This window comes from Micromonospora sp. NPDC005172 (genome assembly GCF_040608555.1).
Taxonomy (GTDB): domain Bacteria; phylum Actinomycetota; class Actinomycetes; order Mycobacteriales; family Micromonosporaceae; genus Micromonospora.
In genome coordinates, this window is sequence record NZ_JBEXIL010000036.1 from 1 (window position 1) to 57,671 (window position 57,671).

The window sequence follows — 57,671 nt, forward strand, 5'->3', positions numbered from 1 at the left end:
CCGGGCCGTCAGCATGCCTACAAAACAGTGACAACCACGCGAATCGCATTCATCGAACAATAACAATGGACTGACGGCCAAACGAAAGACCGAGGCTAGAGGTTGATGCGGCTGGTGGCCCGAGATTCGGCCGGTCGAGAGATCGCGAGTCTGGATGACCCGCTGTGTGAGCCGCGTACCTAGGTGATCGGCTCGACGCAACTGCTGCGTGAGCGCCGCTGGCCTACCCTGGATAGTGCGCGCTCAACCCGGCCGCAGCGGGCGCCAGTTCGTCTGGAGCGATTGATGATGTGTCGCGAGCTCGCGGCGGTGCCTGTGCTGGTCCGGGGGCACCGGACGTCCCAGCACTGCGGATCCGTCGGTCTACCGACCGGTGGTCGAAGCCGCTCGCGCCCGTGGGAGACAAGAGTTCGTCCGAACTTCTAGGCATGGGAAGCGCTTGACGGTCCGCGGTAACGAGCCCGGTAACGGAGGGGATCGCGATGGGCGGATGAATCGGTAAGCCACGGCATGGAGCGGCATTAGTCCCCGTCCCTCTTGTCCGTCTCTAGGGATGTTTCACCCTATCCTGGCATGGCGTGACAGAATCGTTGTAAAACTGGGGGTCAAGGGGTCGTCGGTTCGAATCCCGCCGTCCCGACGCAGGTGAGGGGCCATCTCGGAAGATCGAGACGGCCCCTTTGTCGTACCTGGGTGACTAACTGAGTGACTACGCCTCAGCGTCGAAGATCCGGTCCATGGCGACTGCACCGCCCAGGAGCACCGGCCGTAGTTGGTGCCGGTAGACGCTCTCAGTGACCGTCGTACCGGAGTGGCCGCAGACATCCGCGATCTGTTCAAGGCGGCCCGAGACGGGCCGCATGCGCCGCCGCCTGGGCGCGCGTCCGTCGCTTCGCTGGCGCTCCGACTCCGGCCACGCAGAACGCCCGGCGGCTGGCACGGAAACGGGAAGCCGGACGCAACGACCAGCCGGGGCCTCCTCTGACATCCGCGTACTGGCACACTCCCCGCGTGAGTTACGACTTGGCGGTGTGGGAGGGCGGCGCGCCCACGGACGATGGCGAGGGCCGTCGGGTCTTCCAGCAGCTGTACCGCAAGTACATCGACACGGAGGACGAGACACCTCCGACACCGCGTATCCGGTCCTACGTCCATACGCTCCTTGAGCGGTGGATCGACATGACCGAGGACGAGGAGGACGCCAGCCCGTGGTCTGACGGTCCCATGATTGGAAACGCCTCTGGGCCCATCATCTACTTCGCCATGAGGTACAGCATGTGCGAGGAGGTGTCGGCTGAGGCGGCCAAGATGGCGGCAGAGCAAGGGTTGATCTGCTTCGACCCGCAGTGGGACCGGCTCCGGCCCAGCGATGGAGGAGCAGTCGCCTAACTTCCGGGGTGGGTGACCAACTGAGTGACGACGGACGCGAGCAAGGCTGGACGTCCATGGACTCTGGTGGACCGTTCGGGCAGCGCAGCTCTGCTACTTGAGCAGCTCATCGCCGGGTGGTCGTTCCTTCACACCGAAGGCGTCCAGTGGCTCCACGTCGGTCCCGACGGGCAACGGGTGCAGCCGGTCGTCTCGCACGCTTCAACGTCCCAATGGATGCTGCTCATCGCCGGACAGTCTTGTCGGCTGCACTCCGTCGAGTCATCCTCGTGCAGGGTCACCGTTCCGAGACACGATGGAGCAGGCTCGACGCCATTCGGGAACCGGGCCACGAGTACCCTCCTGAGTGACTAACTGGGTGACGATCAAGAAGCACAACACTGGACGTCGGTGGACACTGGCGGACGATCTGGCTCAGCGTAGCCGGCAGCCGCCGCAGGTCAGGACATCGTGTTGGTTGCCTGGGGGTTCAAGGGGTCGTCGGTTCGAATCCGGCCGTCCCGACTGGTGTTCACCAGTGGATATAGAAGATCATGCGTGATTTTGCGGTAACGCTGGCGGTAACGGCGTGGCTGGTTAGCCGCAGACGTGCCTGCTGCACAACGCTCTGACCTGCCGCTTCGTCTGTGTCCTGGATGGAGCGGCAGTTCTGCTCTTGATGGCGCGTCAAGCGCTGCTGTCACGTGCCCGCGCGATGTCGGTTCGCCACGTGCTGGGTGCTTCTTGGGCGGGCGGTGGCGGCCAGCACGACGACGACCAGGGGCCCGCTCGAGTGAGCGGGCCCCTGGTCGTCGGTAGATCAGAACAGTTTGTTGAAGCCTCCCCAGCCGACGCCGATCCTGGTGCCGCCGGAGGGGTTGGTGAAGAGCGCGGAGCCGTTTCCGGTGCCGTAGTAGATGTGCAGGTCTCCGTTGGCCTTGATGCCGAGCAGGTCGTTCTTCCCGTCGTCGTTTATGTCGCCGGGGGAGAACAGTGCGTTGGTGTAGACGTTCCAGCCCGTGCCGGCGGCGGTTCCGTTGTAGTTGCCGCAGATGGCCAGGAACGGGATCCGGTTGTCCGGATAGTCCATCCACCAGTTCGCCATCCAGCCGGTGTGGCCGTTGGAGCTGATGCCGTAGACCCAGTACGGGTTGCCGCTGACGACCTGGCCGGTGCGTTGGCAGATCGGGGTGAACATGGAGCCGGTGTTCAGGGTGTCGATTGGGGTGGAGCAGTTGGTGGTGCTTGGGGATGCCTCACATGTGGCGTTGGTGGAGGCGACGGTGATTCCGTCGGTCCAGACGGTGTAGGTGCCGCTGGTCGGCGCGGTGCAGTTCGGCACGTCTGGCAGTTGGTTCTCGCTGTAGTCGGCGTAGTAGGCCGAGATCCAGCCCGTCTTGCCGCGTGGTGTCGTCACCTTCACCCAGTAGGGGTTGCCGCCGACGTACTCGCCCTGGCGGGTGCAGATGGGCGTGAACTGTTCGGTGGTGGCGAGGTTGTCGATGATCGTCGGGCACTTGGCGATGGTCGGTGCGGGGTCGCAGGTGGTGCTCGGTTGGCGGACGTTGACTCCGGCCTGCCAGACCTTGTACTTGGCCCCGCCGATGCTGGCGAATCCGGCCTTTCCGATCCCGCGGAACAGCGTCAGTTCGCCGGTGGACTTGCGGGCGAACAGGTCGGGCTTGCCGTCGCCGTCCACGTCGCCGGCGGCGACGATGGAGTCGAAGCCCTGCCAGATGCCCCAGCCGAGCCGGACCGGCTGAGAGTCGTCGGCCCAGCCGCCGTAGCCGTTTCCGCGGTGCAGGACGATCTCGCCGGTGGACTTGCGGGCGATCAGGTCAGGTGCGCCGTCGCCGTCCCAGTCTCCGGGGGCCACCACGAGGTTGTACTGGTTCCAGCCGGTGGCTGCCACCTGGTTGCCGTCCGCGTCCCAGCTGGTCACCGGTTCGGCGCTGGGGTAGAAGCTGTCGGCAAGGGTGATGTCACCCAGGTCGAGGAGCTCATGGAGTGGCCGTCGGGCGGCCCGCGTTACAAGGTGACCGCGCGGTCGGCCTTCGACGCGTACGGTCGCGTGACCGAGGCGTACGACGTATACGGCAACAAGACGACGACGGTGTTCACGCCTGCCGCCGACGCACTGGTCACCCAGATCGACACCATCAACCCCAAGCTGCACAAGTCCACGTCCTACGTGCAGCCCGCGTGGGGACTGCCCACTGCCGAGGTCGATGCCAACGGTGCTCGTACCGATCTGGCGTACGACCCGTTGGGGCGGTTGGAGAAGGTCTGGCTGCCGGGTCGTGACAAGAGCGCGAACCTCGACACTCCGAACAGCAGGTTCTCCTACCAGGTCACTCAGTCAGCGCCGGTCGTCGTCACGACCGAAACGCTGAAGGAAGACGGCTCGTACCGGGTCGGGTACGAGATCTACGACGGCATGCTGCGGCTGCGCCAGACACAGCAGCCAGCTGCCGGTGGTGGCCGAATCCTCACCGATGTCTTCTACGACAACCGCGGTCTCGCGTTCAAGAAGCGGGCGGCCTACTACAACGACTCACCGCCATCGGCGCAACTTCACGACGATGTCGGCGACAACCTGGTCCCGAGCCAGATGCGGTACTACTTCGATGGGATGGGCCGCCCGACCAACGAGGTCTTCGAGAGCTTCGGCGTCGAGAAGTGGCGGACGGTAACCACTTACGGTGGTGACCGGATCAATGTGACCCCGCCGTCCGGTGGAACCGCCACGACCTCCATCACCGACGGGCAGGGCCGTCAGACCGAGCTGCGCCAGTACCGCGGCACCACGGCGACGGGCGCCTATGACGCGACCACCTACGCGTACGACCGGTTCGGTCGGCTCAGCAAGGTCAAGGACCCGACCGGTAACGAGTGGACCTACGTCTACGACCTGCGGGGCCGGCAGATCAAGGCCAGTGACCCGGACAAGGGCGACACCACCAGCACCTACGACGACGGTGACCGCCTGACCTCGACCACCGACGCCCGGCTGGAGCGGCTCTCGTACACGTACGACGAGCTGGGCCGTCCGAAGACCCTGCGGCAGGGTGCTGACCCCGGAACCCTTGCGGCGCAATGGGACTACGACACCCTGAAGCTGGGGCTGCCGACCTCCTCGACCCGATATGTGGGGTCCAACGCCTACATCACCGAGGTCACCGGCTACAACGCCCGTTACCAGCCGGAGGGGACCAAGTACACGATCCCGGCCAGCGAAGGTGCCCTCGCCGGTACCTACAGCTTCGGGGCGTCGTACACCCCGAATGTCGGCCTGCCGAAGACCAACACCTACCCGTCCGGCGGTGGTCTCCCCGCGGAGACCGTCACCTACGGGTACGACGGCCTGGACATGCCGGTCAGCGTCGCCGGTCTGAGCAAGTACCTGCAGACCACCCAGTACTCGAGGTACGGCGAGCCGCTGCGGCACACCCTGGGGGCGGTCGGCAAGGAGGTCTACCTCAGCTACTCCTACGAGGAAGGCACCCGGCGCCTCGCCAAGACCGTCACCGACCGCTCGATCGCACCGACGCGGCTGGACGACATCGAGTACAAGTACGACTCGATCGGCAACATCACCAAGATCAAGGGTGTCGAGCAGAGTACGTCCACCGACACCCAGTGCTTCGGCTACGACTACCTCCGTCGCATGACCGAGGCGTGGACGGCGACTGACGACTGTGCGGCGAAGACGCCGTCGGCAGCCACGGTCGGCGGGCCGAACCCGTACTGGCACTCGTACACGTTCTACGACGGAACCAGCAACCGGAAGACCGAGGTCCAGCACGACACGTCGGGCAACTCCGCGAACAACGTCACCTCGACGTACGCCTACCCCGCGGCGGGCGCCGCTCAGCCTCACACGCTGCGCAACGTCACCACCGTGGGTCCGGCCAGCGGTGGCCTGCCCGGCGGTCAGCGCCTGGACCAGTACGAGTACGACCAGGCGGGTAACACCACCAGCCGCAAGATCGGTGGCACGGCTCAGGATCTGACGTGGGACGCCGAGGGCCATCTGTCCAAGGTCACCGAGGGTACGAAGGTCACCGAGTTCCTGTACGACGCCAGCGGCAGCCGGCTGATTCGGCGGGACCCGAGCACCGTCACGCTGTATCTCGGCTCCACCGAGGTGACGTTGACCAAGGCCACGTCGGCGGTTACCGGGACCCGCTACTACCAGGGTGTCGGCGCGGTCCGTACTCCGTCGAACAAGGTGAACTTCCTGCTCGGTGATCACCACGGCACTGCGCAGCAGAGCATCGACGCCACCACGCAGGCGTCGACGCGCCGCAAGTTCACGCCGTACGGGCAGGCTCGTGGCACCCAGCCGTCGGTGTGGCCGGGGCAGAAGGGCTTCGTCGGGGGCACTATCGATTCGTCGACCGGGCTCACACACCTGGGTGCCCGGGAGTACGACGCGGCCACGGGTCGGTTCGTCTCGCTGGACCCGGTCGTCGATTTCAGCGATCCGCAGCAGATGCAGGGCTACGCCTACGCGAACAACTCGCCGGTGAGTTTCTCCGATGCGTCAGGTCTGCGGTTCTGCGCCGACGACAACTGCACCGGCAATGGTGGTGGCGTTGCGGGTACGGGGCCACGGCCCACGCCGACCAAGACCACGACGCCGTCCGGGGGGACCAAGACACCGACGGGGCCGAGCGCCGAGGAGGTCCGGAAGGCCAAGACGGTCTCGGAGAAGAAGATCCTGGACGTCGTCATCGAGGCTGGTGGGCAGATCCTGCTCGAGGTTCTCGGGATCAACGACATCCGTGACTGTGTGATGAAGGGTGACATCGGCGCCTGCGCGATGGCCGTTGCCGGTGCGCTGCCGTGGGGCAAGATCCTCAAGGCCAAGAAGGTCGGCCAGGCGATGTTGCGGGCCGGTAAGGCCGTGATGACCTGGTTCGACGAGATGAAGGTGGCCCGACGGGTCCTCGCGGAGGCCGACGAGGCGGCGGCGCTGTTCGCCAAACAGGCGGACGAGGCCGCGGCAGCGGCAGCTAAACAGGCCGACGACGCGGCGGCGACAGCGGCGAAACAGGGCGACGACGTCGCAGAAACGGCCACTGACTGCGCCAAGAACAGCTTCACCCCCGACACCCAGGTGGTGATGGGTGACGGCTCCACCAAGCCGATCGAAGACGTGCAGCTTGGCGAGGAGGTGCTCGCCAGCGACCCGGAGACTGGCCTGACCGAGGCCCGTCCGGTCGTGGGGCTCATCGTCGGGGAGGGCCAGAAGAACCTTGTCGACGTCACGGTCGACACCGACGGCACCAGGGGCGACGCCTCGGGTTCGGTGATCGCCACCGACGGCCACCCGTTCTGGGTCGCTGACCTCAAGGAATGGGTCAAGGCCGCTGACCTGAAGCCGGGTCAGTGGCTGCGTACCTCGGCCGGCACGCTGGTGCAGGTCGAGGCTGTACGACCTTTCACTCAGCAACGCCGAGTCCACAACCTCACCGTCGACGGCATCCACACGTACCATGTGGTAGCCGGCAACACCCCGGTACTCGTACACAACTGCAGCGGAGGAGTTAACTCCAAAGGGGAATCCTGCTCCTGCACAGTACGCGATAATAACACCGCAGGATACGGCTTCGAAGGTAATCTGGGGCTGGACTTGGAGCCGAAGGTTCGGATACCATCCGTAACCAGCACGGCCGCCTATCGAACGCCTGACTTGACTCGGTCGACATTCATTTTGGATGCAAAGAATGTTAAGAGGTTGAAGGTGACCCCGCAAATCATAGATTTCGCGGAGCACGCCGCTACTAATGGCCTTGATTTCGCGATCGTTACCAATGCAACTGCAAAGGTTACGCCGGCTATGCGTGGCATGATAGAAGCTGGTTTAGTCTCTGTTTTCCGGGTGGGCGCATGAGTGAGACTCCGTCGAGGCTCCTTCTCGAACTTGAGCAAGTCGGAGTGCGGGTCGACGACGTGTGGGAATTGGTAAATACCGCCCAAAAGTACCCGACGGCGATTCCCGTTCTTCTCCGTTGGCTGGATCGAATCAATGAGTTGCCAGTTGGCAAATCGCGAGAGAAGCTTCGAGAGGGCCTTATTCGTGCGCTCTCCGTGCCGTATGCTCGTGGGCAAGCAGCGCCATTGATTCTGAAGCAGTTTAACGAGATATCAGACATGAATGAACTCGGCCTGAAATGGGTGGCCGGGAGCGCGCTCGGCGTTGTCGCCGATGTCAGTGTCGCCGACGAAGTGGTCGAGATACTGCTTGACAGGAGTCTGGGACGTGCGCGGGAAATGGTCTTCGAAGCCATCCCGCGGATTGCAAACAGTCGACCGGAAATCGTAGACGGTCTACGCTCGCTTCTTGATGACGAGGCAGTCGTGCCCTTCGTTATTTGTGCGCTAGGTCAACTTCGAGACGTGCAGTCGCGCGAGGAGATTGCTTCGTTCGTGGCAAGCGATCACCCGCTCGCGAGTCGTCAGGCAAGAACTGCACTTAGGCGGCTAGATGCCGAGCTGGCACGTCGAGAAGCGGCAAATTCGCGTGAATAGCCTACGGCTCCGGCAGAACGTCGAATCGTTCTAATGGCCCGGGCCGACATGGTTAGAGTTTGACGGGAAGTGCGGGTTAGGTGAGTGGCAGTTGGCGTTGGATGTCGGCGGGCTTTTGTTCGCCGGCATCCAACGTGCCCACCTGGCAGCAATTGATGATGTGCCGCTGGCTCGCGGCGGTGCCGTTGCTGGCCGGGGGACGCCGGACGCCCGGTACCGCGGACCCGTCGGTCTACCGACCGGTGGTCGGCGCCGCTGGCGGTCGTGCAAGACAACAGTTCGTCCGGACCTCTTGGCATTGGGAGCGCTTGACCACGGGCCGCTATCAACTGGCCTGCCGTCTCCGACAGCGCGGGGTTTCCTCAGGTCAGCGACTTGCGGAAACCCTCTTTTGTTATGGCTCGATGAAGTGGCGTGTGAGGCGCGGCTGGAACCCTTAACTCGTGTGGTTTTGCGAGCCGATCTTGGTTGCCGCCGCGGTGATTCGCTTGGTAGGCGTACTGCATCGGCGTCGCTGTGGCCGCTGCTGGACATCTTGACGGCAGGAGATTTCGGACAGACAGGGCGTGATCAGTCTGTGTCAATGCCGGCTCTTTCGGCTGCACTTCGTGCTGCCGACCACCGACGGCGAGCCGCTCACTGACCGGATGAACTCGGTTGCGAGGTCCTGCCGCAGCTCGTCGAGCTTCAATGGCTTTTCTGGGCACCGCCCGCCTGTTCCGTGACCCGTCGCTCTGCCCAACATTGTTCTGACTGGTCATCATGTTGGGATAGATCGCGACCGCGTCGGCGCGTGTAGGGGAGTGTGGATCTGACGGCACCTCTCTGTGTCAAGTCGTCGGCAGCGGACCCGGCGTCGTCGGTCTGGCCGGCGGCGAGCCGGGCGACCTCCGCCGGGTCGAGGACGAACGCCGGACCGTACCCGAGTTCGATGTCTCGGGCGTCGTCGGTGCCGTGGACCGCGCGGGAGAACCAGGACCGCTCCTCGGCGAACTGTGGGTGCTCCGCCTGATGGCCTCGGCGATCGCGGCCACGCCCCGGTAGTCGCTGCCGAAGGCGTTGCGTTCCGTTTGGACCGGGCCAGCGGGGCGGGGTCGTCGAGCCCGTCGAACAGCCTCTCGGTGCGTGCGGGGCGGGCCAAGAGGATGGCCAGCAGTTCTGCGCTGATCTTGGCCATCGTCATCCACATCGACGTGCCGGCGAAGCATATTGACACCCTGCGACAGCATCGGGCAGGCCGGGGCAAACATCAATATCCGCCTAATTGGTCGTTCCTCGCTCCATCTGACGGTGACGGGTCCCGCCGGGCGTATCAACCGCGCCGCGTCGCGCTCCTGAACAACGTCATCGCGTCGGCCCGGTAGGAGACAACGCGGGTCGGCGGTTCTTCGACGATGGGAGAAGCCTGTCATGGGCAACGTAGGAAGATACGTCCGCCGCTCGGCGCTGGCCGTGCTTAGTGGCACGGCGCTGGCCGCACTGCTGGCGGTCACCACGGCCGCCGCCGCGCCGGTCGAGGCGCGGCAGGACAAGGTTGCGGCGGCCCGCACCGACGTCTACATCCGGGACGTCACCGCCGATGTCGGCGTCCAACCCCACTCGTTCAACCCGCTGTGGGCCAGCCCCGACATCAAGGTCTGCCCGACCGCCGTCGAGTGCGCCGTCAGCCAGAACCCGATCGTCGGCGTCACCAACTACATCTTCATCAAGCTGCGTAACCCCGGCCCGTACGGTTCCGGCACCGGCAGCGGCGTGCTGCGGGTTTACCGGACGACGCCGGGTGGCGGTGCCGTCTGGCCGACGCACTGGACCCAGATCGGCGCGATGAACGTGACCGTCTTCGCCGGCACCACGACCGTGACGATCCCGTGGACCGGGGTGCCCGGACCGGGCCACTTCTGCCTGCTGGCCAGGTGGGTGTCGTCCACCGATCCGATGACCTTCGAGGGTCCGGACATCAGTACCAACACCCGCAACAACAACAACATCGCCTGGCGCAACGTCGACTCGGTGCGGCTCGTCGCGGGCGGGACGCCGGTCGTGCGGCCGTTCGCCATCGGCAACTCGCTCCGGGTGGCGACCAAGAACGACCTGGTCTTCACGCAGCCGGGGGAGCCGATCCAGGGCGTGGGCGGCCGGGTCGTCGTCGACCTCGGGCCGACCCTGTTCGAGCGGTGGCAGGCCGGCGGCAAGGTCGGCACCGGCATACGCGAGGTCGGCAAGAACCAGCTGGAGATCGTCGAACCGGCAAAGGCCAGTCTCGGCAACCTGTTGCTGGAACCGGGTGAGCGGGTCGAGTTCTCCCTCGCCTTCGCGGCTGCGGTCGCCTCGGACAAGGAGTTCGCGCTCGATGTGACCCAGTTCGGTCCGGACACGAGCGGTGCGGAGCGGACCGACCTCGGTGGTGTGGAGTACCTGATCAGCGTCGGGAAGCAGTAACCACGGCCACCAGCGGGGGTCGTGGGCCTGGGCAGCCCGCGACCCCCGTCGCCGCGCGCTCGCCGGGACGCTCTGGGCGTTCCGGGTGCGCTGCCGTCCCGGGTGGACGGTGGGTCAGCGCAGCGAAACCCAGGTGGTGGCCACCGCGTAGCCGTCGGTGTGGGCGCGCAGCCGGACCGGGCCGGGCGGGGGAGCGCCCAGCGAGAAGAAGCCCACCGCGTCGACCGGCGCCTCCGCGTACGTGCCCGAGGCGGTCTGGGCGGACACCCGCCCCCCTCGGGGCGGGGCGAGTTGACCGACGATGCCGGCGTCGGTCACCTCGATCTCCAGCGTCACCGCGGCACTGCGGAACGACAGCGTCCGCGTCGACCCGGCCGACCGGGTCAGCGCGGGCGCCGCGTCGCACGCCGAGTCGAACGTCAGCTCGGCGAGCGCCACCTCCGCGTCGACGTTTCGCCAGGCGAACGCCGCCCGCGCGGCGGTCAGGAGCTCCTCAGGGACCGATCCGGCCTCCCGCAGCGCCGCACCCAGCTCGGCGGTCAGGGCCGCGTCATCGGCCGGCGGCAACGGCTCCATCGCGTTCACCTCCGGTCGTCCGGGTTGCGGCAGTTCCGAGAAACGGGGCGAGCGCCGGGCAGTCCCGTAGCCGACGCAGGCATCTGGCCTGGGTCGGCCCGATGCTGCCGACCGGCACGTTCAGCCGTTCGGCGATCTCCCGGTAGCTGGCTGGCGGGTCGGCGGTCAACAGGGCCAGGAGCTTCTGGCAGCGCGGCGGCAGCTGCGCGAAGCCCTCCCGCAGTGCCTGCCGCCGCTCCGCGCGTAGCAGCTCCTCGTCGGGGGCCGCCACGTCCGCCGTGCGGGAGAAGCCATGGTACGCGTCCAGCGCGTCGTCGTACGGGTCGAAGAGCTGGGTGCGACGGCCGAGGCGGGACAGCCGGTAGCACTCGCGCCGGGCCGTGGTCGCCAGCCAGGAGGCGAGAGCCTGCGGGTCACGTATCCGGCTCAGCTGCTCGACGAGACGCAGCCAGACGGTCTGGTTGACGTCGGCGGCGTCGGCGCGGCTCAGGTCGTACGACCGGATCACCGAGTAGACGAGCGGGGTGTACCGGTGGACCAGCTCCACCCACGCCGACTCGTCCCCGCCCGCCGCGGCGGTCACCAGGTCGGTTGCGCTCGGGTCGGTCACGGCGACGCCTTCCGCCGGCTGGTGCGGCACTGCTCCGTCGCTCGCTGCCGCTCGTTCCCGCCGCGGCAACGCTGTACCCGGCGTCGGCCGGGACCACCGCACGGTGCTGCTGATCTGCTCGCGGCCCGCTCGCTCATCCGACGAGCACGCCGTAGTCGGGGTGCCAGCGCGGCGCCGCGAGCAGCGCCAGCCGGGCCGCGTCGGCGCTCAGGCCGCTGGCGGTCATCAGGGCGGCGAGCCGACCGGAGACGTGCGCCGTGGCGAACGAGGTACCGGCCCAGGTGGCGAAGCCATGGAACACCCGGGTCGGCAGGCCCGGCAGCGGCAACTGCCCCTCGACGTACGTGCTGTGGCGCTCGCCGACCGCGCAGACGTCGATCCACGGCCCGTACCCGCTGTAGGTGGCTGGCACCACGCCACCGGAACCCTGGCTGACCGCCGCCACCGCGACGACCTGGCCCAGCGCGGCGGGCCAGATCGGCCGGTTGGTGCCGGCGTTGCCCGCCGCTGCGACCACGGCGTTCGTCGCGGGTAGCGCGGCCACGGCGTTGGCCAGGGGCAGCGACGGCTTGTCGTCCTGGGTGAATCCGCTCAGGGACAGGTTGACCACGGACACCGCCGGCGCCAGCCGGGCCATCGCGGCCACCACCGACGCCTCGTCGCCGAGGCCGGTGGCGGTCAACGCCTGCTCCGGGTCGACCCGGACCCCCGGCGCGGCCTGCCTAACCACCCCGGCGATGAAGGTGCCGTGCCCGCCCTGCGGGGCGAGTACGTCGGTGTGCACGTAGAGCGGGTCCTCGTCGTCGACCTCCGGCAGGTACGCCCCGCCGAGCCACTGTGGGTGGTAGCCGCCGGCCTGCCGCCAAATGCCGGTGTCGCAGATCCCGACGGTCACCCCGGCGCCCTCACCCAGCCGGGCCGGGTCCGGCGGCGGCAACGCGGCGACCGTCGTGGGCGGGTTGCCCGGGTTGCCCATGATGTTGCCGCAGCCCAGCAGCACGTGGTGCGGCTGCACATTCGGCACCGGCCGCCCCGGCCACTGTTGGGGGTCGCGCAGCTTGGTCACGAGCGCGGGAACGTCGGTCTCCCGGTCGAAGAGCAGCCGGGTGACCCCGGCGAAGCCGTCGCCCACGGCCACCGCCTGGCCGCGGGCACGCAGCCAGGCGGTGACCCGCTGGGCGTCGGCGTCGGCGGCGAGCAGCTGCCGTGGCCGGTAGAGGAATTCCCGGCCCGGTGTGGTGTGCCGGCGGACGTTCTTGTCGGCAGCCAGCGCCTCGTTGAAGGCGCGCTGGTAGGCGTCGTCGTCCGCGCCGTCGGCGCGGGCCGGGGCCGCACGGGACCCGGCGGCGAACGACGCTGCGGCGGCCAGCGCGGACGCGGCCAGCAGTCGCCGTCGGGACAGTTGGCCGGCCGGGCGCGGCGCGGCGGGATAGTCAGGCGACACGGGTCCTCCATGCGGTCGGCAGAAGCGCCCGCCACTGGCCGGTGTGGCCACGTTTCCCGGGTGTCGTCAATTCTTCCAAAGCATAGGTGCGTGTCAATGGCGTTAATGGTGGGTGCAGATTCCCGACAGGCCCGCACAGACATTGACGGCTGGGCATCAGTTCGGGGACTCTGTGGGGCATGCCCGACAGCACCGGTTCCGGTGCCGGCACGGCCCAGGCGGCGCTGGACGCCGTCCAGCGCTACCCGCGCGAGGCGATCGCGATCGCCCAGCGGGTGCTGGCCGCCGGGCCCACGGCCGGGGCCGACGAGCGCTCCACCGCCGAGCGGGCCGTCGGTCTGGCCCTGCGAGAGCTCAACGACCTGCCCGGCGCCCTGCGCCACCTGCGCCGCGCGGTCCGGGCCGCCGGCACGCCCCGGACCCGGGCGTTGGCACGGATGAGCCTGGGTTACGTGTTGGCCAACGCCGGCCACACCGCTGCGGCGCTGCGCGCGGTGACCGCCGCGCTGCCCCAGCTCGTCGGCGCCGATGCGGGGCGCGCCCGGATGCAGCGGGGCGTGGTGCTGCACTACCGAGGTCGCTACGACGAGGCGGTACGCGACTACGGCCTGGCCGTCGACATCGCCCTGCGCGAGGGTGATCTGTTGCTGGAGGCGCGGGCACGCAACAACCGGGGGCTGCTCAACGCCCACCGGGGCGCCGCCGGCGGCACCGACGACGACCTGTCCCGCGCGGCAGCCGCCTTCCAACGGCTGGGCCTGGACCTCGCGGCGGCCGACGCCCGTTGGAACTGCGGCATCGCGGCCGGCCAGCGCGGCGACATCGCCGGCGCGCTGCGCTGCTTCGCCACGGTCGACGAGGAGTACCGGCGGCTCGCCGTACCCCGGCCGGCGCTGCTGCTGGACCGCGTTGAGCTGCTGCTGTCGGTGCCGCTGGTCGACGAGGCGGTGGTGGTCGCGACGGCGGCCGTCCGGGAACTGCGGCGCCGGGGCATGGCCTCCGACCTCGCCGAGGCGCTGCTGGCCCGGGCCCGTGCGGCGCTGCTCGCCGCGGACCTGGACACCGCGACCGAGGCCGCCGCCGCGGCCCGGGCCCGGTTCCGTCGCCAGGGCCGGCGCACGTGGGCCGTCTTCGCCCGGCACGTCGAGCTGCGCGCCGAGTACCGTCGGGGCACCCGCTCGGCACCCCTGTTCACCGCCATGGCGCGTACCGCCGACCAGCTCGACGCCACCGGGTGGCCGGGTCCGGCGCTGACCACCCGGATCGAGGCCGGCCTGGTGGCCGCCGCGCTGGGGCGGCCAGGCCGGGCCCGGAACCTGCTGGCGGTGGCCGCCCGGGCCCGCCGTCGCGGCACCGCCGACCGGCGAGCACAGGGCTGGTACGCCCTGGCCCTGTCGCGCCGGCTCGACGGGGACGAACCCGGGGCCGCCCGGGCGCTGCGCCGCGGGCTGGCCGTGCTCGACCGGCACCGCATGTCGCTCGGCGCCACGGAGCTGCGTGCCCACAGTGGAGCATACGGTCAGGAATTGGCGGCCGAGGGCCTCGACATTGCGGTCCGGGCGGGCGCGCCGGCGCGGGTCCTGGCGTGGGCGGAGCGGTGGCGGGCCAATGCGCTGCGGGCCCGGCCGGCCCGGCCTCCGGCCGACCCCGACCTGGTGGCGGCGCTCGCTGAGCTTCGACTGGTCAGCGGCCTGCTCGAAGACGAGGTGCTGGCCGGCCGCCCGGCAACCGCCCTGCGCGGCCGGCAGGCCCGGCTGGAGCAGCGCATCCGGGACCTGGCCCGGCGGGTGCCCGGTGGAGGCCCCGTGCTGGCCCCGCCCGGGGTGGGCGCGCTGGCCGCGCGGCTCGGCTCCCGGGTGCTGGTCGAGCTGGTGGCCCATGGCGACCGGATCCGGGCGGTGCTGGTCCGCGACGGCCGGGCCAGCCTGCACGACCTAGGCCCGCTCGCCGCCGCGGCGGACCTGGCCCGCCGGCACCGGTTCGCCCTGCGCCGGCTGCTCACCACCGGCGACACGGCCGCGGCGCGGGCGGGGGCCGGCGACGCGGCGGCGGCCCTGGACCGGCTGCTGTTCGCCCCGCTGCGGCGGTGGCTGGCCGACCGGGCCCTGGTGATCGTCCCGGTCGGGGCGCTGCACGCGGTGCCCTGGTCGGCGCTGCCCACCTGCGCGGGGCGTCCGGTGACCGTCGCCCCCTCGGCCACCGCCTGGCTCGGGGCGGATCGGCGGGAGCTGCCGGCCGGGCCGCCGGTCCTGGCCGCCGGCCCGCGCCTGCCGGCCGGGCACACCGAGGTATGCCGGCTCGCCCAGGTCCTGCCCGGGGCGCGGCGGCTCACCGGGCCCGACGCCACCGCCGCGGCGTTGACCGCCGCGCTGGACGGGGCGGGGCTGGTGCACATCGCCGCCCACGGCACGTTCCGCGCGGACAACCCGCAGTTCTCCACCCTGGAACTGGCCGACGGGCCGCTGTTCGCCCACGAGTGGGAGGCGGTCGCCCGGCCGCCCGGCTGCGTGGTGCTCTCCGCCTGTGACTCCGGCCTGACCGGGCTACGCCCCGGCGACGAGGTCATGGGGTTCACCGCGGTGCTCCTGGCGCTCGGCACCCGGTGCCTGATCGCGACCGTGTTGCCCGTGCCGGCCGAGCCCACCACGGCACTGATGCTGGACCTGCACGCGCGGATGCGGGCGGGTGCCGGTCCGGCGCGAGCCCTCGCCGACGCGCAGTGGGCGTTCGGTGCGGCGGGCGGCGGTCCCGCCCGGGCCACCGCGGCGGCGTTCGTCTGCTTCGGGGCTGGCTGACCGGAGCGGGAGCGGTCGCTCAGCCGGCCATGATCAGCCGCAGCGCGGTGGGCGCGGTGAGCGCGGCGGTGCGCGGTGCGGGCAGGCACAGCGGGCCGGCGCCGGGCACGATGGCGCCGAGCACCCGGACCCCGACCTGTGATGTGCCAGAACTCGTTCTACGCAACACTCAGCGGCAGACCGCGCGAGCCGTCCTATGGCCTCACGCGCGAATGCGTCACCGGCAAGATCCGCAGGGTGAATCTGTTGCTGGCGCCTGATCCGGCCCTGGTTCCCAAGTCGGTGAGTGGGCGGAAAATCGAGACCTGTCACGTCGTTGTTGCCGGCCGGGGTCACGTATCGAACTTTGATCTATCTGGAGATTCATATACCTCAATGCCGTTTATCGCTCACTGTTAGTAGCCTGCTGCGGACCGTCCGGTCGAATGTCTCTCGTGCTCAGCAATCGATGGGGAGAACCAGGCGTGCAGAAGAAGAAGTTGTTCATCAGCAGCGCAGCGGCACTATCGGTCAGCAGTCTTCTGCTGGTCGTTCCTCTGAGCGGGGCGAACGCGGCTGACACCAGTCCCGCCGCGAGTAAGAAGCCGTCCGGGATGACTGCACTGTCTCAAACGACAGGGACTCCCGTAACAGTCTTGGCGGGCGCGAACAATATCTCCTTCGCCACCTGCCCCGCTGGCACGATCATCACCGGAGGAGGCGGACAGACATCCGGGTTCGACATCCTCCTCACTGACTCGTTCGCGTCGGGCAACGGCTGGGCGGTACGAGGCTCCAACCGGGGAACCACGGCTCAAAACCTTACGGCCGTCGCTGTCTGTCTCGGGTAGACCAGCTCCCAGATGAGCCCGTTACCCCCCGTGCCGGGGGTAACGGGCCCGCGGTCATCCCGGGCGTCGACAAAGCCTTGGGCTGGTATGGCGCAGGCACCCGACTCACGCAGTGGATCACCAGCAGTCGCCTGCCTCGACCCTGCAAAGCCGGTGGAGCGACCACGCCGACCATCTCGACCGATGCCCGGTGAGCGATCCCCTACCGGGACATCAGCTCAACCCCCCCCGCCGGCCACCCGGCCGCCCACGAAGATCAACTAATTGGCCCCTGGTGTCTCGGTTTTCACCAACACCCCAGTACGGGAGGGGCGCTGGTCTGCACTCATGGGCCGCTGCTCGTGGCCCGTCCGGTGGCATCTGGCGTGCAACCAGCTTGCGGACCTCGTCGGCCGATGCCCCCATGCGACGAACGGGTGGGAGATACGGCGACGGTCTTCCGTGAAGCTCACAGAGTGCTTGAAGTCGCGGGAAGGTTACCAGGTCTGCCGGAGGGCGAGTCCACTTGGACCATGAGCATCCATGACTGGCAGACGAACAGTAGCTGCTGCCGTAGTCCATCGGCGTCGTTGATCTCGACCAGTGCCCCGCAGTCCACCGGGTCCACCCTGATCTCCTAGAGCCCGCCTGTTGTTTATGGTCTGGAAACTACGGGCGGGCCGACAGCGGGGGTGGTGCGAGCAGGGTCAGCGCGTGAGATGTGCGCAGGTGCCGCGCTGTTGGTAGCCACCGACTGGAGGGTGAGTGTGGCGGAATTTGCTCCAGATGTAGAGCTTGTATTGCGCCGATCTGGATGGTTTCCTAATAGGGCGGTGGAGATTTCCGGCTATAAGGATAGGCTTCCGGGCTTCATGTGGCATGAAGCTGCGGAGCGCTTCCTCGAAGAGTTCGGTGGAATTCGCGTCGATCTGCAGGGTCCGGGACGGTCGGTTGCGAAGGAGCCGTTTGAAATAGATCCGGAGCTAGCCGCCGGCGAAGAGGGCAGGTTCGAGGAGTTGTCGCAGAAGTTCGATCGTCAACTCTTCCCTGTCGGCGAATTTGGCCAGGGTGAACACTTTCTTGCTGTAGACCAAGAATCAATTTTGTACCTAGTGGGCTCCTCAGTGTTTCGATTGGGTATTTCCACTGAAGGCATCGGCAAACTGGTTTTAGGCATCCAGGGCGCACGACTGAAAATTTACCGACGGCCACCCATTCTGGGTGGCTGACCTCAAGGAATGGGTCAAGGCCGCCGACCTGAAGCCGGGTCAGTGGCTGCGTACCTCGGCCGGCACGCTGGTGCAGGTCGAGGCCGTACGACCCTTCACCCAACAACGCCGACTCCACAACCTCACCGTCGACGGCATCCACACGTGCCATGTACTCGCAGGAGCGACGCCGGTACTCGTACACAACTGCAATCTGAAAAGGTTGCAGCTGATCACCGAGTCAAAGCGAATGGCAGGCTCGGCGTTAAGGCAGACAAGAGCATCGCTGTAACGCGCGTGCAAGTCGACGGGTCGAACAATATTATGATTGCGACAAGCGAAAAGCATGGTCAATCCGGGTGAGGTTGGAATGCCTGCCACGCGACAATTCAATCCGGGCTTGAGACCCTTTGACTCCGAGACGCACATCTTCGAAACGCTCGCTTCGAAGCTGAAGCCTGAAGTTGGTTACCGGAACCAGCGGCGTCGGTAGGCAACGACCACGAGGGCTGCCGCAGTCGTGGTGGCGGCGACGACTGGCACGGATTTCGCGTGTACCAAACTGCCGATCTTGGTGGTGGCGGCGGCGCGAGCGGAGGTGGTCAGGGTGGACTCGGCCTTACCGGTGGTCTGCGCGCCGGCTGTCAGCGAGCCACGTATCGTGCCGACGATGTGCTGTGAATCCTGCTTCGTCGAGGTAGCGCGCTGGGATGCCTTCTGGCTCAGTGTGTGGGCAAGCTGTGTCGCTCTGGTCTTCGCCGACTGACCGGCCTGGGTGATCCGCTGTTGGAGACTGCCGGCGGCGGAGGTCGTCTTGGTGCGCGCGCGGGTCTTGACGTCGGTCTTGGCAGTTAGTGCGGCGATGGTTTCGCCGAGTTCGGCGCGTGTCTGCTGGATATCGTGTCGGGTCTGGTCCAGGTTGCTGCCCTCGAGTGGCGTGCTCATGGCTGTCTCCGACTCGCTGCGCCACGTATCGTCTCGGCGTCGGCTCGCACGCTGTCTTTGGTTGCTGTGGGTGTGACCGGCATTGCCGCGCTGACCTGTTTCCTGCCGCGTTGGGCCGCGATCGCGGCGGCGATGGCGAGGACCACCGTGACGATCAGGGCGGCCACGGCGTCGGGCATGATCGCGGCCAGGGTCAGCACGAGCGTGGTGACGGCGGTCGCCCCGGCGAAGATTCCGAGCATCGCGCCGCCGCCGAGCAGCCCGGCGCCGACGCCCGCGCGTTTACCCTTGGCAGTCATTTCCGCGCGTGCCATCTTGAGCTCGTCGCGCACGAGCCGGGTGATCTGATCGGTGGCACGCTGCACCAGCTCGGCGACCGGCGCGTCTGCGGACGCGGTGCCGGGGTCGGCGCTGGATCGCTCTGACATCAGTGTTCTCATCTCTGTCGAACAGGGAGTGGTCCGAGGCGCTGCCCGGGGGTCACTGGCGCTGCGCCGTCGGCACGCTTTGGGGCCGGTGCGGTGGGGCGTCGATACGCACGCCGGCCATCGATGCGGAGCTGTTGTCGAGCTGGCCCGCGACGTCAGCTGCCGGGAAGTCACCATCCTGGCGGCGACTTCGAAGCGTGAGCATGCTCGCCGCTCCGGTCACCGCTCCAGCCGCGAAGGCAAGGATGAGCGTTTGCCGTGTGATGGACTTCCTCTTTCGCGCCATGACAACCCCTTGTATCCGGCCTGACCATGTAGTCCTATTGTCGGACTGGCTGGCGGAGGTCAGGCATCTAATCGGCGGACTTGCATGAGAGTGACCGGTACTTACGCCGTGGTTGCCGTTTCCTTCTGCGAGAGGCGGCGGTGAGGAAGACTGGGAACCTCGATGTCCGTCGCATGGCGAAGGGGTCGCGTGCCTGCCCCCTCGCGGCTGTTGGCAGACCCCTGACCTGTACTGGCCGTCCTACAGGAGGGCGAGAGTGAGTAACGCGGATCTTGGCGCCCGCAGTGACCGTGGCAGTGCGTACGCCGAGCTGTCCCGCCTGGTCCGGAGGGCGGGTCTCCTCGACCGCCAGCCCTGGCGCTACGCGACGCGGATCGCGTTTGTGCTGGGTTGTCTCGGGGTCCTGGGAGTGGTGTTCGTCCGGCTCGGACCGTCGTGGTGGCAGACGGCTGTCGCAGCCGCCGTGGCGATGTTCCTTGGGCAACTCGCCTTCGTCGGTCACGACGCCGGGCACCGACAGATCTTCCGGTCCCGTCGGGCCAACGAGGTGCTCGGCCTCATCTGTGCGAACCTGCTGACCGGAATCAGTTACGGGTGGTGGGTCGACAAGCACAACCGCCACCACGCCCATCCGAACACTGAGGGCCGCGACCCTGATCTCATGGTGGCTCCGCTGTCGTTCACCCCGGGCCAGGCCGCGACGCAGCGTGGCCTGCGGGCCCTCTTCGTCCGGCACCAGGCGGCACTGTTCTTCCCTCTGCTGTTGGGGGAGGGTGTGCACCTGCACGGTGCCAGCGTCCGGGCGATCATCAGCCGTCCTGGGCTCCGGCACCGACCGGTGGAGGCCGGCCTGCTCGTCCTGCACTTCGCCGCGTACCTCGGGGCCGTGTTCCTGGTTCTGAGCGTTCCGCAGGCGATCGTGTTCATCCTGGTCAACCAGGCCCTGTTCGGTCTCTACTTGGGCAGTTCCTTCGCGCCCAACCACAAGGGAATGCCCATCCTCACCGAGGCCGACGACCTCGACTACCTACGCCGACAGGTCCTCACCTCCCGCAATGTGCGTGGTGGCCGACTCCTCGACGCGGTCCTCGGCGGGCTCAACTACCAGATCGAACATCACTTGTTCCCCAGCATGCCCCGACCCAACCTGCGCCACGCCCAACCACTGATCCGCCAGTTCTGCGCAGAACATGGCATCGCCTACCACGAGACCACTCTGCTCCAGTCCTGGGCGCAAGGGCTGGCCCACCTGCGGGCGATCGGGACCGGAGCGACCCACCGAGGCGCCGGCTGAATCTGCTCCGCGCCCGTCCTGGTGACCGATCATGGCCACCGAACTGGGACGGCGGATGCGGTGCGGAGGGGGACTTGGCGAAGCGTCGGCCAGGAAGAGGCGGCCCGGCGAGTGGTCACCGGCGCGGAGCCGGCCCGCTGGACTGCCGGATGGTCAGGTGCGTGGGCAGCAGCACGGTCTGACGGGACGCCGTTTCCCCCAGGTGCTCAAGGTGGTCCAGCAGCATCGACACCGCCACCCGGCCGGCCTGTTCGATCGGCGCGGTCAGGGTGGTCAGCGGCGGGCTGCAGAAGTCGGCACCGAAGATGTCGTCGCAGCCCACCACACTGATCTCGCCGGGGACGTCGACGCCGCGTTCGGCCAGCCGCCGCAGGATGCCGATCGCCAGCAGGTCGTTGAAGGTGACGCCGGCGGTGGCGCCGGTGTTCAGCAGCGCGTCCGCGGCGACCGACCCGGAGCTGCGGGACACGCCGAACGGTCCGACGCGGGCCGCGGTGAGGCCGTGTCGGGCCATCGCGGTCCGCATTGCCCGCCACCGGGCCTGGTCGGCCCAGGAGGACGACGGTCCGGCGACGTACGCGATCGCCTGGTGGCCCAGCGAGACCAGGTGCTCGACGGCTTGCCTCACCCCGTCGGGGCTGTCGATGACGACGCTGCGGACCCGGGGGACGTTGCGGTTGACGGTGACGACCGGCAGTTCGGCGGCAATGTCGGAGAGGGTCTGCTCGGGAAGGCGGGAGGCGGCGAGGATCACCCCGTCGATCGACCGGCGCACCTTGTGCAGCAGGTGGTTCTCCAGCTCGGCCGAGTCCTCGGTGTCGATCAGCAGCAGGGCGTGGCCGGCGGCGCGCAGTTGTTGCTGCGCGCCGCGGATCAGTCCGAAGAAGAACGGATTCGTCGCGTCCGAGACGAGCAGGGCGACCGTTTCGGTACGCCCCGACGACAGCGCCCGCGCCTGGGTGTTGGGTACGTAGTTCAGCTGGCGGGCGGCGGCCTGGATGCGTTCCCGGGTGACCCGGTTGACCCGGTCGGGCCGGCTCAGCGCCCGGGACACGGTGGAGGCGGCAACGCCGGTGAGGGCAGCGATGTCGGCGATGGTCACGCGGCCCTCCCGGCGTGACGCCGGACGGGGGGAGGACGCGCCTTCGGGGTTCATACAATCAGCAGAGCATCGATGGCAATTAATGGCAACCGATTGCCATTCGGTTTCCAAGGTTGTTACGTTCCCTCGCACGTCTCATCGAACCGGGGGAATGCCCGGGCGTCTGGCTATGTGTTCTCCACACCAATCTTCTCCGGACAGCCACCACCCAAGGAGCAGAGATGAACGCCACCCGTGCGCTTCTCGCGGCGGCCCTGGCCGTCACGGTCGCCATACCCGTCACCGCCTGCGATCCCGGTAGCTCTGCCGAGGGTGGCGGGACGCTCAACGTGCTCATCGCGGCGAACTCGATCTATCCCGAGGAGCAGAAGCAGTGGTTCGCCGACGTCTCGGCGAAGTTCCAGCAGCAGGCCGGGGCGAAGGTCACGTTCGAGACCTTCGCCAGCCCCACCGACGAACTCACCAAGATCCAGACATCGATGCTCTCCGGGCAGGGGCCGGACGTCTATGCCCTCGGCACCACCTTCACCCCGACGGCATACTCCACCGGCGCCTTCGTCGGCCTCACCGCCGACCAGTGGACGAAGGTCGGCGGCCGGGACCGGTTCCTGCCGGCCACCCTCGGCATCTCCGGCCCGGACGCCACGCACGAGGTCGGCATCCCCTTCAGCAGCCGCCCGTTCGTCATGGCGTACAACAAGGAACTTCTGGCCGCGGCGGGCATCGACAAGCCGGCCAGCACCTGGGACGGCCTGCGGCAGCAGGCCAGACAGCTGACCGGGGCCGGCAGGTACGGCCTGGCCGTGGCCTACGGCGACGGCTTCGACCCGTGGAAGTTCATCTGGGCGATGAGCATCCAGGCCGGCAACCCGCTGATCTCCGACGGCAAGGCACGCCTGACCGATCCGGTCACGGTCAAGGCATACCAGACGTACCTCGGCTGGCTCGCCACCGACAAGGTCGTCGACCCGGCGGCGACCGGCTGGAAGAACGCCCAGGCCATCGCCGCGTTCGGCGCCGGCAAGGCCGCCTTCCTGCCGATGGTCTCGGCGACCTCGAAGGTCACGCTGGACAAGTCCGCGGTCGCCGGTAAGTACGGCTACGCCCTCATGCCGACCGTCCCGCCGGGCGCCACCAGCCTGCCGTCGGGCGGCGTCGCCGCCACCAGCATCCTCTCCGGTGACAACCTGGTGATTGCCAAGTACAGCAAGAACCAGGACCTGGCGCTGCGCCTGGTCAACATGCTGACCACCGCCGAGTCGCAGGAGACCTACTACCGGACCTTCGGCGAGTTGCCGACCAACGCGGAGCTGGCGAACCGGCTGGTCGCCGACCCGGCGCTCGCCGCCATCGTGGACTCGGCGTCGAAGGCGCACGGCACCCCGTTCCACGGCGGGTGGAGCAAGGTGCAGCTCGCGCTGGTCAACGTGGTCGTCCAGTCGGTGCCGAACCTCGCCGCCGGCAAGGTCGACGACGCGTCCCTCAACGACCTGCTCACCCGGGCCCAGTCCGAGGCGCAGGCCGCGCTGAACAAGGCGAAGTAGATGACGGTCACCGACCCAGCGACGGCGGACGCTCCGGGCACCGGCGAAGCGCGCCGGGTCGGGGTGGCCCGCCCGTCCCCGCCGCGCCGCCGTCGCGGCTCGACCGCCGGCGGTGCCGCGGTGTGGCTACTCGCGCCCGGCGGCCTGCTCACCCTGACCGTCATCGTCGTGCCGTTCGTCGTCGCGCTGGTGATGTCGCTGCTCGACCTCGACCAGTACACCTTCCGGCAGTGGCTGTCGGCGCCGTTCGTCGGCGCCGGCAACTACGTGGAGGCGGTGGGCCGCACCAGCCTGCCGCACGCCATCTGGGTCAGCGGCTCCGCGGCGGTGATCGCGACGCTGCTCGCGTTGCCACTGGGGGTCGCCGCCGCGCTGACCACCCACCTGCCGTTCCGCGGGCGGTCGCTGATCCGGTCCCTCTACCTCATCCCGTACGTGCTGCCCGCCTTCGTCGTCGGCACCATCTGGCGGATCATCCTGCAACCCGACGGGGTCGCCAACCAGGGCCTGGCGAGCCTGGGCATCGCTGGCGGCCTGTGGCTGAACGGGCCGAAGAGCTACTTTGCCCTGATCGTCGTGCAGGCCTGGTCGGGCTGGCCGCTGGTCTACCTGCTCGCCCTGGCCGGCCTGCAGAGCATCGACGACAGCCTGCACGAAGCCGCCGCGCTCGACGGCGCGCAGTGGTGGGCGAAGCTGCGCCACGTCATCCTCCCGCTGCTGCGCCCCCCGGTCGCGCTCGCCGCGATCATTTCCCTGCTGCACATGGTGAACAGCTTCACCCTGCCGTTCGTGCTGTTCGGCGTCCCGAGCCCGCACGACGTGGAGGTGCTGCCGGTGCTGACGTACGTGGAGAGCTTCCAGAACCTGCGGTTCGGGCTGAGCGCGGCGATGGCCGTGATCTCGTTGGTGCTGATCCTGGTCCCGCTGCTGGTCTATCTGCGCACCGTCAAACTCGACGCGCCGGAGGCCGCCGCATGAACTCCGTGCATCGCCTGCTGCCGCGACCACTGCAGATCGGCCTGACGCTGATCCTGTTGACCATCGTCGGCGCGCCGGTCGGCTACGTCTTCTTCGCCTCGGTCAACACCGACCTGGCCGTGGCCGGCGGTGACTTCTGGCCGGAGCGGGTCAGCGTCGACAACTACGTCCGGATCTGGTCGACCGTTCCGCTCGGCCGGGGGCTCGCGAACAGCCTGCTCGTCGCCGGCACGGTGGCGGTGACCTGCGCGGCGGTCGCGGTCTTCTCGGCGTACGTCCTGGTCCGGCATCGGTTCCGGGGCCGGCGCACCGTGCTGCGCGCGTTGCTGGGCATGCAGTCGATCCCCGGCACGCTGCTGCTCCTGCCGGTCTTCGTGCTCTTCGCGACGATCGGCAGCAGCCTCGGTGTGCCGACGATCGGCACCCGGTGGTCGCTGGTCGTCACCTACCTCACGTTCGGACTGCCGTTCTCCACCTGGATCATGGTGACCTACCTGCGGGAGCTGCCCGGCGAGCTGATCGAGGCCGCCCGCGTGGACGGTGCCGGGAGCTGGCAGATCATGCTGCGTATCGTCATCCCGCTGAGCTGGCCGGGCCTGGTCGTCGCGGCGATCTTCGCGTTCCTGCTCGGCTGGAACGACGTGCTGTTCGCCTCGGTCATGACCGACGTGGACACCCGCACCGCGGCGGTCGTGCTGCAGGTCTTCGGCGCGGCGCAGGAGGGCGGGGCGATCCCGCCGTACGGGCAGATGATGGCCGCCGCCCTCGTCTGCGCGGCCCCGGTGGTCGCCCTCTACCTCGCCTTCCAGCGGTACATCGTCAGTGGGCTGACCGCGGGAGGTGTGAAGTGACGGCGTGGACGCTGTCCGGGTTCGGCGACGAGATCGATCCCGACCCGGCGGTGCAACTCGCGGTGCTCAATGCCCTCGGTGCCCGGCACATCGAGGTGCGCAGCGCGTGGGGCACCAACGTGGTGGAGCTCGGCGACGCCCAACTGGACGCCCTGGCGGAGGCGGTCGACGCGCGCGGCATGGCGGTTTCGGCGGTCGCGTCGCCCGTCGGAAAGGTCGACGTGACCACCGAGGACGGCGGTGAGCTCCACCGGCTACGCGCAGCCGTGGCGGCCGCGCACCGGCTGGGCAGCCGGTACGTCCGGATCTTCTCCTTCTACCGCCCGACCGGGGTCGCCCCGGCCGAGGTCCGCGCGGCGGTGCTGGCGCGGATGCGGGCCTTCGCAGCCCTCGCCGAGGACTCCGGCGTCGTGCTGCTGCACGAGAACGAGAAGGACATCTACGGTGATGTACCGCGGCGGATCGCCGACCTCGTCGAGTCGGTCGACTCGCCCGCGCTGCGCGTCGCCTGGGACAACGCGAACTTCGTGCAGGTCGGGGTGCGGCCCTACGACGACGGGTACGCGCTGCTGCGCCCGCACCTGGAGTACCTGCAGGTCAAGGACGCTATCGCAGCCACCGCGGAGGTCGTGCCCGCCGGCCACGGCGACGGCCAGCTGCTGCGGACGCTCACCGCGTTGCGCGACGACGGCTATGCCGGCTTCGCCTCCCTCGAACCGCACCTCGCCAGCCAGCACGACCTCGGCGGATTCTCCGGCCCTGCCGAGTTCGGCCGGGCGGCGCGCGCGTTCGTGAACCTCACCGCCTCGATAGGAGTGCATCTTCGATGACCGTTCTCAACGTCGTGATCACGGGCAGCGGGGTCATCGCCCGCACCCACGCCGGGGCGATCCTGCGGCACCCCGGACTGCGCCTCACCGCGCTCGCCGACCCGGACCCGCAGGCCAACGACCGGCTCGCCGGGTGGATCGGCGAGCAGGGCGGCCCGCCGCCGGCCCGGTACGCCTCGTTGGGCGAGGCCCTCGCGGCCGAGGCGGCGGACCTGGTGGTGGTCTGCACTCCCAGCGGTACGCACGCCGACCTCGCCGAGGAGGCCCTCGCGGCCGGCGTGCACGTGCTCGTCGAGAAGCCCCTCGATGCCTCCCTGCCGGCGGCCCGCCGGATCGCCCGGGCCGCCACGGACGCCGAGGCGGCCGGTCAGGTCTGCGCGGTGGTCTGCCAGCACCGGTTCGACCCGGCGAGCGTCGCGGTCGCCGCCCGAGTGCGCGCCGGCGACCTGGGGCGGCTCACCTCGGCGGTGGCCAGCGTGCCGTGGTGGCGGGGCCAGCGGTACTACGACTCGGCGGGCTGGCGCGGCACCTGGGAACAGGATGGCGGCGGCGCCACCATAAACCAGGGCGTGCACACCGTGGACCTGCTGCTGTGGCTGTTCGGCCGGCCCGAGGAGGTGTTCGCCTACACCGGCGTCCTCGCCCACGAACGGGTCGAGGTGGAGGACGTCGCCGTGGCGGCGATCCGGTTCGCCGACGGGGCGCTCGCCGTGCTGCACGCCACCACCGCGGCGTACCCGGGCCTCGGCGTGCGGTTGCAGGTGCACGGCTCGCAGGGGTCCGCGGTGGTCCACGACGACCAGTTGGAATACCTGCACACCGCCGACGGCCCGGACCCGTCCGCGTACGCCGACGGGCCCGACCGGTCCAGCGACGCCGTGCCACCGTCACAGCTGCGGGGGGCGACCAAGCCCGACGACGCCTTCGTGAACGGACACCTGCGGCAGTACCACGACACGGTCGAGGCGATCCTCGGCGGCCGGCGGCCGGGGGTCACGGCGGTCGAGGCGCTGCTCGATGTCGCCGTGGTCAAGGCGGTCTACCTCTCGGCGCACCTGCGTCGGCCGGTGTCGGTGCCGGCGGTGCTCGCCGGTGACTTCGACGACGCGCTCGCCGCCGTCGAGGGCTCCGCGGCCACGGTGTCGTCCGTCCTGCGGGCGGGGGTGGCGCGATGAGGTGGTCGGTGTTCACGGCGTCCACGCCGGACTGGACGCCGGAGGAGGCGGTCGGGCAGTTGTCGACGCAGGGCTGGGACGGTGTCGAGTGGCGGGTCACCGACCAGGAACCGGCTCGACCGCCCGGGTTCTGGGCCGGCAACCGGGCGACCATCCCGTTGACCGGGCTGGAGGGTGAGCTGACCCGGATCGCCGCGATCACCCGCGAGGCCGGGCTGGCGCTGTCCGGCCTCGGCGCGTACGTGCCGGCGGCCGACCACGGCAACGTCGAGCGGGTGTTGGCCGCGGCCGCCGCGCTGGGCGCGGAACGGGTCCGGGTGACCATGCCGCAACTGGGCAGTGGCGACTATCGGGAGCTGATGGCCGGCGCCCGCCGGGACCTGGCGTGGATCGCCGGTCGGGCGGCGGAGCACGGGGTGACCGCGCTGGTCGAGCTGCACCACGGCACCATCGTCGCCTCGGCGTCGGCGGCGATGCGGCTGCTCGACGGCCTGCCGCCGGAGCATGCCGGGGTCATCCACGACATCGGCAATCTGACCATCGAGGGTTTCGAGGATCCGCTGGCCGGTTTTCAGATGCTCGGCCCGTACCTGGCGCACGTGCACGTGAAGAACGTCGCGTGGCGGGTGAGCGGCACCCGGGACGACGGGGGACCGCGCTGGTCGGCCGAGTGGGCGCCGTTGCGGGAGGGGCAGGCCGACCTGGCGGCCTATCTCGGCGCGCTGCGCCGGGTCGGCTACGACGGGTGGGTGACGGTCGAGGACTTCTCCACCGCCGTGCCGCTGGCTCAGCGGACCCGGGACAACCTGGCCTACCTTCGGGAGTTGGATCTATCGGTACGCGCGGACAAGTGCGGGCCTCTAACGGCCGCTCGTACATCTCGCACCGAATGAACACCGGCAACAAGTTCAGCGTGCAGTACGGCCGGATCGAGGCCCGCATCCGGGTGCCGAAGGGCAACGGGCTCTGGCCGGCGTTCTGGATGATGGGCGCCGACTTCCTCAGCGGGCGGCCGTGGCCGTACAACGGGGAGGTCGACATCATGGAGGTCCTCGGCCGCAACACGCTGGAGGCATACTCCACCCTGCACGCGCCGGCCTACAACGGCGGCAACGGGTACGGCCAGAAGTACCCGTCACCGGGCTGGGTGGGCCTCTCCGGCGGCTTCCACGTCTGGTCCGCCGAGTGGGACAGTCGCGGCATCACCTTCAAGATCGACGTGCAGACGGTCTTCGTCGCCAGCAAGGCCACTGTCGAGTCGACCCGTGGGCCGTGGGTCTTCGACCACCCGTTCTACCTCATCCTCAACCTCGCCGTCGGCGGCGACTTTCCGGGACCGGTGGACGGCACCACGCCGTTCCCAGCGCGGATGCTCGTCGACTACGTCCGCGTCTACCAGTAGCCCGGCCCCGGAGAAGTCCTCATGTCCCTGCCAACATTTCCGACACCGGCTCGCGGGCGGCTGCGTACCGCTGTGCTCGCCGTGGCGCTTGTCGCCATACTCGGCGGGACGCCGTGACGGTCGTACCTTCTCGCCGGCCCGGTACCGGGCCGGCGAGGCTGTGCGCCCCGCCCGCCGGGCTGCTGCTCGCCCTCGGGTCGGCGGCCAGCTGCTCCACCGGGCCGGCCACGGAAGGGGCCGCGCCGGCACCCGTCGTGTCGATCCCGGCCACGCCGACGCTCGGCGGCACCTTCTCCAGCTTCCTCCGACATCGGCGAGCGGCCCTTGACGCCACGCTGCCTGGCCTCGTTGTGCAGCTACGCCTTGGTGCGGCCCTGCGTCCCCGTGTGGCAACGTGTACCGCTGCGGTGAGCCGAGGAGACATCATTCACCGAGGAACGTCGGCTAACAGCTCGGAACGGGTCTCGCCGAGCTGTTAGCGCATTTGTTCTTGGTAGCGGGCATGTTGGCGCTGGTGGCCGATCCTCGCCGTGCCCCTCACCATCATCTGGAGTCCGAGCTGACGGTCGAGGTGAGTGAAGGGCGCGTTCCCATCACCCATAGCGTGTTTGCCACGAGTCGGCATTGATCCCACTGCGGAGCGGTTACGGCCGGCTGATGCGTCCGGTGATCTCGGCGGCCCCCGGGCGGTCAGGCCGGGACCCGATCCGCAACCTCCGGTGCGAAGAGCGCCGCCGGTGGGTCCATGAGGTGGGTGACACGGAGGAACGCGGTGGCCAGCACCGGGTCTTCGGTGGCGGCCGAGCGCAGCCGGGTCAGGTAGGCCCCACGCTCCCGGTCGAGCATGGACCGGTCACCGACCGCCTTCGGGAGGCTCAGGTCGTTCGCGGCGACCGCCGACCACGGTACGTCGATGAGGGCCGCGGTTTCGGCGAAGAACCGGTCGGCCAACCCGTCGGTATCCTCCTTGAGGAGCCGGCGCAGGATGGCCGCCTCCAGAGCGGCCACCGTCATGCCCTGGCCGTAGATCGGGTTGAACGAGCACATCGCGTCGCCGGTGACCAGATAACCCGTCGGAAATCGAGCGGTGCGGTCGTAGCGCAGCCTGGTGCTGGCCGGGTAGCGCATCTTCACCGGAGCGCCGAGGGGTTCCGCGCTGCGCATGACCGTGGCGACGTCCGGGCTGTCGAGCGTCTCGGCGAACGCCAGCATGCCCTCGTCGTCGGTCGGCGGCGCTTCGCCGAAGCGGTCACTGATGCTGACGATCCAGGTGTCGTTTTCCTGAGCGAGGACGAAACCGCCGTGCAGGTTGCCCGGGTAGGCGTTGACCGAGGCACCGGCCCGGCCGTCGAGCTGTCGCGGGTCGCGGCGGTAGCGGCGGGTCACGTACACCGTCGGTACCTCGATGCGCTCCTCCTCGACCTGCGGGTAACCGAGAGCGGTCAGCAGGTGTCGGCTGCGCGAGCCACGCCCGCTGGCGTCGACCACCAGATCGACGTCGTCGAAGACGACCCGCTCACCTCCGACGGTCGCCGTCACTCCGGTGATCTGGTCATGCTCGGCCGTGTAGAGCAGGTCGTCGACCGCGTGGCCTGGCCGCACAACCACGTTGGGTAGCCCCTGAACCCGGCGCCGGATCACGAACTCGATGAGGGGACGGCTCGCGGCCAGCACGATCATGCCGGACGGTCCCTCGGCGAGCGGTCGGCCCCCCAGCCACCACCGCATGTCCTCCTGCACATCGAAGGGGGGTGCACCCAGTGCCGCCAACTCGGTGCTGAACCCGTCGAAGAGGTCGTCCATCTCCTGCCGGCCACGCGCGAGCAGGCCGTGCACGTGGCCGCTCTGCGGCACGCCGCGTCGTGGCTCCGGTCGCTCGGGCAGCACGTCGCGGTCGAGCACGACGACGTCCTCGAAGGACTCGTGCAGCGCCCGCGCGGCCAGCAGCCCCGCCAGGGAGGCGCCGATCACCACTGCTCGACCATTTTTTGATATGCCCATACGAATCCGGGTTTCCTGTCCTCGGCTGTTGTCGAAGGCGACGCTAGCCTGCTCGTGACCGGGGAAGGAAATGTCGTTCGCGTCGTGCGGCGCTGGTCCAGTTTCTGTCCAGTGGCCGCCACCGCGATCTACCCGGCCGCGAGCGTATGGCACCTGCTGTTTGTTTCCGAAGTTGCCCATTGGCTCGTTCAGCGTTCGTTCAGTGTTATCTGGCGGAAGTCCATTCTCCGGTAAGTCAGTGGTCGGCGGATCTGGGCGATCTGTACGCCGGATCGCGATGCTGGCCCCACTCGGCTAGCCCTGAGCGGCGGGCATTGGGTAGCGACCGGCCGCACTGGAGCGGGGTGGAGTCGACCGCCTCGCTGCCGTTCCGAGCGCCGACCTGCGGACACTTCTCATCCGAGCGCATAGCCCTTCGCTGGCGTTGGAACCTATCCACTGTTCGTTCACTATGCGGTCATACGGTCGGCTGGCTGGACCGATCCCAGAGGCTAGGAGGACGAGATGAAGATGCGAGCGGCTCGAATGTACGGCTACAACGAACCGTGGAGACTGGAAGAGGTCCCGGTACCGGACATCAGTGCCGACGAGGTTCTGGTGAAGGTTGCCGCTACGGGTATGTGCCGCAGCGATTACCAGCTCATCCATGGTTACTTCAAGACGGCCGCGCCGATGGAGTTCCCGGCCATCCCGGGACACGAGATCGCCGGACACGTGGCCGGGGTGGGTTCCGCCGTGCCGGGATCGGCCGGGCTGTCCGACGGCGATCTGGTCGTGGTGAACCCGGGTTGGGGTGACGGCACCTGCCGGCAGTGCCACGAGGGCAACGAGCAGCTCTGCAGTGGGACCGGCTCGTGGCCCGGGTTCGGCCCGCCCGGCGGCTTCGCCGAGTACGTCGCAGTGCCGTACCGCCACCTGATCACGGTGGACCCCGGTGACCAGAAGCCGGAGAACTTCGCGCCGCTGACCGACGCCGGCCTGACTCCGTACCGTGGGATCAAGAAGCTGGCGGCGGCCGGGAAGCTGGGTCCGGGCCGGACAGTGGTGGTGGCCGGCATCGGCGGGCTCGGCAGTTACGCCGTCCAGTACGCCAAACTGCTCGGTGCTGGCGCGACGGTGGTCGCCTTCTCCCGCACCGACGACAAGCTCACGGTGGCCCGGGAAAACGGGGCCGACCACACCGTCAACACCCGCGACAAGACGGCCGAGCAGGTGCAGGACGAGATCGAGGCGGCGACCGGTCGCCGGACGGTCGACGCCATCCTGGACTGCGCCGGTGCCAAGGAGTCGATCGCCCTCGACTTCTCGATCCTCGCACCGGAGGGCGCGGTCGCCTCGGTCGGCCTGATGGGCACCAAGGTCGAGGTGCCATTGAATGTGATCGTCGGGACCGAGCTGTCCTACTTCGGATCATTCTGGGGTAATTACAATGACCTTACCGAGGTCCTCGCGCTCGGTGCGGCCGGCCGGATCAAGCACACCATCACCACGGTGAAGCTCGACGACATCAACGAGAACCTGGAGGCGCTGGGCCGCGGAGACGTGGTCGGCCGCCAGGTCGTCGTTTTCGACTAGGGGACCCCGATGCCGATCGCAACCATCAACCCGGCTACCGGCGAGACCGTGCGGACCTTCGAGGCGCACCCGCGCGAGGAGGTGCTGCGGCGGATCGCCCAGGCCGCCGACGCGGCGGCAACGCTGCGCTCCACCAGCTTCGCGCAGCGGGCGACCTGGATGAACGCCGCGGCCGACGTGCTCGAGTCCGAGATCTCGGACGTGGCCCGCATGCTCACCCTGGAGATGGGCAAGCCACTGTCGCAGGCCGTCGCCGAGGCCAACAAATGCGTGCACGGCATGCGGTTCTACGCACGGAACGCGGAGAAGTTCCTCGCCGCCGAGCCGCTGGACGACCCGGGAGCCGTGCACGCCAGCCAGGCCTGGACGGTCTGGCAGCCGCTCGGCGTGGTACTTGCCGTGATGCCGTGGAACTTCCCCCTGTGGCAGGTGATGCGCTTCGCCGCGCCCGCGCTCATGGCGGGCAACGCGGGGCTGCTCAAGCACGCCTCCAACGTCCCCCAGGCCGCGCTCTACCTCGACACGCTCTTCGAGAAGGGTGGCTTCCCGTCCGGTTCCTTCCGGACCCTGCTGATCTCCTCGAAGGACATCGAGCCGGTCATCACGGACGACCGGGTCCGGGCGGTCACCCTGACCGGGTCGGAGCCGGCCGGCCGGTCGGTCGCCGCGATCGCGGGACAGCATCTCAAGCGGACGGTGCTGGAGCTGGGTGGCTCCGACCCGTTCATCGTGATGCCGAGCGCCGACCTGGACGTGGCCTCGACGACCGCCGTGCGGGCCCGTGTGCAGAACAACGGTCAGTCGTGCGTCGCGGCCAAGCGTTTCATCGTGCACGACGACGTCTACGACGAGTTCGTCCGCCAGTTCGTGGCCAAGATGGGCAAGTTGGTCGTCGGCGATCCGATGGACGACGGTACGGACGTCGGCCCGCTGGCCACCGAGGCGGGGCGCCACGACCTCGGCGAGCTGGTCGACGACGCGGTCGCCAAGGGCGCGGAGGTGCTCGTCGGCGGCTCCGTGCCGCCCGGGCCCGGCTGGTACTACCCGCCCACCGTGCTGGCCGGTCTCACCGACGACATGCGGATCGTCTCCGAGGAGGCGTTCGGCCCGGTCGCGTCGGTGTACCGGGTGGCCGATCGGGCGGAGGCCGCCCGGATTGCCAACCAGACCACGTTCGGTCTCAGTTCGGCGGTGTGGTCCGGCGATGCCGAGGAGCAGCAGTGGTTCGTCCACAACCTGGACGCCGGCATGGTGTTTCTCAACGGCATGACCGAATCCTTCCCCGAGTTGCCATTCGGCGGTGTCAAGAACTCGGGGTACGGGCGGGAACTCACCTACGCAGGCATCAGAGAGTTCTGCAATCTGAAGACGGTCTGGAAGGGCTGATGGTCACCAGCCAGAACCCAACCTCCTCGGGGTCGGCCGCAGACCAGTTCATCACGCTGGTCGGCCGCGCGTAATTTCGGTGATCTCCCGTCCGGCGGGCCCGCCACGGGCCTGCCGGACGGGAGACGGCCATCTCCGGCCGGGCGAACATCCACCGCACTGGCCCCGGGCGGCCCGGTCGCGTGCCGGCGGCTACGGGCCTTGCCGGGGTCGGCGAGGCGCGTCACGATGCCGGGTGGGGCGCCGAGGCCGGCGCACGCTTGGCCCGCTGGATCTGCGCGTAGACGTGGGTCCGCAGCTCGGTGAACCGGGGCAGCGCCCGGGTGGTGAGCTGATCGCGCTCTGACGGGAGGTCGATCACGAGGTCTTCCTGCACCCGGGTCGGCGAGTGGGACAGGACGAGCACGCGCTGGCCCAGATACACGGACTCGTCGATGTCGTGCGTCACGAAGACAGTGGAGATACCGCGGTTCAGGTGCAGGTCGCGTACGAGGTCCTCCAGGTCCGCGCGGGTCTGCGCGTCCACCGCCGCGAACGGCTCATCCATGATCAACACTTCGGGCCGGTACGCGATGGCGCGCGCGATGGCCACCCGTTGCTGCATCCCGCCGGAGAGCTGCCACGGATGGCTGCGTGCCGACTGCGGCAGTCCGACCGCGTCGAGGGCGTCGGCGACCCGCCGGTCGCGTTCGGCGCGGGAGAGCTTCTTGTGTCGAAGGGGAAGCTCCACATTGCCCCGGACCGTCAGCCAGGGATAGAGGCTGCGGCCGTACTCCTGGAACACCACTGCCATCGCCGGGCTCGGGCCCGTCACCGGAGATCCCTCCATCGTGACGACGCCGCTGGTGGGCCCGAGCAGTCCGGCGAGGCATTTCAGCAGGGTGGTCTTTCCGCAGCCCGACGGGCCGACGACGCACAGCAGTTCGCCGGGCATCATGGTGAAACTAAGATCCCCGATCGCCTCGACCTCGCCCCGGCCGGAGGCGTAGACCTTGCGCAGGTGCTCGACCCGCAGCAGCGGACGTGCGTCAGGCACGGGTGACCTCCCTCATTCCGTGGTACCAGCGCAGGACGCGGCGTTCGACAACGCCGAAGGCCACGGCGAGGAGGACGCCGATGAGGCCGAGCAGGAGGATGCCGCTCCACATCTCGGCGATGAGGTAGTTCCGCTGGAAGTAGGCGATCCGGTAGCCGAGGCCGGCCGAGGACGCGAACATCTCCGAGATGACCATGAGGATCAGGGCCACCGAGAGTGCCTGCCGTACGCCGGTCATGATGCGCGGACTCGCCGCCGGGAGGATCAACAGCCACACCCGTTCCCACCGGGAGATCCGGTACGAGTCGGCGGTCTCCAGCATCACGCTGTCGGTCGCCCGGACGCCCTCGATCGTGTTCAGCAGGATCGGCCAGATCGCGCCGGAGGAGATGACGACGACCTTCATGGTGTCGGTGATGCCGAGCAGGAGCATCGCGACCGGAATCAGCACCGGTGGCGGAATCGCGCGGAAGAACTCCAGCAGCGGTTCGAGGATCTCGCGTAGCGGGCGGAACCGGCCGATGAGGACGCCGACGGCGACGCCGAGCATGATCGACGCGAACAGGCCGGCCAGCAGCCGGTACACGCTCGGCAGCACGTCGTCGACGAACGCCGGGCCGATCCAGGTCTGCCGGAACGCGTCGAGGAGCGGGCGGGGGCCGACGAGGAACCGGTTGGCCGACCGGGTGGACCAGACGGCCCAGAGCCCCACGGCCAGGATGGGAAGCCCGACCGCGTACAGGACGTCCTCGGCGACCCGGACGCCGAGGCCGCGAGGGGCGGTCCTGCCCGCACCGAGGGCGGTCATCGGGTTGCCTCGTCCGCGAGCACCGACTGGTGCCAGGCCAACGAGCGGCGTTCGGCGAAGCGGAACACGACGTTCACCACCACGCCGAGGAGCCCGGTGACCACGACGAGGCCGTACAGGCCGACGGCGTCCCCGGTGGAACGCGACAGCTCGATCATGCGTCCGAGGCCGGGGTTACCGATCACCATCTCCGCGGTGACGGCCAGGATGAGCGCGACCGCCGCGGCGAGGCGCAGGCCGGTCATCAGGTACGGCAGAGCGGTCGGAAGGACGAGATACCGCAGCCGCTCGTAGCGGGTGAGGCCGAAGCTCCGCGCGGTGTCCCGGGCGACCGTGTCGACGTCGGCGACGCCGTAGATCACCTGCACGAACACCTGCCAGAACGCCGCGTAGACGATGATGACGAGTGCGGCGCGCATCTGCAGGCCGAACATCAGCACGGCGAGGGGGATCAGCGCGACCGACGGCACCGGCCGCAGGAACTCGACTGTCGTGTGCGTGGCGCGACGCAGGAACGGCACCAGCCCGACCACGGTCCCCAGCGCGACCGCCGCGAGCGTCGCCACCGTCAGGCCGATCGCCCACGACGTCATGGTGAGCCGGAGCCGCCGCCAGAACGCCAGGTCGCGGACCTCGTGGAGCAGCCACCCGAACACGTCCGTCGCGTACGGCAGGTCGTGCCGGTCGACCAGCCCCAGAGCCGGGATCAGTTGCCAGACGACGAGGAACCCCAGCAGACCCACGGCGCCCAGCAGGACCTTGCGCATCGGCCGGCTACTGCTGCTGAATGAGGCGGTCGAAGTCGGGTCGCCGGTCGAGGACGCGGTACTTCTGGGCCAGCGTCGCCAGTTGCTCCAGGCCGGTCCGGTCGAGCTCCCACCCGAACGCCGGGAGCCGTACCGAGTCGGCCACCGGCTCCGGCAGTTCGAGGTTGTCCTTGATGGCCTGGCGGAGGTCCTTCTCGTTCGCCGGAACCTTGGCCCAGGTGAGCGTCTTCTTCATCGCCGACGAGAAGTCCGCCACCAGCGTGGCGTCGGAGTCCTTCAGCTTGCTCGACGTGATCGTGGTCAGGGTGGTGAGTCCGGGAACGGTGGCCTGGTAGGGAGCGACCACGAGAACGTCACCACGCTTACGCATCTGGGTGATGAACGGCTCGGTCACCCAGGCGGCGTCGATGTTGCCGGCGGCGAGCTGGGCCGGTGCGTCCGGAAAGGCCACTTCGACGAACTTGATCTTGGTGGGATCGCCGCCGTCCTTCTCGACCGCCGCCATGATCGTGACGTCGCCGGCGGCGCCCAGGCTGTTCACCGACACCTTGCGTCCGGCGAGCTGGGCCGGCCGGGTGATACCGGACTTCGCGGACGCCAGCACGGCGTTGATGTCGTCGCCGTCGGCGTAGGACGACGCGTAGTTTCCGATGATCACCACGCCGAGGTTCTGCAGATCGGCGCGGAACGGGCCGAACGGCTGGCCGATGGCGAAGTCGATGTCGCCGTTGATCATGGCCGGGATGGCCTGGGCGCCGCCCTGTGCGGGCACCACCTCCACGTCGAGCCCCTGCTCCCGGAAGATGCCCGCCTTGATGCCGCCCCACAACGCGGCGGTCTCGCTGATCGGCAGCGCCGCCACGCGGACCTTCCGCAGGTCGCCGCTCGCCCCGGGGGACGGATCGGTGGCATCGGAATCCGTGCAGCCGGTCAGGGCGATCACGACGCCGGCGAGAACAGCGAGGGCGGTGACCTTCTTCATGGACGGGCCCTTCCGTGCGCAGCGCGTGTGCAGCCTGAGGAGTGGGGTCGACGGAGTGCCGAATGCATCCGACCGCGTCGATCAGCGTCATGCAGAAGCGATTGATTGTCAAGAATTCCAAAGGGCGAATCGCATAGCGGTGCGAGTGGCCCGAGGGCGATGAGAACACGTCTTGACGGTCGACGATTTTGTGACCAAACTGTGCGGTTGGTGGCGCGGGGCGGAGAGGGCGACGACGTGGCAATCGTGATCGTGGGCGCGGGTATCGGCGGCCTCACCACCGCTCTCAGCCTGCACCGGGCTGGCTTCCGTGAAATCACCGTCTACGAGCGCGCCGCCGCGCTGCGCCCACTCGGCGTCGGAATCAATCTGCTCCCGCACGCCGTCCGCGAGCTGACCGAATTGGGTCTCGGGGAACGCATGGAAAGGCTGGGCGCCGCACCCGGCACGCTTGCCTACTACAACCGCTACGGTCAGCAGATCTGGAGCGAGCCACGCGGACTGGACGCCGGATATCGCTGGCCGCAGCTTTCCGTGCACCGCGGCCGGTTCCAGCTGGAACTGCTCGACGTGGTGCGGGAACGGCTGGGCGCCGACGCGGTGCGCACCGGGCACCGGCTCGTCGGCGTCCGCGACGGCGTCGCGCACTTCGAGACGGCGACGGGGGAGGTGGGCGTCGCTGGCGATCTGATCGTCGGAGCGGACGGCATCCACTCCGCGCTGCGCCGCCACCATCGGCCCGGCGAGGGGGCGCCACTGTGGAACGGGCTGACACTGTGGCGGGGGACGGCACGGGCACCCGGATTCCTGGACGGGCGAACCATGATCATGGCTGGGGACGCGGACCAGAAGTTCGTGGCGTACCCGATAGGCGCCGGGCTCATCAACGTCGTCGCCGAGCGGCGCGGGCCCGGTTTCGCCGGGCCCAACGCGGACTGGAACCGGACGGTCGACCCCGCGCCGGTCGTCGCGCTCTTCGCGGACTGGCGTTTCGCGTGGCTCAACGTGCCGGAACTGCTGGCCGCGGCCGACGAGATCCTCGAATACCCCATGGTGGACCGCGATCCGATCGACACGTGGACCCACGGCAACACCACGCTGCTCGGCGACGCGGCCCACCCGATGTATCCGAACGGCTCCAACGGGGCGTCGCAGGCGATCCTGGACGCACGTACCCTCGCCTTCCACCTCGCCACCGCGCCGACGGTCCGGGCGGCGCTCGACGCCTACGAGGCGGACCGGCGGCCCGCGACCACGGCGCTCGTGCTGAGCAACCGGCGGCAGGGCCCGGAACAGGTGATGGTGCTCGCCCACGAGCGCGCGCCGGACGGGTTCACGCACATCCACGACGTCATCCCGCCGCAGGAGCTCACCGCTATCGCCACCGGCTACAAGAAGGCGGCCGGTTTCCTACCCGCCGACCTCAACGAACGGGCCTCCCTGACGCCGATGGCCTTCCCGGGCGTGCTGCCGTGACCGGCCCGGAGCCGCCCGAACTGGACGCGGTGCGACTGGCGTCGGTGATCTCACCGCTGCGCCGCACGCTGCTCGCCGCAGCCCGGGCCGCCGAGCACCTGCCGGAGATCCCGGACGCGCAGATCGAGATCGTGCGGGCCCTGCCCCGGGGCACCGTGGCCGGCCCCGGTGAGCTGGCCGAGCGGCTGCGCCTGAGCCGATCCACGATCAGCAACCTGCTCACCGCGATGGAGGGCAACGGTCTCGTCGAGCGCCGCCCCCGTCCCGGCAACCACCGCCACGTCGACGTCCTCGCCACAGCGAAGGCCCTCGACCTGTTCGACCGCTTCGACCTCGCGAGCGGAGACCTGGTCGCCCGCGCCGCGGCGACCCTGCCGGCGGCGGACCGCGCGGCCCTCGCCGCCGCGGTGCCCGCGCTGGAACGCCTCCGCGACGCCCTCGCGCACGCCAAGGACACTCCATGAGTACGCGCCGACCCGCCGGTCGGGACGCGGTGACCGCCCCGCCGGTTCCCGGGCTGGAGGCCGCGTTCGAGGTGGAGGTGCGGCTGGGCGCGCTGGAGGACCACGGGCTGACCCGTGCCGGTCACCGTCGCGTGGTGCCTGTTGTCGGCGGCCGGATCACCGGTCTCTTCGAGGCCGACATCCTGCCCGGCGGCGCCGACTGGCAGGTGGTCCGCCCCGACGGCGCGATCGAGATCGACACGCGCTACTCGGCGCGAACCGCCGCCGGCGGTCACGTCTACCTACGTACGTTCGGCGTCCGCAGCGGCCGCCCGGAGATCCTCGAGGCGTTGCTGCGCGGCGACGCCGTCGAGGTGTCCGAGTACTACTTCCGCCTGGGCGTACGACTGGAGACGTCGATGCCCGCGCTGGCCGTCCTGGAGCAGTCCGTTTTCGTGGCGTCGGCGATCCGCGAGGCCGACCGGGTGCGCTACACCGCCTACCGCGTCACGTAGCTCTTCCCGCCCAGGGCTGCGACAGGGCGCGCTTGTCGTTTCGGACCCGGCGGAGGTAGCAGGGCGGGGGTTCGAGTTGCCGCGGACAACGGCGATGCCTCCACCGTCGGAGAGCTGTTCCGCAAGGTACCCCTCTGGACATCTCGGGCGTCTGCGCGGATACCCGACGCCGCACGCGCGGGGTTCGGCCGCCCATCCGCCGGACGAGCGGCCGAACCCCGCCGGTGCGTCAGCTGCCGGCTGGCGCGGGGGAGGTGGGGACCGCAGCGGGACGCCGCCGCCGCGACACCGCGCCCGCTACGACGTCGATGACGAGGAACGCCAGCAGGGTGAGCCCGAACAGCGGCAGCGCCCAACCGATCGCCGCGATCACTGGTACGCCGATCAGCAGTGACCAGAGGGGCAGGCTCCGGACGCCGCCGCGGGCCGGTTGGGTGCCGGTGAGGGCGCGCCGGTTGGTGCGGGTGGGTCGGCGTTGCCACCACATGCGGTAGCCCCAGACGATGACGCAGAGCAGCCCGAGGGCGAGCGCGGCGAGCAGGATCTGGTTGACCGGTCCGAAGAGGATGCCCATGTGGGCCTGGATGCCGAGGCCGCTGAGTTGGGCCAGCAGGGGCCAGTCGGCGAAGTCGCTGCGGGCGGTGATCGTACCCGTGGCGGGGTCGACGGCGACCCGGTCCTTGGCGATGGGCCAGGTGTTGTCGACCTGCGTAACGGTCCAGGCGGAGCCCGGCTCCACCGCCGGGGCGATCTCGACCGGGCCGGAGAGACCCGCGGCGCGGGCGGCCGTCGACACCTGGTCGAAGGTTGCCGACACCACGACTCCGCCCGCTGCGGTGGCACCGTGCTCGTGGCCGCCTTCGGTCTCGGCTGGTACGGCCGGATCGGTGGTGAGGCTGGTGGAGATTTCCGGAGCGCGGGCCTGGAGCGCGTCGAGGCCGGCGCCGAAGTTCGCCCCGGCGTAGCGGGACCAGGTCAGTCCGGTGGCCGAGAGGAACAGCAGGCCGACGGTGAGCCAGATGCCGGTGGTGGCGTGCCAACCCCGGGTGCGACGGACGCCCTTGCCGGCGGACAGGTCCGGCACGAGCAGGTGTCGGGCGGTGGCCCGGTTGGCGCTGCGGCGGCGCCACCAGAGGATGACGCCGCCGAGCGCGATCACCCACAGCCAGCTCGCGGCCAGTTCGGAGTAGTGCCGACCCACCACGCCCAGGTGCAGGTTGCGGTGCAGGTCGTCCAGCCAGGTGGTGGCCGGGGTGGAACCGAACCACGTGGTCAGTTGGCCCTTGACCTGCGCCGTGTACGGGTCGACGTAGACGGTGTGCTGCTTCTCGCCGAGCTCCGGCAGGGAGAACGTCACACGGGTGCTCTGGTCACCGGCGCCGGGCTGCACGATGGCGATGCTGCCGTCGGGATGCGCGTTGCGCGCCGCTCCGATCTGCTCCGCAAGCGGCAGCGGACGGTCGCCCACCTGGGCGACGGTCAGTTGGTCGCCGTAGAGGATCTGGTCCAGCTGCGGGGTGGTGGTGTAGGCCAGCCCCGTCAGTGCGGCGACCACGAGGAAGGGGGCGACGAGGATGCCGGCGTAGAAGTGCAGCCGGAGCAGCAGCGCGCCGAACGGCGACGTACGCCGGGCCGGTCGAACTGGTGTTTCGGCGTCTGTGGTGGGTTCCGGCATCGGCGCGCCGGACAGTTCGGTGAGAGACATGGTCGTCCGATCGGAATTGGCGAGAAGCACCCAGGGGGTGTTCCTCCTGCTGGCATGGTCGCCCGGTGGTTCGTCGCTTCAGCTCCGGCCTCGTGAGGTAGTCGGCCGAACGGGCCCTGCGGTTCCAGGGAATGTGGCGGACCAGGATGGGTACCGGGGTCAGCGCTGGTCGGGCCTGGTCGTGCGCCGTGGACCGCTGTCGGCCTGCCCTGCCGCGGAGAGGAACGCGTTGTAGCGGGCGAGGTCGTCCTCCCCGCCGGTGGCGTCGGCCCGGTCGGCGGCCCGGTCCAGGCGGGCCTGCTCGCGTTGATCGGCGCGGATCCACTGCCGAATGAGGACGATCATGACGACGACTGCGGGCAGTTCGCCGAACGCCCAGGCGATGCCGGCGCCGAGCTTCTGGTCGGTCAGCAGCGACGATGCCCAGGCGGGGTGCACAGCGACATACCAGTCGGGGGCGATGAGGGTGGTGGTCTGCATGAGGATCAAGCCGAAGAAGCCGTGCGCCATCATCGACGCCAGATGGATGATCACCAGCAGCGGATGGGGGAGGCGTCGGCTGCCGGGGTCGACGCCGATGAGCATCCAGAACAGCAGATAGCCGGCGACGACGAAGTGGGCGAGCATCGCGAGGTGTCCGAGGTGGGAGCGCATCAGCACCCCGAGCAGGTTGCTGAAGTAGAGGCCGAACAGGCTGGCGGTGTAGATGCCGAGCGCGACGAGCGGGTGCGTGAGCACTCTCGTGACGCGGCTGTGGATCAGGATCAGCAGCCACTCCCGGGCACCACGTACCCGCGGGTCGGCTGGTCGGCGCAGGGCGCGTAGGGCGAGGGTGACCGGGGCGCCGCCGACCAGCAGGATCGGCACCAGCATCGACAGCACCATGTGCTGGGCCATGTGGGCGCTGAACAGCACGTAGGCGTAGCGGGCGACGCCGAGGTCGGTGGCCGCCGCCAGCAGCAGGATGCCGCCGAGCCAGCTCGCCGTCCGGGCGACGGGCCACCCGTGGCCCGCGACGTGCATCCGTCGTACGCCGGCCAGGTACCCGCCGATGCCGAGGACACAGAGGGTCAGGAAGAACATGTCCGGCAGTGGCTGTCCGAGGAGGCGTCCCGCGCTGGGCGCCGCGGGCATCGGGAAGCCGAGCAGTTCGGTGATCGGGTCGAAGTCGATGCCGGCTTCGGCGACGGGGGTGGGGCTGCGCGAGAGCGCCACTGCCAGCCCCACGGTGGCGGCGAACACGATCAGCTCCCCGGTGGCCAGTCGGCCGAACGCCCACCGCCTTCCGGTGCGCATCGCCGGCAGGGTGCGGGAGCGGTGTACCGCGCCGAGCGCACCGAGGATCAGCAGGGCGGCGACCTTGCCGAGGATCAGCCAGCCGTAGCGGGACTGGCAGAGTTGGTCGATCGTGCCGAGGCGGACGGCGGCGTTGGCCAGCCCGCTCACCGTTACGGCCACGAAGCAGCCCAGGGCGAGGCGGCTGTACCGGGCGGCGGCCTCGACCAACAGGCGGCTGCGCCGCACCATCAGCAGGGCGACGAGCCCACCGACCCACACTGCGGCGGCAAGGACGTGCAGGGCCAGGCTGGTCACTGCGACCTGATGATTTCCCGCTCCGGCGGCGTGACCGGTGAAAGCCGGCGGAAGCACGGCGACCAGCGCCAGGATCGAGACCGTCGCGGCGAGCCCTCGGGACACCCCGACGCGTGCCAGCAGCGCCACGGTCAGAGCGAGCCCGGCCTGCAACATCAGTGACTGGCCTTGCGGGATCGTGGTGGCGAAACTGACCACGGTCGCGGGCTTGAGCGTCCCCAGAGGTTGCCCGAGCAGGTCGGAGACCGTCAGTACAGTCAGCGTCAGTGCCGCGATCGTCCATCCGAGCGCGGCGAGGCTCGCTCGCCGCAGGAGCAGGTAGCCGTGGGGCGAGACGCTGCGTCCGTCGCCGGGCAGCAGAAACGCAGCGGCCACCGCCATGCCGACGGTGAGGGTGCCGAGGCCGTTCGAGAGCAGCCGGATGACCGGCAGAGCCCACGTCGTTGCCGGTCCCGCGTCCGGCAGGCCGGGTATCGCGGCGGTGAGGGCACCGCCGACCCGCAGGCCGAGCAGCAGCAGAGCGAGGCCACCGGCACCGACGGCGGCAGGGCCCAACCAGGGGTACGCCCCGGGTGTCGCGCGGTGCGCGTTTCGGGACTGTCCCACGGACGTCGCCGGCGCCTCGAAGGTGGCCCGGGTGTTATCGGGATCGTCGGAGGCGAGCTGCCGGGAATCTGTGTCGGACACGTGTTGACCTTGACCTCTGAATCAATGAAGTGACACGACCGCACGGGAGCGGTTCAGTCATCGACGCTTCGCCAGCGGCAGCCAGGGCGACGATCGAGCGTCGCGGTGAGCCGAAAGGGCCGGTAGTACGCATCAGTTCGTCCTCCGATGGTTGCTTCTGCTCGTTGGTCGGTCGCCACGGCCCGAAAGTTCCAGCGGGCGGGCAATCGCCGTCAAGCGGTCAAAACGGCGGACGGTCCGCGCAATGGCCGGCCTTTTCGTGCAGGTCATGCCGCTGGGTGGCCGCAGGCGTCTGCCGTGCCCGGGTGGGGTGGTGCCAGGCTGGTGAGCCCCTGCTGATCGATCAATCGTGGTGCTGGTGACCGGCGCGGGTGCTCAGGGTCTGGTGAACACGGTGCCGACGGCGGTGGCGAGCCAGGGCTTGCGACCGCCGGCCAGCAGTCTGCCGCGGGCGATCTGGCTCCACTGGCCGGTGCGACCGAAGCCGACCTCGAGGAACGCGGCGGGGTCGGCGGAGACCCAGCAGTCCGGCCTGGCCTGCGCGGTCGACCTGCCGATCACCGCGGTCCCGTGGTCGATCTCCACCAGATAGCGCGGGCCGCCACGCAGCCTGATCTCGATACTCGCGCGGACGTTCGCAGCGCGTTTCCGGTTGAGGTATCGCGGCATCATCGTCAGTACGCCGTCGAGCACCAGCAGCGCGTCCGACCGGTCGATGCGCCACGGCTGTCCGCCCGCCCGCGCGATGTCCAGCCCGTGCACGACCAGTTCGCCGAGCAGCGCCGAGCCCATCGTCCACCAGCTCAACGCGAGGCCGTTGCTGACGACCAGCGGTTGCGCCGGCGGTTCCACGGCCAGGAATCCCGTCACCGCCGGCAGCAGCCGATCGGCCAGCGAGGCGAGGTCACGATCGGGATCGGTACGCAACTGCGCGGCGTTCGCCTCGGCGTTGCGCCGCGACGGGTGGTCGCCTCCGACGGGGTTGTTCCGTGCCTGCGCGTACGCGGTGTAGTTGACGAACTCGTTCACCAGGTGCGCCGCGGTCTCACCGGCGGTCCAGCTCAGCCCGGGAACTGCGGCGTCTGGAGAGTGTGCGGCCCGGATCACCGCTGCCGCGCGGACAGCGGCATTGCGGATCGCGTCGGACAGTGCCGCTCGTCCGGCATCGGGCACAGCGTTGATCTCCGGCATGAGTCATCCCATCGTTTCGTCGAGCGGACCCCGTTCGACTGATCATCTGAGGACCGTGCTGAGTGCCCGAACCGCAACGACGACCGGGCAACCCGCGATCCGCGTGCAGCTCGGCCGTCACCAGCCCCAGCCGGCCGGCGCAACGCGTGCAGAACAGCGACTGCTGCGGGTCTCACGCCGCGACGGCCTCGATCGCGCTCTCGGCCCGCGGATCGTGCCGGGACGCGGGGTGTACGGCCACCACATCGAAGCCGCTGCGGCCGATCAGCTCCCGGTACTCCCCGTCGGTCCGGTTGCGTCCCTCCACCATGGCCAGCATGAGCAGATCGAAGATCTTGGCCTGGCTCGGTCCGGGGCCGTCCGGGACCACCTTCTCGAGCACCACCAGGCGCGCTCCGGGTCGCATCGCCTCGCGTACGGTCCGCAGGATGGCGACGGCCTTGTCGTCGCTCCAGTTGTGCAGGCAGCGCGCCAGCAGGTAGAGATCGCCATCGCCGGGCACCCGGTCGAAGAAGCTGCCCTCCACCAGTGTCACCCGGTCCGCGACACCGGCCTCGGCGAAGCGGGTGCGCGCCTGCCGGATCGCCTCCGGCTGCTCGAGCAGGACGCCGCGGGTCTCCGGCCAGCCGGCGAGGAGGGCGGCGAGCAGCGCGCCGTCGCCGCCACCGACATCGACCACGGTGCGGGCCCCGCCGACGTCACACCGGGACAGGGCGGCGGGTACCGTCCGATGGCTGCCAAGGGCGGCGTGGAACGTACGCGCCACCTCGGGGTGAGTGGCGAGGTAGCTGTACATGGGCTGCCCGTACGCCTGGTCGAAGGCCGGGGTGCCGGTCCGGACCGCGTGCGGCAGTTCGGCGAAGGCGCGGAACACCTCCTCGCCCAGCATGACGGCGCTGGCCCGGGCGGACTCGGGCACGTCGCTCCGCAACAGCGAGCCAGCGCCGGTGAGCTCGAACGTCTCGCGTCCCCGCTGGGTGAAGAGTCCGACGGAAGCCAGCGCCCGCAGCAGGCGCAGCAGCGCGTCCGGATCGGCGCCGCACCGCGCGGCCAGGTTCAGCGCGGTCTCCGGACCGTCCGCCAGCAGGTCGGCGATGCCGAGCTTCGCGACCGTGTAGCAGGCCTGGCCCAGCCACGCCCCGGAGAGCAGGCTCTGTAGCAGCGTGGCGTCACTCGGTCGTACCCGTGGCGGGGCCGCCGCCACGGTGTGGTCCGGTTGAGCGTGGAAGGTCGACATCATTTCCCCCAGCGGGCAGACGTGGAGTGGGAGTTCCGCTCACAGGGCCGCTCCGACGGCGGCCATGACGGCCACCGTGAGGCGCCGGTGCAGCGAGGCGTTGTCCCGGCGATCGGTGACCACCTCGATCAGCCGGGGACCGGGCTGGTCGAGCACCGCGAGCAGATCGGCCGTGCCGGCGACCCGCGTGTACGGCCAGCCAGACGCGGCGGCCACGTGTTCGAAGGAGACGCCGTGCGGCGTACCGAAGAGCACCTCGAAGTCGTCGATCGGCCGCCGCACCGGGAGCAGCGAGAAGATGCCGCCGCCGTTGTTGTTGACCACGACGATGGTGAGGTCCGGCCGCGGTGAGCCGAGGCCGGTGACGAGTCCGTTCTGGTCGTGCAGCAGCGACAGGTCGCCGAGCAGCGCGTAGGCTCGGCCGCCGCCCTGCGCCTGGTGGGCCAGCGCGGCACCGATCGCACTGGACACCGCTCCGTCGATGCCGCTGAGTCCTCGGTTGGCGAGGATCCGGACGTCCTGACGCGGTCGCATGGTCTGTTCCAGATCGCGAATCGGCATGCTGGAGCCGGCGAAGAGCAGCGACCCGTCCGGAATCGCCGCCACCAGGTCACGGGCGATGCGCGGCTCGTTGAGATCGGTACGGTCCAGCATGACGTCGAGCGCGCCACCGGCGGCCTTGTCGGCGTCCTGCCACCGGCGCAGCCAATCCGGATCCTGGTCACGCAGCCTCGGCGTACCGAGCCGGGACAGCACCTCGGTGGCGCCGCGGGTGGGGTCGGCCCAGTCGGCGGACGGATCGACGACGAGGTGGTCGCGGGCCTGACCGAGGTAGTCGAGAACCGCGAGGTGGACGCCGGGCCGCCCCATCGTGATCACCATGTCCGGCTCGGCCCTCTTGCGGAACTCCCGATGGCTGAGCAGGTCGCCGTACGTCCGGATGGCGTTGGCACCGTAGCGCGCACCGCTCTGCGGCTCGGCGAGCAACGGCCACCCGGCCTCCTCGGCGAAGGTGACGGCGGCGTGCGGATCGCTCGCGCCGTCGCCGACGACGATCACCCCGCGGGCGGGCACGTCCAGCGTGCGCGGTGGCTCGGGAGCACGTCGGACCCGGGTCCACGGTTCCCCCGGTGGGCGCGCCGACGCCAGCAGGGCCGCCTCGTCCGGCAGTGGGGCCGGTGCGTCGTACGGCTCGTGCAGGCCGATGTTGAGATGCACCGGCCCGTGGGCGCAGCTGCCGAGGGCCCGGGACACTGCCGACCGCCAGTACCGCACCGTGGCCGTGGTGGGTGGCTCGGTGTGCAGTTCGGTGTAGTGGGGCGTCGCCGTTCCGTACAGCCGGACCTGGTCGGTCGCCTGGTTGGCGCCCGTGTCGCGCAGCGCGGGCAGTCGATCGGTGGTGATGACGACCAGCGGCACGCGGCTGTGCCGGGCCTCCAGCACGGCGGGATGCAGGTTGGCTGCCGCCGTCCCCGACGTGCACACCACGGCGGCGGGGCGGCCGCTCGCCCGGGCGAGCCCCAGAGCGAGGAAGGCCGCGGACCGTTCGTCGATGCGTACGTGCAGCCGCATGCCCGGGCACTGGTGGACGGCGTTTGCGAGCACTCCGGAGTGCAGTCCGGGCGAGGCGACCACGTCGGTGACACCACACCGCGCCAGTTCGTCGGCGACAGTGCTGGTCAGGGGATCCGAGAAGTGCACGATGTCCTTTCCGGAGACGATCAGTCGTCGGCTTCGGGAGCCAGAGCCAGCGACGCTCGGCTCGGTGCCTCGTCCACGAACTGGACCACCGCCTGGACCACCTCACGGGCGATGAGAATGCGCTGGTGGCCCAGCCGGTCGGTGACGAGCAGCCGGGCCGGACCGGCGTAGTCGGCGATGAGCCGGTTGGCGTGATCCATTCCGACCGTGGTGTCCGAGCGGTCGTGGATCACGAGCATCGGGACGTCGGCCTCGGCTCGCGCGTCGGGCGACTGCTGCCCGCCGCCCTGCTCGGCGGAGAAGATCTCCTGCTGGACGCGCCGGTGCAGGCGGCGCACGACCCGTTCGTTCACCCCCAGCCGCCGGTGGAACTCGTCGACCAGGAATCCGAGGTCCGCGACCCCGCTGATGGCCACGAGTCTTCGCGTTCGCACGCCGTTGCGTACGGCCAGCAGGGCGCACGGCACGCCGTACGAGTGGGCGACGATCGCCTCGAAGGTTCCGAAGCTCCTCTGCACCTCCTCGATGATGCGGCCGTACTCCGCCACCGTGGTGGCCTCGCCGCCCGAGTGGCCGTGGCCGGGGGCGTCAAAACTCAGCGGGCTGTACCCGTGGTCGAGCAGCCGGGGTACGAACGAAGCGAACCGTGACGCCCGCGAGCGCCACCCGTGCAGCAGCAGGACCGGCTTCACGCCGTCGCCCCAGCGGTACGTGACGACCCGCTTGCCCCCGACCTCGACGACGTCCCGGATGGCCGTCACGTGCACCTCCTGTTCGGTGACCCGCAGGTTCGCCCGTTTCCAGGTCTTGCAGAAGGTGACGTACGCGCCGTGGCCGGCGAGCGCCGGCGCTATCCAGGACGCGATGTTGAGGCCCGTCCGGACGGACGAGGCGGTCAGTAGTCTCCTGGCCATGGTGGACGGTCAGCCGCGCCGGATCGCCGGGCAGTACTCCGGGTCGGAGTAGTCGGAAAGGCCGTCCGCCTGGCGGCGCCGAATCGTGTCGTCGCCGGGGGTCACGCGCTCACCTCGGTGTCCTGGGCGACGGCCTCGTACAGTGCCTTGATGTTGTTGCTGCCGAACGAGCGGGCGCCGTGCCGGTCGACGAGCTCGGTGAAGTAGGTGCCCCGCACGTGCACGGGCTTGGTGAAAATCTGGAACAGCTCGCCCCAGTGGTCCCGGTCGACCAGCACGTTGGTGGCCCGCAGCCGCTCGACGGGGACGTCGGTCCGGCCGAGGCGTTCCTCGATGGAGTGGTAGTAGCTGGCCGGCGTGCTCAGGAACTGGACGCCGCGGACGTTGAGGTCGCTCACCGCGGCCACGATGTCGCCGGTCAGCAACGCCAGATGCTGCACGCCCGCGCCCTGGTGCTGATCCAGGAACCGGTCGATCTGGCCCGGCCGGTGTCCGGGCACCGGCTCGATCAGGGTGAACGTCACGGTCCCCGCGTCGTTCTGTACGACCTTGGAGTCCATGGCCTGGGTGCCGACCTCGATGAGCTCCTCGAAGATCTGGCGGAAGCCGAACACGTCACGGTAGTACTGGACGGTCCGCCCGAGGTCTCCGGCCCGAAGGCACACCGCCGCGTGGTCGACCACGGAGAAGTGCTGTTCACGGGGCTCCGGCTCAGACGTGAGGATGTCCATGACCCCCGGAAGGAAGGCGCGCTCCGAGCCGTGCCGCTCGACGAGGCGGTGATGGACGTCGCCGAAACCGCCGACGGTCGCGGTCACCACCCGTGCCTCGTCGTCGACGGCCGTGGACAACGGCTCGACCGCTCTCGCCCCCCGGGCGACGGCCTCCTCGAATGTCCGGCCGGCGTCCGGCGTCGCGAAGGCGATGTTCGCCACGCCGTCGCCGTGCCTGGCGACGTAGCGAGCCGCCGGGTGGGCGGGCGTCAGGCCCGAGGTGAGCAGGAACTGCGCGTCGCCCTGGCGCAGCAGAAGCGATCGCTGGTCCGCGAGGCCGGTCTCCGGCCCGGCCTGGCCGCACAGTTGGAACCCGAAGGCAGTGCACCAGTAGAAGGCCGATTGCTGGGCATCACCGACATAGAATTCGATGTGGTCGATGTCATTGATCTGCATTGCTGGCTCCTCTTCGCGATGTCGGGTGTGCCGCGGTTCAGCCGTCGGTCACCGCGGTACGACGACGGCGTGTGCTGGCCTCGCCCATGAGCAGGCTCACGTTGTGGCCGCCGAAGGCGAAGGAGTTCGATATCGCGTTGCGCACCCGGCCGGTGCGCGGCTGCTTCCGTACGTGGTCCGCCTCGCACTCGGGGTCGACCTCGTCCAGGTTGTACGTCGGCGGCAGCACGCCCCGGGACACGGCCAGCGCCGTGATCGCGGCCTCCACCGCACCTGATCCGCCGAGCAGGTGACCGGTCACCGACTTGGTGCTGCTGACCGCCGGCGGTACCGTGCCGAAGACCCTGCGTAGCGCCTTGACCTCGGCCACGTCACCCAGCTTGGTGCTGGTTCCGTGCGCGTTGACGTAGTCGACCTCGCCGGGTGGGAGGTCGGCGCGACGTAGGGCCGCCGCTATCGCCTTGGCCGCGCAGGTGCCGTCCGGGAGGGGCGTCGTCGGCCGGTACGCGTCGGTCGTGACACCCCAGCCCAGCAGGTCGGCGTATCCCGCCGCGCCCCGGGCATCCACGTCGCTGGCTCGCTCGACGACCAGGATGCCCGCGCCCTCGGCGAGCACGAAACCGTTGCGGCGCACGTCGAAGGGACGGCTCGCGGCGGTGGGATCCGCCCATCGCGTCGCCAGCGCGTGACCGTGCCGGAAGCTCAGCGAGCCGGTCGGGTTCAGTGGCGCCTCGGACGCTCCGCAGATGACCACGTCGGCGTCCCCGTGTGCGATCAGGCGGAACGCCTCCACTATCGCGTGTGCGCCGGCCGAGCACGCCGTCGACATGGCGGAGCTGAAGCCGTGCGCTCCGTACTGGATGGCGATGCGGGCCGCCGCCATGTTCCCCAGGAATCCCGGCAGCATGTACGGACTCACCGCGGTACGGCCGCGGGCTGCGTACGCGTGGCTCTGCTCCTCGAAGATGTCCAGCCCGCCCGCACCGCTGCTGACGACCACGGCCACCCGGTCGGGATCCACGTCGGTGCCGACGGTCAGCCGGGCGTCGGCCATCGCGTCCGCGGCGGCGGCGAGAGCCATCAGCACGAACCGGTCGACGAGCCGGCCCTCGGCGGGGGGCAACACCTCGGACGCCTCGATCTCCGGCGCGAAGCCGGCGTAGCCGATGGCCGGGGCGAGCCGATGGTCGGCGGGCACCTGCCGGATGCCGGACCTGCCGGAGCAGACGGCATCCCACACCGTATCGACGGCACGACCCACCGGGGTGAACAATCCGATGCCGGTGATGACGGGACGGGCGCTCATCACCGCGCCACCGCTGCGGTCACGCCGAGCAGTTCCCCACTCAGAAGCCGGTCGCGCAGCAACGCCTTGCGCACCTTGCCGGTGGCGCCGAACGGCAGCACGCCGTCGTCGGCCGTCAGTACGCCTGCCACGGTCACCGCCACCGCGGGTTCGAGCGCCTCGGTCACCTTCGCCACCAGGTCCGGCTCCGGCTCACCACCGTCACGCAGCGTCAGCAGAATCACCGTACGGACGTCGCCGGGTTCGCCGACGGCCACCACCGTGCAGTCGAGCACCTCCGGGCAGGCGGCCAGGACGCGCTCCTCGGCGAGGGCGGTGTACACCCAGTTGCCGTCGCCGATGTCGACCGCGTCGACGAGCCGGTCGACGTGGAAGAAGTAGCCCGCCTCGTTCCGGAAGACCAGGTCCCCGGTGAGGAAGTAGCCGTTGCGGCGGGTCCGGTAGGTCAGCTCCGAGTCGTTCCAGTAGCCGAGCGAGAGGGTGGGTGCCTTGATGCCGAGTTGACCGACCTGCCCGACCGGTAGCTCGCGGGCTTCGTCGTCGTACACCACGGCGTCGGTGTAGACGTGCGGCCGGCCAATGCAACGCCGGTACCGGTCGGTGTCCGGGGTGTGCGTGATGAAGAACTGCGAGTGACCCATCTCCGAGGAGCCGAGCCCGTCGATGAAGACCGAACCGGGCTTCTGGGTCACGCCCTCGCTCGTCATCACGTACCGCCGGCCGGCGCCGACGAGGTGACGGATGTGCGGCTCGTGCGCGCAGTCCCCGGTGTTCCACCAGGCCTGCACCGAGCTGAGGTCCCGGGTGGCGAGGTCGACGCCGGCCAGATCCGACCACGTCGCCGAGAAGCCGAGCACGCTGATCGGGCGCCACATCTCGATCATGTCGAGGACGTACGCGCCGTTCTGCCGCGAGCACAGCGCCAGCTCAACGTGATTGCACAACGCCACGCTGAGCGCGATCACCATGGCCGCGTGCCCGGGCGGCAGGATCACCAGCATCCGGTCCAGCGCCGCCGCCTTCGGCAGGGTCAGGCGGTGCCGTACGGCCGCGAAGAGGCTGTGGTGCGAGTGGGCCACCGCCTTGGGCAGACCGGTGGTCCCGGACGAGTGGGTGATGACGACCGGATCGTCCGGGTGGTGCTGGAACGGCGGTGGCGCCAGCCGCGGGTCGCCGGCGCCGAGTGTCGCGACATCGACCATCCACTGGCTGGCGAGCCCTTCGTCGCGCAGTGCCTGCTTGTGCGCCGCGTCGGTGATGACCACGGGAGAGGCCAGCCGCTTCCGGATGTACTCGGCGGCGAGACCACTGTCGAGGTTGCCGTTGATCAGGGCCGGGACGGCGCCGATCCGGGCCAGCGCGAGGAAACTCAGCGCCTGGTCGGCCGCGGCGCGGACGTAGACCGCCACCGGATCCCGCGGCCTGATGCCCAGCCGGTGCAGCTCGGCGGCTCGGGCGGTGACCCGATGCTCCAGCTCGTTGAGCGACATGGGCTGCCAGGACGGATGGTCGTCCACCGGAGTGTCGAAGGTCAGCGCCGGGTCGTCCAGCCCTTCACCACGCGCGATCAACGTGGTCAGCAGGTTGCCGGTGCCCAACGCCGGATCCGCGGCGAGCTCGGCCCGCATTCTCTTGACGTCCATGTCTCGGCTCCCTGGGAGATGTCGTGTGGGCGTTCGTCAGCACGGCCGGATGCCTCGCTAGCAGCACGCCTGTCCGTCCAGCGACTGACGGAGCAGGCAGGCGAGCATGTCCACAATGGACAGTTGGGGCAGAATTTCGTCGGGTCTTGCCGGTCCGGAGACGCGGCAGCGGTCATTTCTGCTCCATGCGCGTTGTGATCTCATCTGCCAGGTCACCCACGGTCATCATGGCCAGCCGCTCGGCCTCGTCCTCGTCGAACTGCACGCCGTAGGCGTCCTCCACCTGAATGGAGACCTCGGCGACCGCCAGGGACTCCAATCCCAGACCTTTGGCTCCCAACGCCGTTTCCCGGGTCACCGAAGAGATGTCATAGTTCATGTTCTTGAGCGCGTCGACAAGAAACGCGAATACGTCGGCAGGCATGCGAATTCCCTTCGGTTGGCATGGCGCGACCGCTTGATCCGGCGCACCGTTTTCGGTGAACCTTCGGCTAACTCGGAGCGTGCGCTGCCCGAGCCCGTCAGCGAATAGCGACGTCCCGTGCCACGCCGCGCAATACGACTGGATTCCGGACGAATTTGCCGTTGGCGGTGCGGGGAAGATTGCCCCGAATATGCAGCGAACGGGGCCGCTTGTAAGCGGCTGGACGCTCGCCGAGGTCCGTCTGGATCTCCTCGGCCGGTCGGTCGCCGAGGACGGTCACGTAGGCCATGACGACCTTGTCGGACAGCACGACCATGCTGGTGACCACGGGTAAGCCGGCCAGCACGGCCAGGTCGGCCGTCAGGCCACCGATGGAGACCTGTGGGTCCAGCCGGCCGCTGATGGCGAGCAGGCTGGTCGCCGTGTCGGCGTCCGGGGTGCGCAGCCAGTCGTGCGCCCACCGGGACGGGTCGACCGGACCGACGTGCGGCGACGTCGTGAGCCGGGACAGCGCCAGGGAGATCGCGGCAGCGGCCAAGCGGTGATCGAGGAGCGTGACCTGGGCGCCGGCTCGCCAGGCAGCCAGCATCGTGGTGATACCCGCCAGCGAAGGTGGCAGGCGGAGCGCCACCGTCCCGCCGGCGCGAAGCCCGGCGGCGTGCAGGTGGGTCTGGCGTTCCGTCACCACGTTGCGCAGGATTGCCCAGGTGATCGACTGGTCGAGGATCAGCCAGCACTCGTTGTCGGGTCCGGCCAGGAGGTCGTCCACCCACGGGCCGTCCGGAGGGACCGGCCCGTCGGCTAAGAGTGAAGCAGTATTCATATATTCCCCGTAATGTATCTACCTGCCTAGATGCGGCGAGCCTCGCTGCCTCGCACTCGATCGCAGCCACGTCGAGCGGCGAAGTCACATTCGACCGTACAAGATCACATAGATAAATTCGAATCGACTCTAGCAGTGGCCGTCCGTGAGGGTCAACCGTGGAAACACGTTGGTAAGTTTTGGACGCGTGACCGATCAATTAGGAAAGTTGGCCTTAATGAGCGGGTCTTCGGGGCACCCGGGTAGCATCCGAGTCAATCCCCCACTAAAACGCAAATCGGCCAGGCGACGCTCGCCGCCGGCGACTCGATCCGGCGTGGCGCGGACCGCAATCGGCGCGGTGACGATGCTCTGCGCGCCGCACCGTTGGCCGCGCGGCGGTCCGGCTTCTCCGCCGAACGGCGTAGCTGGGAACGGGCGAATGCGGCGCCCGGGACGCGGATCCGCCAGGTCCAGCCGACCTCCGCGGTGAGCACCGGCCAGACACCGAGCCAACCGGGCCTCGGTGCGGGAGGTCCGCCGAGCGGTGCCAGCATCAACCCCGCGGCCGTTGTTGGGGCAAGGAACCGTGACGCAGATTCGACCATGGCCGGAGGCACCGCAGAACGCTGGCCGAGGGGATGAACCTGATGTCCGAGATGGACAGCTACGGCTCCGGCGCGAGCGCTGGACGGGACATCCGCATCAGGGGCCAGTACGCGGCCGGACCCGGTGGTGGTGAATCTCTCCGGACCGGGCGGGATCGGCAAGTCGGCGTTAGCCGTCCGGGTGGCCCACCGCCTCCGTGACCGCTTCCCCGACGGTGTCCTGTACGCAGCCCCCGGACCCCAGTCCTGGCAGACCGCCGACATCGTCGCCGAATTTCTCTACCTGCTGCGCCGTTGGCCCAGGCCCAGGCACCCGGTCCGGCGGCCCGGTTCACCCTGCAGCGGCTGATCGAGAACGCCCGACGGTTGGGAAACCCAGTGCTGGAGGACGCGGCGACGCGACTGCTCGACCGTCGATGAACAGCGCCGCTGTGGTGGTCGTCCAGCGCACCCGCCGCCTCGCTGCCTTCCTGAGCGACTGGAGCTAGCCGGCGTCCGGGCCACCGATGTGCAGGTCCCGGCCGGCGGCGTACCGGCCGGAGACGCGCACGTCGCGGCCCGCGACCGCGCCGCTCTCGTTCGCCTGGATGATCGTCGGGCCGGCCTCGGCAAGCGCATCCCGCAGCGCCGCAGCGAACTCCGGGTCGGCGGTGATCTGCCGGGTCAGCCGCAGCGTCAGCCGATCTTCGGCGGCCTGCGTCGGCGCGGTGGTCATCTCGTCGACGACGTCCAGCGTGTCCGGATCGCCAGCGAACCGGTGCCGGATCACCTGGGTCACCCGGTCTGCCCCGGCGAGAGGCCGCTGCGCTGCCCACCGGCCACGCCGGTGGAAAGGGCGGTCAGCGCCCCGACGGCGACGGTTGCCAGGTCCAGCGGTTCCATCTTGCCTCCTGGTCGGGGCGGTCGTCTGGGTCCGTCCAGCGTAGCCCTTTTTCCACAAGGGATTCACCGATCGACGCCCTCGACAACGTGCTCACAGCGTCTCCCAGCAAGGCCGTCGAGTGGAACGTCCGTTTGGACCCCCATCGAGTCGCCCGGCCTGCACTGCCCCGGGCGGTGGAGGAGAATCGAATGATGTTTGTCATCAAGGAGCGGTTCTTCTCGATCGGCGACGACTTCGACGTGCTCGACGAGCACGGCACCAAGGTCTTCCACGTCGACGGCAAGGTGCTCAGCGTCCGCAACAAGGTCGTCATCGAGGACGCCTCCGGCCATGAGGTCGCCACGTTGCACCGGCACCTGGTGGCGCTGCGCCCCACCTACGAGATCCGGATCGGCGGCGAGAAGGCCGCGGAAGTCCGCAAGAAGCTGTTCACGCCTTTCCGCGACAGGTTCACCATCGACGTGCCGGGGCCCGACGACCTGGAGATGAAGGGTGATCTGCTCGACCACGAGTACGTGATCGAACGCGACGGGACCGAGGTGGCTGCGGTCTCCAAGCGGTGGCTGACGATTCGGGACACCTACGCCGTGCAGGTCAGTCCTGGCGTCGACCCGCTGCTCATCATCGGCAGCGTCCTCGCGCTCGACCTGGCCACGGATCGCGACAAGAAGAAGGACGACAAGAAGAAGGACGACGAGGACTGACCTCCTGGGCGGCTGCGGGACTGCTCGGCGTCGGGCTCGGCGGCCGGGGCACCTTGTGCGTTCAGCGGCGACGGATCGTTCTCCTGGGCCAGCAGGGCCGCCTCGGTGCTGTCGCCGCAGCCCCGCCCGGCGCGGCGGACAACCCGCCGCGCCCGGCGGTACACCGATGACGGCGAATGTACGCCGGCGATCAGTGCCCGATGGTCCGAGGCGTCGTTGCACATCAGATAGATGCCGAAACTCCTGCGGACGTCAGCGGCGAGCGAGTTGACGTTGCCCGACCTGGAGCCGGTGGACAGCCGGCGAAGGGTCACCGTTGCTACGACTGGGCGTTCGTCACCCTGCCCAGCCGGGTGCCGAGGTCACGCACCGCCTCATCGAACGTCCGGTCGGCCTCACACGGGCTGTGTCCCCTGATCGGGGGCGGGAAGATGTCTCCGGTCGACGGCGTGACGCCGTGCGGGTCGCGAAGCCGTCGGTCCACCGGTGAGGTTCGATCGGACGCGTCGGGCACCTCGTTCGCTTGCTGGGGCGGGAAGACGCGGCCGCCGATGGGGTCGGTGTCCCGCCACAGGTTCACCCACCGCCAGTCGACCCGTTCGGCGATCTCGCCGATCACCTCGTCGCTGACGTACGACGGGAAGAGGCGGGCGTACAACCGGCGCAGTGGCGAGCCGTGGGTCAGCAGGGCGATTCGGTCGGTGACCCGTGGTGGCAGTTGGAGAACGGTCGCGGCGAGCAGGACGGAGCCGTGGCTGTGTCCGCTGAGCACCACCGCGTTGCCGGAGTCGACGAGGTAGGTGATCCGGCAGGTCAGTTCGGGAACGGCCCGTTCGGCGTAGCACGGCGGCGCGAACGGGTGCGCGGCTCGGGGCCAGAAGGTGCCCAGGTCCCACAGCACGCCCACGTACCGGCGAAATCCCGGGGTGCGGTAGGCGAAGATCCCGCCCAGGACCAGGCCGAGAAAGATGGCCGCGATCAGATAGCTGCCGGCGCCGATGGCGAAGTTGACGGAGCTGACCGGCAGGCCCACGTAACGTTGGATCAGTTCGCGGGGGGACGTCGGCAGCAGGCCGAGCGCCACCGCTGCCATGCCGATCCCGGCAAGGCCGGCGTAGAGCACCGCGATCGGCACGAGCCTCTCGGTGAACCGGGCATGGGCGATGGTTCTGCGCACCTGCCGCAACCGGGGTGCGGCATCGGGCGGTGCGTCCGGGAAGTCGCCAGCGACGATCGCCGACGCGGCACGGATCCGTCCCGGGCGGGACGCCAGTGATATCACGCCGGCGACGACGACCGTCAGCAGCACCGCCAGGGCGAAGCCGAGGATCGCCCAGACGCAGGCCCGTGGAGGGCTGGTGATCAGCCCCTCCGCAGTCGGTGCGCCCCGGTTCAGGATGTCGGACACCCGGTAGACCAGTTCGGCGGAGAACGTGAGCGCCAGACTGATCGCGGTGACGGACGCCGCCAGGGCACCGAACCACAGCGAGGGCG

Annotated in this window: 47 protein-coding genes and 1 pseudogene (1 of these 48 running past the window's edge); 21 read left to right on the top strand and 27 right to left on the bottom strand. The window is 69.4% G+C overall.

The features are described from left to right. Positions 1 to 709: 709 nt before the first annotated feature. A pseudogene (locus ABZV06_RS22705) lies at positions 710 to 841 on the bottom strand (site-specific integrase); the annotation flags it as partial. Positions 842 to 1,011: 170 nt separating this feature from the next. Between ABZV06_RS22705 and ABZV06_RS22710 the strand changes: the two are divergent. Continuing rightward, positions 1,012 to 1,389, top strand: coding sequence for a hypothetical protein (locus tag ABZV06_RS22710; RefSeq protein WP_355623949.1), 378 nt, complete (start codon positions 1,012 to 1,014; stop codon positions 1,387 to 1,389). Positions 1,390 to 2,188: 799 nt separating this feature from the next. Here ABZV06_RS22710 and ABZV06_RS22715 read toward each other — a convergent pair. After that, entirely contained in the window at positions 2,189 to 3,310 is a 1,122-nt protein-coding gene (locus ABZV06_RS22715) for a VCBS repeat-containing protein (RefSeq protein ID WP_355623952.1), read from the bottom strand. Positions 3,311 to 3,370: 60 nt separating this feature from the next. Between ABZV06_RS22715 and ABZV06_RS22720 the strand changes: the two genes are divergently transcribed. The 3 genes from ABZV06_RS22720 to ABZV06_RS22730 all read left to right on the top strand — a co-directional run bounded on the left by ABZV06_RS22720 (position 3,371) and on the right by ABZV06_RS22730 (position 10,344). After that, positions 3,371 to 7,267, top strand: a complete 3,897-nt coding sequence (locus ABZV06_RS22720; RefSeq protein WP_355623955.1) for a polymorphic toxin-type HINT domain-containing protein — start codon at positions 3,371 to 3,373, stop codon at positions 7,265 to 7,267. Beyond that, a complete protein-coding gene (locus tag ABZV06_RS22725) occupies positions 7,264 to 7,905 on the top strand; it encodes a hypothetical protein (RefSeq protein ID WP_355623958.1) in 642 nt (213 codons plus the stop codon). The genes ABZV06_RS22720 and ABZV06_RS22725 overlap by 4 nt, the downstream gene beginning before the upstream one ends. 1,410 nt (positions 7,906 to 9,315) lie before the next feature. Then, on the top strand, positions 9,316 to 10,344 hold the full coding sequence (locus ABZV06_RS22730; protein ID WP_355623961.1) for a hypothetical protein: 1,029 nt from the start codon (positions 9,316 to 9,318) through the stop codon (positions 10,342 to 10,344). Between the two features lie 114 nt (positions 10,345 to 10,458). On the opposite strand, the gene ABZV06_RS22735 is transcribed toward ABZV06_RS22730, so the two are convergent. The 3 genes from ABZV06_RS22735 to ABZV06_RS22745 all read right to left on the bottom strand — a co-directional run bounded on the left by ABZV06_RS22735 (position 10,459) and on the right by ABZV06_RS22745 (position 12,974). Then, positions 10,459 to 10,920 carry a hypothetical protein gene (locus ABZV06_RS22735; RefSeq protein WP_355249115.1) on the bottom strand — a complete coding sequence of 154 codons (462 nt, stop codon included), beginning with the start codon at positions 10,918 to 10,920 and terminating at the stop codon, positions 10,459 to 10,461. Further along, positions 10,895 to 11,530, bottom strand: coding sequence for a sigma-70 family RNA polymerase sigma factor (locus ABZV06_RS22740; protein ID WP_355249112.1), 636 nt, complete (start codon positions 11,528 to 11,530; stop codon positions 10,895 to 10,897). Before ABZV06_RS22740 ends, ABZV06_RS22735 begins: the two co-directional genes overlap by 26 nt. 133 nt (positions 11,531 to 11,663) lie before the next feature. Next, the gene (locus ABZV06_RS22745) at positions 11,664 to 12,974 is read right to left on the bottom strand and encodes a S8/S53 family peptidase (RefSeq protein WP_355249109.1); all 1,311 of its coding nucleotides are present in this window, start codon (positions 12,972 to 12,974) and stop codon (positions 11,664 to 11,666) included. Between the two features lie 179 nt (positions 12,975 to 13,153). Between ABZV06_RS22745 and ABZV06_RS22750 the strand changes: the two genes are divergently transcribed. The 3 genes from ABZV06_RS22750 (at position 13,154) to ABZV06_RS22760 (ending at position 18,078) form a co-directional block, all read left to right on the top strand. Continuing rightward, positions 13,154 to 15,769 carry a CHAT domain-containing protein gene (locus ABZV06_RS22750; protein ID WP_355249106.1) on the top strand — a complete coding sequence of 872 codons (2,616 nt, stop codon included), beginning with the start codon at positions 13,154 to 13,156 and terminating at the stop codon, positions 15,767 to 15,769. Between the two features lie 1,528 nt (positions 15,770 to 17,297). Further along, positions 17,298 to 17,807, top strand: coding sequence for an SUKH-3 domain-containing protein (locus ABZV06_RS22755; protein ID WP_355623964.1), 510 nt, complete (start codon positions 17,298 to 17,300; stop codon positions 17,805 to 17,807). Then, complete coding sequence (locus ABZV06_RS22760) at positions 17,800 to 18,078, top strand: hypothetical protein (protein ID WP_355623967.1); 279 nt, start codon at positions 17,800 to 17,802, stop codon at positions 18,076 to 18,078. The genes ABZV06_RS22755 and ABZV06_RS22760 overlap by 8 nt, the downstream gene beginning before the upstream one ends. Positions 18,079 to 18,254: 176 nt before the next feature. Here the strand turns inward: ABZV06_RS22760 and ABZV06_RS22765 are convergent, their stop codons facing one another. The 3 genes from ABZV06_RS22765 to ABZV06_RS22775 are packed head-to-tail and all read right to left on the bottom strand — an operon-like array spanning position 18,255 to position 19,445. Continuing rightward, the gene (locus ABZV06_RS22765; protein ID WP_355623970.1) at positions 18,255 to 18,731 is read right to left on the bottom strand and encodes a DUF3618 domain-containing protein; all 477 of its coding nucleotides are present in this window, start codon (positions 18,729 to 18,731) and stop codon (positions 18,255 to 18,257) included. Further along, a complete protein-coding gene (locus ABZV06_RS22770; RefSeq protein WP_355247336.1) occupies positions 18,728 to 19,159 on the bottom strand; it encodes a phage holin family protein in 432 nt (143 codons plus the stop codon). The genes ABZV06_RS22765 and ABZV06_RS22770 overlap by 4 nt, the downstream gene beginning before the upstream one ends. 52 nt (positions 19,160 to 19,211) lie before the next feature. Beyond that, the gene (locus ABZV06_RS22775; protein WP_355623973.1) at positions 19,212 to 19,445 is read right to left on the bottom strand and encodes a hypothetical protein; all 234 of its coding nucleotides are present in this window, start codon (positions 19,443 to 19,445) and stop codon (positions 19,212 to 19,214) included. Positions 19,446 to 19,701: 256 nt separating this feature from the next. On the opposite strand from ABZV06_RS22775, the gene ABZV06_RS22780 reads away from it, so the two are divergent. Further along, positions 19,702 to 20,739, top strand: coding sequence for an acyl-CoA desaturase (locus ABZV06_RS22780; protein ID WP_355623976.1), 1,038 nt, complete (start codon positions 19,702 to 19,704; stop codon positions 20,737 to 20,739). 115 nt (positions 20,740 to 20,854) lie between these two features. Here ABZV06_RS22780 and ABZV06_RS22785 read toward each other — a convergent pair whose 3' ends face one another. Beyond that, positions 20,855 to 21,841, bottom strand: a complete 987-nt coding sequence (locus ABZV06_RS22785) for a LacI family DNA-binding transcriptional regulator (protein WP_355623979.1) — start codon at positions 21,839 to 21,841, stop codon at positions 20,855 to 20,857. 221 nt (positions 21,842 to 22,062) lie between these two features. Here ABZV06_RS22785 and ABZV06_RS22790 point away from each other — a divergent pair, with 221 nt between their 5' ends. From ABZV06_RS22790 to ABZV06_RS22820, 7 genes are read left to right on the top strand one after another with little or no spacing between them, the layout of a single operon-like run. Continuing rightward, positions 22,063 to 23,385, top strand: a complete 1,323-nt coding sequence (locus ABZV06_RS22790) for an extracellular solute-binding protein (RefSeq protein ID WP_355623982.1) — start codon at positions 22,063 to 22,065, stop codon at positions 23,383 to 23,385. After that, positions 23,386 to 24,363, top strand: coding sequence for a sugar ABC transporter permease (locus ABZV06_RS22795; protein WP_355623985.1), 978 nt, complete (start codon positions 23,386 to 23,388; stop codon positions 24,361 to 24,363). Then, positions 24,360 to 25,214: a carbohydrate ABC transporter permease gene (locus tag ABZV06_RS22800; protein WP_355247298.1), complete on the top strand. Its 855-nt coding sequence runs from the start codon at positions 24,360 to 24,362 to the stop codon at positions 25,212 to 25,214. The genes ABZV06_RS22795 and ABZV06_RS22800 overlap by 4 nt, the downstream gene beginning before the upstream one ends. After that, positions 25,211 to 26,044, top strand: coding sequence for a TIM barrel protein (locus tag ABZV06_RS22805; protein ID WP_355247295.1), 834 nt, complete (start codon positions 25,211 to 25,213; stop codon positions 26,042 to 26,044). The genes ABZV06_RS22800 and ABZV06_RS22805 overlap by 4 nt, the downstream gene beginning before the upstream one ends. Then, positions 26,041 to 27,219 (top strand): Gfo/Idh/MocA family oxidoreductase, encoded by a 1,179-nt coding sequence (locus ABZV06_RS22810; protein WP_355247292.1) that lies wholly within the window; start codon positions 26,041 to 26,043, stop codon positions 27,217 to 27,219. Before ABZV06_RS22805 ends, ABZV06_RS22810 begins: the two co-directional genes overlap by 4 nt. Continuing rightward, the gene (locus tag ABZV06_RS22815) at positions 27,216 to 28,112 is read left to right on the top strand and encodes a sugar phosphate isomerase/epimerase family protein (protein WP_355623988.1); all 897 of its coding nucleotides are present in this window, start codon (positions 27,216 to 27,218) and stop codon (positions 28,110 to 28,112) included. Before ABZV06_RS22810 ends, ABZV06_RS22815 begins: the two co-directional genes overlap by 4 nt. Continuing rightward, positions 28,109 to 28,621, top strand: coding sequence for a glycoside hydrolase family 16 protein (locus ABZV06_RS22820; RefSeq protein WP_355623991.1), 513 nt, complete (start codon positions 28,109 to 28,111; stop codon positions 28,619 to 28,621). Before ABZV06_RS22815 ends, ABZV06_RS22820 begins: the two co-directional genes overlap by 4 nt. A 690-nt stretch (positions 28,622 to 29,311) precedes the next feature. Here the strand turns inward: ABZV06_RS22820 and ABZV06_RS22825 are convergent. Beyond that, a complete protein-coding gene (locus ABZV06_RS22825) occupies positions 29,312 to 30,592 on the bottom strand; it encodes a squalene monooxygenase (RefSeq protein ID WP_355623994.1) in 1,281 nt (426 codons plus the stop codon). Between the two features lie 534 nt (positions 30,593 to 31,126). On the opposite strand from ABZV06_RS22825, the gene ABZV06_RS22830 reads away from it, so the two are divergent. Both ABZV06_RS22830 and ABZV06_RS22835 read left to right on the top strand, forming a co-directional pair. After that, positions 31,127 to 32,197, top strand: coding sequence for an NAD(P)-dependent alcohol dehydrogenase (locus ABZV06_RS22830; protein WP_355623997.1), 1,071 nt, complete (start codon positions 31,127 to 31,129; stop codon positions 32,195 to 32,197). A gap of 9 nt (positions 32,198 to 32,206) precedes the next feature. Further along, positions 32,207 to 33,583 carry an NADP-dependent succinic semialdehyde dehydrogenase gene (locus ABZV06_RS22835; RefSeq protein WP_355624000.1) on the top strand — a complete coding sequence of 459 codons (1,377 nt, stop codon included), beginning with the start codon at positions 32,207 to 32,209 and terminating at the stop codon, positions 33,581 to 33,583. Between the two features lie 223 nt (positions 33,584 to 33,806). On the opposite strand, the gene ABZV06_RS22840 is transcribed toward ABZV06_RS22835, so the two are convergent. Genes ABZV06_RS22840 through ABZV06_RS22855 form a run of 4 tightly spaced genes read right to left on the bottom strand, consistent with a single transcriptional unit; the run spans position 33,807 to position 37,176 of the window. Beyond that, positions 33,807 to 34,619, bottom strand: coding sequence for an ABC transporter ATP-binding protein (locus tag ABZV06_RS22840; RefSeq protein WP_355624003.1), 813 nt, complete (start codon positions 34,617 to 34,619; stop codon positions 33,807 to 33,809). Then, positions 34,612 to 35,427 (bottom strand): ABC transporter permease, encoded by an 816-nt coding sequence (locus ABZV06_RS22845; protein ID WP_355624006.1) that lies wholly within the window; start codon positions 35,425 to 35,427, stop codon positions 34,612 to 34,614. The genes ABZV06_RS22840 and ABZV06_RS22845 overlap by 8 nt, the downstream gene beginning before the upstream one ends. Then, the gene (locus ABZV06_RS22850; RefSeq protein WP_355624008.1) at positions 35,424 to 36,194 is read right to left on the bottom strand and encodes an ABC transporter permease subunit; all 771 of its coding nucleotides are present in this window, start codon (positions 36,192 to 36,194) and stop codon (positions 35,424 to 35,426) included. The genes ABZV06_RS22845 and ABZV06_RS22850 overlap by 4 nt, the downstream gene beginning before the upstream one ends. Before the next feature lie 7 nt (positions 36,195 to 36,201). Next, positions 36,202 to 37,176 carry an ABC transporter substrate-binding protein gene (locus tag ABZV06_RS22855; protein WP_355624011.1) on the bottom strand — a complete coding sequence of 325 codons (975 nt, stop codon included), beginning with the start codon at positions 37,174 to 37,176 and terminating at the stop codon, positions 36,202 to 36,204. Between the two features lie 237 nt (positions 37,177 to 37,413). Between ABZV06_RS22855 and ABZV06_RS22860 the strand changes: the two genes are divergently transcribed. The 3 genes from ABZV06_RS22860 to ABZV06_RS22870 are packed head-to-tail and all read left to right on the top strand — an operon-like array spanning position 37,414 to position 39,610. Beyond that, positions 37,414 to 38,652, top strand: coding sequence for a flavin-dependent oxidoreductase (locus tag ABZV06_RS22860; protein ID WP_355624014.1), 1,239 nt, complete (start codon positions 37,414 to 37,416; stop codon positions 38,650 to 38,652). Continuing rightward, the gene (locus ABZV06_RS22865) at positions 38,649 to 39,116 is read left to right on the top strand and encodes a MarR family transcriptional regulator (protein ID WP_355247250.1); all 468 of its coding nucleotides are present in this window, start codon (positions 38,649 to 38,651) and stop codon (positions 39,114 to 39,116) included. The genes ABZV06_RS22860 and ABZV06_RS22865 overlap by 4 nt, the downstream gene beginning before the upstream one ends. Further along, positions 39,113 to 39,610, top strand: coding sequence for a DUF3237 domain-containing protein (locus ABZV06_RS22870; RefSeq protein ID WP_355247247.1), 498 nt, complete (start codon positions 39,113 to 39,115; stop codon positions 39,608 to 39,610). Before ABZV06_RS22865 ends, ABZV06_RS22870 begins: the two co-directional genes overlap by 4 nt. 229 nt (positions 39,611 to 39,839) lie before the next feature. Here the strand turns inward: ABZV06_RS22870 and ABZV06_RS22875 are convergent, their stop codons facing one another. From ABZV06_RS22875 to ABZV06_RS22930, 12 genes are all read right to left on the bottom strand, one after another. Continuing rightward, positions 39,840 to 41,315 (bottom strand): PepSY domain-containing protein, encoded by a 1,476-nt coding sequence (locus tag ABZV06_RS22875; RefSeq protein WP_355624017.1) that lies wholly within the window; start codon positions 41,313 to 41,315, stop codon positions 39,840 to 39,842. Between the two features lie 159 nt (positions 41,316 to 41,474). Then, complete coding sequence (locus ABZV06_RS22880; RefSeq protein WP_355624020.1) at positions 41,475 to 43,595, bottom strand: cytochrome c oxidase assembly protein; 2,121 nt, start codon at positions 43,593 to 43,595, stop codon at positions 41,475 to 41,477. Positions 43,596 to 43,970: 375 nt separating this feature from the next. Further along, positions 43,971 to 44,786, bottom strand: coding sequence for a maleylpyruvate isomerase N-terminal domain-containing protein (locus tag ABZV06_RS22885; RefSeq protein WP_355624023.1), 816 nt, complete (start codon positions 44,784 to 44,786; stop codon positions 43,971 to 43,973). Positions 44,787 to 44,958: 172 nt separating this feature from the next. After that, complete coding sequence (locus tag ABZV06_RS22890; protein WP_355624026.1) at positions 44,959 to 46,026, bottom strand: methyltransferase; 1,068 nt, start codon at positions 46,024 to 46,026, stop codon at positions 44,959 to 44,961. A gap of 36 nt (positions 46,027 to 46,062) precedes the next feature. Beyond that, positions 46,063 to 47,724, bottom strand: coding sequence for a 2-succinyl-5-enolpyruvyl-6-hydroxy-3-cyclohexene-1-carboxylic-acid synthase (gene menD, locus ABZV06_RS22895; RefSeq protein ID WP_355624029.1), 1,662 nt, complete (start codon positions 47,722 to 47,724; stop codon positions 46,063 to 46,065). Positions 47,725 to 47,744: 20 nt separating this feature from the next. Further along, on the bottom strand, positions 47,745 to 48,638 hold the full coding sequence (locus ABZV06_RS22900) for an alpha/beta hydrolase (protein WP_355624032.1): 894 nt from the start codon (positions 48,636 to 48,638) through the stop codon (positions 47,745 to 47,747). Positions 48,639 to 48,739: 101 nt separating this feature from the next. Next, positions 48,740 to 49,807 carry a 4-hydroxyphenylpyruvate dioxygenase gene (gene hppD, locus ABZV06_RS22905; protein WP_355624035.1) on the bottom strand — a complete coding sequence of 356 codons (1,068 nt, stop codon included), beginning with the start codon at positions 49,805 to 49,807 and terminating at the stop codon, positions 48,740 to 48,742. A 37-nt stretch (positions 49,808 to 49,844) separates the two neighbouring features. Further along, entirely contained in the window at positions 49,845 to 51,113 is a 1,269-nt protein-coding gene (locus tag ABZV06_RS22910; RefSeq protein ID WP_355247226.1) for a beta-ketoacyl-[acyl-carrier-protein] synthase family protein, read from the bottom strand. Continuing rightward, on the bottom strand, positions 51,113 to 52,756 hold the full coding sequence (locus ABZV06_RS22915; RefSeq protein WP_355624038.1) for a class I adenylate-forming enzyme family protein: 1,644 nt from the start codon (positions 52,754 to 52,756) through the stop codon (positions 51,113 to 51,115). The genes ABZV06_RS22910 and ABZV06_RS22915 overlap by 1 nt, the downstream gene beginning before the upstream one ends. Positions 52,757 to 52,928: 172 nt before the next feature. Further along, on the bottom strand, positions 52,929 to 53,180 hold the full coding sequence (locus ABZV06_RS22920) for a phosphopantetheine-binding protein (RefSeq protein WP_355247220.1): 252 nt from the start codon (positions 53,178 to 53,180) through the stop codon (positions 52,929 to 52,931). Positions 53,181 to 53,277: 97 nt separating this feature from the next. Further along, positions 53,278 to 53,949 carry an AMP-binding protein gene (locus ABZV06_RS22925; protein WP_355624041.1) on the bottom strand — a complete coding sequence of 224 codons (672 nt, stop codon included), beginning with the start codon at positions 53,947 to 53,949 and terminating at the stop codon, positions 53,278 to 53,280. A 1,125-nt stretch (positions 53,950 to 55,074) separates the two neighbouring features. Next, entirely contained in the window at positions 55,075 to 55,368 is a 294-nt protein-coding gene (locus ABZV06_RS22930; RefSeq protein WP_355624044.1) for a hypothetical protein, read from the bottom strand. A gap of 293 nt (positions 55,369 to 55,661) precedes the next feature. Here ABZV06_RS22930 and ABZV06_RS22935 point away from each other — a divergent pair, with 293 nt between their 5' ends. Then, positions 55,662 to 56,177 carry an LURP-one-related family protein gene (locus tag ABZV06_RS22935; protein ID WP_355247211.1) on the top strand — a complete coding sequence of 172 codons (516 nt, stop codon included), beginning with the start codon at positions 55,662 to 55,664 and terminating at the stop codon, positions 56,175 to 56,177. 319 nt (positions 56,178 to 56,496) lie between these two features. On the opposite strand, the gene ABZV06_RS22940 is transcribed toward ABZV06_RS22935, so the two are convergent. Continuing rightward, positions 56,497 to 57,671: the 3' portion of a hypothetical protein gene (locus tag ABZV06_RS22940; RefSeq protein ID WP_355624047.1), read on the bottom strand. Its footprint extends 868 nt past the window's final position; 1,175 of the gene's 2,043 nt are visible here — the last part of the coding sequence; its start codon lies beyond the right edge, outside the window; the stop codon is at positions 56,497 to 56,499.

Bases quoted from the DNA above. Each gene is read 5' to 3' on its own strand.
- ABZV06_RS22850 (WP_355624008.1), bottom strand. From the start codon at position 36,194: ATGCGCAAGGTCCTGCTGGGCGCCGTGGGTCTGCTGGGGTTCCTCGTC.
- ABZV06_RS22730 (WP_355623961.1), top strand. From the start codon at position 9,316: ATGGGCAACGTAGGAAGATACGTCCGCCGCTCGGCGCTGGCCGTGCTT.
- ABZV06_RS22720 (WP_355623955.1), top strand. From the start codon at position 3,371: ATGGAGTGGCCGTCGGGCGGCCCGCGTTACAAGGTGACCGCGCGGTCG.
- hppD (WP_355624035.1), bottom strand. From the start codon at position 49,807: ATGCAGATCAATGACATCGACCACATCGAATTCTATGTCGGTGATGCC.
- ABZV06_RS22735 (WP_355249115.1), bottom strand. From the start codon at position 10,920: ATGGAGCCGTTGCCGCCGGCCGATGACGCGGCCCTGACCGCCGAGCTG.
- ABZV06_RS22810 (WP_355247292.1), top strand. From the start codon at position 26,041: ATGACCGTTCTCAACGTCGTGATCACGGGCAGCGGGGTCATCGCCCGC.
- ABZV06_RS22855 (WP_355624011.1), bottom strand. From the start codon at position 37,176: ATGAAGAAGGTCACCGCCCTCGCTGTTCTCGCCGGCGTCGTGATCGCC.
- ABZV06_RS22755 (WP_355623964.1), top strand. From the start codon at position 17,298: ATGTGCGCAGGTGCCGCGCTGTTGGTAGCCACCGACTGGAGGGTGAGT.
- ABZV06_RS22830 (WP_355623997.1), top strand. From the start codon at position 31,127: ATGAAGATGCGAGCGGCTCGAATGTACGGCTACAACGAACCGTGGAGA.
- ABZV06_RS22890 (WP_355624026.1), bottom strand. From the start codon at position 46,026: ATGATGTCGACCTTCCACGCTCAACCGGACCACACCGTGGCGGCGGCC.
- ABZV06_RS22775 (WP_355623973.1), bottom strand. From the start codon at position 19,445: ATGGCGCGAAAGAGGAAGTCCATCACACGGCAAACGCTCATCCTTGCC.
- ABZV06_RS22770 (WP_355247336.1), bottom strand. From the start codon at position 19,159: ATGTCAGAGCGATCCAGCGCCGACCCCGGCACCGCGTCCGCAGACGCG.
- ABZV06_RS22750 (WP_355249106.1), top strand. From the start codon at position 13,154: ATGCCCGACAGCACCGGTTCCGGTGCCGGCACGGCCCAGGCGGCGCTG.
- ABZV06_RS22900 (WP_355624032.1), bottom strand. From the start codon at position 48,638: ATGGCCAGGAGACTACTGACCGCCTCGTCCGTCCGGACGGGCCTCAAC.
- ABZV06_RS22795 (WP_355623985.1), top strand. From the start codon at position 23,386: ATGACGGTCACCGACCCAGCGACGGCGGACGCTCCGGGCACCGGCGAA.
- ABZV06_RS22920 (WP_355247220.1), bottom strand. From the start codon at position 53,180: ATGCCTGCCGACGTATTCGCGTTTCTTGTCGACGCGCTCAAGAACATG.
- ABZV06_RS22915 (WP_355624038.1), bottom strand. From the start codon at position 52,756: ATGGACGTCAAGAGAATGCGGGCCGAGCTCGCCGCGGATCCGGCGTTG.
- ABZV06_RS22845 (WP_355624006.1), bottom strand. From the start codon at position 35,427: ATGACCGCCCTCGGTGCGGGCAGGACCGCCCCTCGCGGCCTCGGCGTC.
- ABZV06_RS22935 (WP_355247211.1), top strand. From the start codon at position 55,662: ATGATGTTTGTCATCAAGGAGCGGTTCTTCTCGATCGGCGACGACTTC.
- ABZV06_RS22820 (WP_355623991.1), top strand. From the start codon at position 28,109: ATGAACACCGGCAACAAGTTCAGCGTGCAGTACGGCCGGATCGAGGCC.
- ABZV06_RS22885 (WP_355624023.1), bottom strand. From the start codon at position 44,786: ATGCCGGAGATCAACGCTGTGCCCGATGCCGGACGAGCGGCACTGTCC.
- ABZV06_RS22815 (WP_355623988.1), top strand. From the start codon at position 27,216: ATGAGGTGGTCGGTGTTCACGGCGTCCACGCCGGACTGGACGCCGGAG.
- ABZV06_RS22800 (WP_355247298.1), top strand. From the start codon at position 24,360: ATGAACTCCGTGCATCGCCTGCTGCCGCGACCACTGCAGATCGGCCTG.
- ABZV06_RS22910 (WP_355247226.1), bottom strand. From the start codon at position 51,113: ATGAGCGCCCGTCCCGTCATCACCGGCATCGGATTGTTCACCCCGGTG.
- ABZV06_RS22725 (WP_355623958.1), top strand. From the start codon at position 7,264: ATGAGTGAGACTCCGTCGAGGCTCCTTCTCGAACTTGAGCAAGTCGGA.
- ABZV06_RS22870 (WP_355247247.1), top strand. From the start codon at position 39,113: ATGAGTACGCGCCGACCCGCCGGTCGGGACGCGGTGACCGCCCCGCCG.
- ABZV06_RS22875 (WP_355624017.1), bottom strand. From the start codon at position 41,315: ATGTCTCTCACCGAACTGTCCGGCGCGCCGATGCCGGAACCCACCACA.
- ABZV06_RS22835 (WP_355624000.1), top strand. From the start codon at position 32,207: ATGCCGATCGCAACCATCAACCCGGCTACCGGCGAGACCGTGCGGACC.
- ABZV06_RS22765 (WP_355623970.1), bottom strand. From the start codon at position 18,731: ATGAGCACGCCACTCGAGGGCAGCAACCTGGACCAGACCCGACACGAT.
- ABZV06_RS22790 (WP_355623982.1), top strand. From the start codon at position 22,063: ATGAACGCCACCCGTGCGCTTCTCGCGGCGGCCCTGGCCGTCACGGTC.